This is a genomic window from Rhodococcus sp. P4_F3_2 (assembly GCF_056401335.1).
In genome coordinates, this window is sequence record NZ_JBFUJN010000026.1 from 1 (window position 1) to 56074 (window position 56074).

General features: G+C 62.9%; 58 protein-coding genes and 2 pseudogenes (1 of these 60 cut by a window edge). 19 read left to right on the plus strand and 41 right to left on the minus strand.

The window, feature by feature from the left end; all coding sequences use genetic code 11:
* The 8 genes and pseudogenes from AC1DWA_RS23940 to mftA form a co-directional block, all read right to left on the minus strand.
* A pseudogene (locus AC1DWA_RS23940) lies at nt 1-256 on the minus strand (HNH endonuclease signature motif containing protein); the annotation flags it as partial.
* A gap of 52 nt (nt 257-308) precedes the next feature.
* Nucleotides 309-2258, minus strand: coding sequence for a mycofactocin system FadH/OYE family oxidoreductase 2 (locus AC1DWA_RS23945; RefSeq protein WP_477847416.1), 1950 nt, complete (start codon nt 2256-2258; stop codon nt 309-311).
* Nucleotides 2258-3085 carry a mycofactocin-coupled SDR family oxidoreductase gene (locus AC1DWA_RS23950; RefSeq protein ID WP_477917129.1) on the minus strand — a complete coding sequence of 276 codons (828 nt, stop codon included), beginning with the start codon at nt 3083-3085 and terminating at the stop codon, nt 2258-2260. Before AC1DWA_RS23950 ends, AC1DWA_RS23945 begins: the two co-directional genes overlap by 1 nt.
* A complete protein-coding gene (locus AC1DWA_RS23955) occupies nt 3082-5013 on the minus strand; it encodes a mycofactocin system FadH/OYE family oxidoreductase 1 (protein WP_477847413.1) in 1932 nt (643 codons plus the stop codon). The genes AC1DWA_RS23950 and AC1DWA_RS23955 overlap by 4 nt, the downstream gene beginning before the upstream one ends.
* Nucleotides 5014-5039: 26 nt before the next feature.
* Nucleotides 5040-6218 carry a pre-mycofactocin synthase MftD gene (mftD, locus tag AC1DWA_RS23960; protein WP_020906858.1) on the minus strand — a complete coding sequence of 393 codons (1179 nt, stop codon included), beginning with the start codon at nt 6216-6218 and terminating at the stop codon, nt 5040-5042.
* Nucleotides 6219-6273: 55 nt separating this feature from the next.
* Nucleotides 6274-7491 carry a mycofactocin radical SAM maturase gene (gene mftC, locus AC1DWA_RS23965; protein WP_003942089.1) on the minus strand — a complete coding sequence of 406 codons (1218 nt, stop codon included), beginning with the start codon at nt 7489-7491 and terminating at the stop codon, nt 6274-6276.
* Between the two features lie 76 nt (nt 7492-7567).
* Entirely contained in the window at nt 7568-7855 is a 288-nt protein-coding gene (gene mftB / locus AC1DWA_RS23970; protein ID WP_007728309.1) for a mycofactocin biosynthesis chaperone MftB, read from the minus strand.
* Nucleotides 7840-7935 (minus strand): mycofactocin precursor MftA, encoded by a 96-nt coding sequence (gene mftA / locus AC1DWA_RS23975; protein ID WP_063836238.1) that lies wholly within the window; start codon nt 7933-7935, stop codon nt 7840-7842. The genes mftB and mftA overlap by 16 nt, the downstream gene beginning before the upstream one ends.
* Nucleotides 7936-8085: 150 nt before the next feature.
* On the opposite strand from mftA, the gene mftR reads away from it, so the two are divergent.
* Together mftR and mftM are read left to right on the plus strand one after the other, a co-directional pair.
* Nucleotides 8086-8685, plus strand: coding sequence for a mycofactocin system transcriptional regulator (mftR, locus tag AC1DWA_RS23980; RefSeq protein ID WP_019744253.1), 600 nt, complete (start codon nt 8086-8088; stop codon nt 8683-8685).
* A gap of 28 nt (nt 8686-8713) precedes the next feature.
* On the plus strand, nt 8714-9547 hold the full coding sequence (gene mftM, locus AC1DWA_RS23985) for a mycofactocin oligosaccharide methyltransferase MftM (protein WP_141487538.1): 834 nt from the start codon (nt 8714-8716) through the stop codon (nt 9545-9547).
* Between the two features lie 6 nt (nt 9548-9553).
* Here mftM and AC1DWA_RS23990 read toward each other — a convergent pair whose 3' ends face one another.
* Nucleotides 9554-9757 carry a DUF4287 domain-containing protein gene (locus AC1DWA_RS23990; RefSeq protein WP_477847408.1) on the minus strand — a complete coding sequence of 68 codons (204 nt, stop codon included), beginning with the start codon at nt 9755-9757 and terminating at the stop codon, nt 9554-9556.
* A 142-nt stretch (nt 9758-9899) separates the two neighbouring features.
* On the opposite strand from AC1DWA_RS23990, the gene AC1DWA_RS23995 reads away from it, so the two are divergent.
* Nucleotides 9900-10112 carry a TOBE domain-containing protein gene (locus AC1DWA_RS23995; protein ID WP_003942061.1) on the plus strand — a complete coding sequence of 71 codons (213 nt, stop codon included), beginning with the start codon at nt 9900-9902 and terminating at the stop codon, nt 10110-10112.
* Nucleotides 10113-10128: 16 nt separating this feature from the next.
* Here AC1DWA_RS23995 and AC1DWA_RS24000 read toward each other — a convergent pair whose 3' ends face one another.
* Entirely contained in the window at nt 10129-10554 is a 426-nt protein-coding gene (locus AC1DWA_RS24000; RefSeq protein WP_019744256.1) for a DUF6314 family protein, read from the minus strand.
* A 104-nt stretch (nt 10555-10658) separates the two neighbouring features.
* On the opposite strand from AC1DWA_RS24000, the gene AC1DWA_RS24005 reads away from it, so the two are divergent.
* Nucleotides 10659-11135, plus strand: coding sequence for a MaoC/PaaZ C-terminal domain-containing protein (locus AC1DWA_RS24005; RefSeq protein ID WP_060939043.1), 477 nt, complete (start codon nt 10659-10661; stop codon nt 11133-11135).
* A gap of 233 nt (nt 11136-11368) precedes the next feature.
* A complete protein-coding gene (locus AC1DWA_RS24010) occupies nt 11369-12157 on the plus strand; it encodes a thioesterase family protein (protein WP_416315071.1) in 789 nt (262 codons plus the stop codon).
* Between the two features lie 23 nt (nt 12158-12180).
* Here the strand turns inward: AC1DWA_RS24010 and AC1DWA_RS24015 are convergent, their stop codons facing one another.
* Both AC1DWA_RS24015 and AC1DWA_RS24020 read right to left on the minus strand, forming a co-directional pair.
* Nucleotides 12181-13851 (minus strand): ABC transporter permease, encoded by a 1671-nt coding sequence (locus tag AC1DWA_RS24015; RefSeq protein WP_477847405.1) that lies wholly within the window; start codon nt 13849-13851, stop codon nt 12181-12183.
* Entirely contained in the window at nt 13848-14792 is a 945-nt protein-coding gene (locus AC1DWA_RS24020; RefSeq protein ID WP_477847403.1) for an ABC transporter ATP-binding protein, read from the minus strand. Before AC1DWA_RS24020 ends, AC1DWA_RS24015 begins: the two co-directional genes overlap by 4 nt.
* Before the next feature lie 68 nt (nt 14793-14860).
* Between AC1DWA_RS24020 and AC1DWA_RS24025 the strand changes: the two genes are divergently transcribed.
* Together AC1DWA_RS24025 and AC1DWA_RS24030 are read left to right on the plus strand one after the other, a co-directional pair.
* Nucleotides 14861-15355, plus strand: a complete 495-nt coding sequence (locus AC1DWA_RS24025) for a GbsR/MarR family transcriptional regulator (protein ID WP_019744262.1) — start codon at nt 14861-14863, stop codon at nt 15353-15355.
* 83 nt (nt 15356-15438) lie between these two features.
* Complete coding sequence (locus AC1DWA_RS24030) at nt 15439-15978, plus strand: RNA polymerase subunit sigma (RefSeq protein ID WP_029536730.1); 540 nt, start codon at nt 15439-15441, stop codon at nt 15976-15978.
* Here the strand turns inward: AC1DWA_RS24030 and AC1DWA_RS24035 are convergent.
* The 3 genes from AC1DWA_RS24035 to AC1DWA_RS24045 are packed head-to-tail and all read right to left on the minus strand — an operon-like array spanning nt 15975 to nt 19310.
* Nucleotides 15975-16658, minus strand: coding sequence for a MadR family response regulator transcription factor (locus AC1DWA_RS24035; protein WP_019744264.1), 684 nt, complete (start codon nt 16656-16658; stop codon nt 15975-15977). The two genes, AC1DWA_RS24030 and AC1DWA_RS24035, sit on opposite strands and share 4 nt — an antisense overlap.
* Nucleotides 16655-18046, minus strand: coding sequence for a MadS family sensor histidine kinase (locus tag AC1DWA_RS24040; protein ID WP_041815730.1), 1392 nt, complete (start codon nt 18044-18046; stop codon nt 16655-16657). Before AC1DWA_RS24040 ends, AC1DWA_RS24035 begins: the two co-directional genes overlap by 4 nt.
* Before the next feature lie 58 nt (nt 18047-18104).
* Nucleotides 18105-19310, minus strand: coding sequence for an iron-containing alcohol dehydrogenase (locus AC1DWA_RS24045; protein ID WP_080910022.1), 1206 nt, complete (start codon nt 19308-19310; stop codon nt 18105-18107).
* 420 nt (nt 19311-19730) lie between these two features.
* Between AC1DWA_RS24045 and AC1DWA_RS24050 the strand changes: the two genes are divergently transcribed.
* Together AC1DWA_RS24050 and AC1DWA_RS24055 are read left to right on the plus strand one after the other, a co-directional pair.
* Entirely contained in the window at nt 19731-20093 is a 363-nt protein-coding gene (locus AC1DWA_RS24050; RefSeq protein WP_020906849.1) for an RNHCP domain-containing protein, read from the plus strand.
* 15 nt (nt 20094-20108) lie between these two features.
* Nucleotides 20109-20528, plus strand: a complete 420-nt coding sequence (locus AC1DWA_RS24055) for an RNHCP domain-containing protein (RefSeq protein ID WP_080909955.1) — start codon at nt 20109-20111, stop codon at nt 20526-20528.
* Here the strand turns inward: AC1DWA_RS24055 and AC1DWA_RS24060 are convergent.
* From AC1DWA_RS24060 to mdo, 4 genes are all read right to left on the minus strand, one after another.
* Complete coding sequence (locus AC1DWA_RS24060; protein WP_477917131.1) at nt 20517-20798, minus strand: hypothetical protein; 282 nt, start codon at nt 20796-20798, stop codon at nt 20517-20519. The genes AC1DWA_RS24055 and AC1DWA_RS24060 overlap by 12 nt on opposite strands.
* Before the next feature lie 56 nt (nt 20799-20854).
* Entirely contained in the window at nt 20855-22378 is a 1524-nt protein-coding gene (gene madC / locus AC1DWA_RS24065; protein WP_019744269.1) for a MadC family VWA domain-containing protein, read from the minus strand.
* Entirely contained in the window at nt 22375-23457 is a 1083-nt protein-coding gene (locus AC1DWA_RS24070; RefSeq protein WP_080909956.1) for a MadB family AAA-type ATPase, read from the minus strand. The genes madC and AC1DWA_RS24070 overlap by 4 nt, the downstream gene beginning before the upstream one ends.
* A gap of 86 nt (nt 23458-23543) precedes the next feature.
* A complete protein-coding gene (mdo, locus tag AC1DWA_RS24075) occupies nt 23544-24818 on the minus strand; it encodes an NDMA-dependent methanol dehydrogenase (RefSeq protein ID WP_003942095.1) in 1275 nt (424 codons plus the stop codon).
* A gap of 361 nt (nt 24819-25179) precedes the next feature.
* Between mdo and AC1DWA_RS24080 the strand changes: the two genes are divergently transcribed.
* Nucleotides 25180-26235 (plus strand): ferredoxin--NADP reductase, encoded by a 1056-nt coding sequence (locus AC1DWA_RS24080; protein ID WP_020906844.1) that lies wholly within the window; start codon nt 25180-25182, stop codon nt 26233-26235.
* On the opposite strand, the gene AC1DWA_RS24085 is transcribed toward AC1DWA_RS24080, so the two are convergent.
* Together AC1DWA_RS24085 and AC1DWA_RS24090 are read right to left on the minus strand one after the other, a co-directional pair.
* The gene (locus tag AC1DWA_RS24085) at nt 26207-27526 is read right to left on the minus strand and encodes a glycosyltransferase 87 family protein (protein WP_477847395.1); all 1320 of its coding nucleotides are present in this window, start codon (nt 27524-27526) and stop codon (nt 26207-26209) included. The two genes, AC1DWA_RS24080 and AC1DWA_RS24085, sit on opposite strands and share 29 nt — an antisense overlap.
* 38 nt (nt 27527-27564) lie before the next feature.
* Entirely contained in the window at nt 27565-28302 is a 738-nt protein-coding gene (locus AC1DWA_RS24090; protein WP_477847393.1) for a DNA alkylation repair protein, read from the minus strand.
* Between the two features lie 361 nt (nt 28303-28663).
* Here AC1DWA_RS24090 and AC1DWA_RS24095 point away from each other — a divergent pair, with 361 nt between their 5' ends.
* Nucleotides 28664-29032, plus strand: coding sequence for an SPW repeat domain-containing protein (locus AC1DWA_RS24095; protein WP_029254873.1), 369 nt, complete (start codon nt 28664-28666; stop codon nt 29030-29032).
* A 13-nt stretch (nt 29033-29045) separates the two neighbouring features.
* Here the strand turns inward: AC1DWA_RS24095 and AC1DWA_RS24100 are convergent, their stop codons facing one another.
* A complete protein-coding gene (locus AC1DWA_RS24100) occupies nt 29046-29810 on the minus strand; it encodes a glutamate racemase (RefSeq protein WP_029254872.1) in 765 nt (254 codons plus the stop codon).
* A gap of 42 nt (nt 29811-29852) precedes the next feature.
* On the minus strand, nt 29853-31019 hold the full coding sequence (locus AC1DWA_RS24105) for an NAD(P)/FAD-dependent oxidoreductase (RefSeq protein ID WP_477917143.1): 1167 nt from the start codon (nt 31017-31019) through the stop codon (nt 29853-29855).
* 196 nt (nt 31020-31215) lie between these two features.
* Here AC1DWA_RS24105 and AC1DWA_RS24110 point away from each other — a divergent pair, with 196 nt between their 5' ends.
* From AC1DWA_RS24110 to AC1DWA_RS24130, 5 genes are read left to right on the plus strand one after another with little or no spacing between them, the layout of a single operon-like run.
* Nucleotides 31216-31683 carry an Asp23/Gls24 family envelope stress response protein gene (locus AC1DWA_RS24110; RefSeq protein ID WP_003941912.1) on the plus strand — a complete coding sequence of 156 codons (468 nt, stop codon included), beginning with the start codon at nt 31216-31218 and terminating at the stop codon, nt 31681-31683.
* The gene (locus AC1DWA_RS24115; RefSeq protein ID WP_020968986.1) at nt 31680-32057 is read left to right on the plus strand and encodes a hypothetical protein; all 378 of its coding nucleotides are present in this window, start codon (nt 31680-31682) and stop codon (nt 32055-32057) included. The genes AC1DWA_RS24110 and AC1DWA_RS24115 overlap by 4 nt, the downstream gene beginning before the upstream one ends.
* 1 nt (nt 32058) lies before the next feature.
* Nucleotides 32059-32238: a hypothetical protein gene (locus AC1DWA_RS24120; RefSeq protein WP_003942043.1), complete on the plus strand. Its 180-nt coding sequence runs from the start codon at nt 32059-32061 to the stop codon at nt 32236-32238.
* Nucleotides 32225-33199: a DUF6286 domain-containing Asp23/Gls24 family envelope stress response protein gene (locus AC1DWA_RS24125; protein ID WP_019744281.1), complete on the plus strand. Its 975-nt coding sequence runs from the start codon at nt 32225-32227 to the stop codon at nt 33197-33199. Before AC1DWA_RS24120 ends, AC1DWA_RS24125 begins: the two co-directional genes overlap by 14 nt.
* Entirely contained in the window at nt 33196-33759 is a 564-nt protein-coding gene (locus AC1DWA_RS24130; protein ID WP_069146250.1) for a hypothetical protein, read from the plus strand. The genes AC1DWA_RS24125 and AC1DWA_RS24130 overlap by 4 nt, the downstream gene beginning before the upstream one ends.
* A gap of 118 nt (nt 33760-33877) precedes the next feature.
* Here the strand turns inward: AC1DWA_RS24130 and AC1DWA_RS24135 are convergent.
* From AC1DWA_RS24135 to AC1DWA_RS24200, 14 genes and pseudogenes are all read right to left on the minus strand, one after another.
* Nucleotides 33878-34946 (minus strand): annotated as a pseudogene (locus AC1DWA_RS24135) (elongation factor Tu).
* A 125-nt stretch (nt 34947-35071) separates the two neighbouring features.
* Complete coding sequence (gene fusA / locus AC1DWA_RS24140) at nt 35072-37174, minus strand: elongation factor G (protein ID WP_003942073.1); 2103 nt, start codon at nt 37172-37174, stop codon at nt 35072-35074.
* A 201-nt stretch (nt 37175-37375) separates the two neighbouring features.
* Entirely contained in the window at nt 37376-37846 is a 471-nt protein-coding gene (rpsG, locus tag AC1DWA_RS24145) for a 30S ribosomal protein S7 (protein WP_003941856.1), read from the minus strand.
* On the minus strand, nt 37846-38220 hold the full coding sequence (rpsL, locus tag AC1DWA_RS24150) for a 30S ribosomal protein S12 (protein WP_003941908.1): 375 nt from the start codon (nt 38218-38220) through the stop codon (nt 37846-37848). The genes rpsG and rpsL overlap by 1 nt, the downstream gene beginning before the upstream one ends.
* A gap of 409 nt (nt 38221-38629) precedes the next feature.
* Nucleotides 38630-39175: a DUF3558 domain-containing protein gene (locus AC1DWA_RS24155; protein ID WP_060939051.1), complete on the minus strand. Its 546-nt coding sequence runs from the start codon at nt 39173-39175 to the stop codon at nt 38630-38632.
* Entirely contained in the window at nt 39172-39720 is a 549-nt protein-coding gene (locus AC1DWA_RS24160; protein WP_029254868.1) for a DUF3558 domain-containing protein, read from the minus strand. The genes AC1DWA_RS24155 and AC1DWA_RS24160 overlap by 4 nt, the downstream gene beginning before the upstream one ends.
* Before the next feature lie 83 nt (nt 39721-39803).
* Nucleotides 39804-40415: a TetR/AcrR family transcriptional regulator gene (locus tag AC1DWA_RS24165; RefSeq protein WP_477847386.1), complete on the minus strand. Its 612-nt coding sequence runs from the start codon at nt 40413-40415 to the stop codon at nt 39804-39806.
* A gap of 42 nt (nt 40416-40457) precedes the next feature.
* Complete coding sequence (locus AC1DWA_RS24170; protein ID WP_477847384.1) at nt 40458-41243, minus strand: enoyl-CoA hydratase family protein; 786 nt, start codon at nt 41241-41243, stop codon at nt 40458-40460.
* 24 nt (nt 41244-41267) lie between these two features.
* Nucleotides 41268-42428, minus strand: coding sequence for an acyl-CoA dehydrogenase family protein (locus AC1DWA_RS24175; protein ID WP_029536739.1), 1161 nt, complete (start codon nt 42426-42428; stop codon nt 41268-41270).
* Nucleotides 42428-44413 carry an acetyl/propionyl/methylcrotonyl-CoA carboxylase subunit alpha gene (locus AC1DWA_RS24180; RefSeq protein ID WP_045070934.1) on the minus strand — a complete coding sequence of 662 codons (1986 nt, stop codon included), beginning with the start codon at nt 44411-44413 and terminating at the stop codon, nt 42428-42430. Before AC1DWA_RS24180 ends, AC1DWA_RS24175 begins: the two co-directional genes overlap by 1 nt.
* Before the next feature lie 8 nt (nt 44414-44421).
* Complete coding sequence (locus AC1DWA_RS24185; protein WP_019744291.1) at nt 44422-46020, minus strand: acyl-CoA carboxylase subunit beta; 1599 nt, start codon at nt 46018-46020, stop codon at nt 44422-44424.
* A complete protein-coding gene (locus AC1DWA_RS24190) occupies nt 46017-47165 on the minus strand; it encodes an acyl-CoA dehydrogenase family protein (protein WP_141484718.1) in 1149 nt (382 codons plus the stop codon). Before AC1DWA_RS24190 ends, AC1DWA_RS24185 begins: the two co-directional genes overlap by 4 nt.
* Nucleotides 47162-48883 (minus strand): acyclic terpene utilization AtuA family protein, encoded by a 1722-nt coding sequence (locus AC1DWA_RS24195; RefSeq protein ID WP_477917133.1) that lies wholly within the window; start codon nt 48881-48883, stop codon nt 47162-47164. The genes AC1DWA_RS24190 and AC1DWA_RS24195 overlap by 4 nt, the downstream gene beginning before the upstream one ends.
* Nucleotides 48880-49680, minus strand: coding sequence for a TIGR03084 family metal-binding protein (locus AC1DWA_RS24200; protein WP_020968976.1), 801 nt, complete (start codon nt 49678-49680; stop codon nt 48880-48882). Before AC1DWA_RS24200 ends, AC1DWA_RS24195 begins: the two co-directional genes overlap by 4 nt.
* Before the next feature lie 109 nt (nt 49681-49789).
* Here AC1DWA_RS24200 and AC1DWA_RS24205 point away from each other — a divergent pair, with 109 nt between their 5' ends.
* The 3 genes from AC1DWA_RS24205 to AC1DWA_RS24215 are packed head-to-tail and all read left to right on the plus strand — an operon-like array spanning nt 49790 to nt 52019.
* Nucleotides 49790-50590 carry a crotonase/enoyl-CoA hydratase family protein gene (locus AC1DWA_RS24205; RefSeq protein ID WP_020906831.1) on the plus strand — a complete coding sequence of 267 codons (801 nt, stop codon included), beginning with the start codon at nt 49790-49792 and terminating at the stop codon, nt 50588-50590.
* A complete protein-coding gene (locus AC1DWA_RS24210) occupies nt 50587-51447 on the plus strand; it encodes an EamA family transporter (RefSeq protein ID WP_020906830.1) in 861 nt (286 codons plus the stop codon). The genes AC1DWA_RS24205 and AC1DWA_RS24210 overlap by 4 nt, the downstream gene beginning before the upstream one ends.
* A gap of 44 nt (nt 51448-51491) precedes the next feature.
* Nucleotides 51492-52019 carry a gamma carbonic anhydrase family protein gene (locus AC1DWA_RS24215; RefSeq protein ID WP_003941993.1) on the plus strand — a complete coding sequence of 176 codons (528 nt, stop codon included), beginning with the start codon at nt 51492-51494 and terminating at the stop codon, nt 52017-52019.
* 40 nt (nt 52020-52059) lie between these two features.
* Here AC1DWA_RS24215 and AC1DWA_RS24220 read toward each other — a convergent pair whose 3' ends face one another.
* The 4 genes from AC1DWA_RS24220 to AC1DWA_RS24235 all read right to left on the minus strand — a co-directional run.
* Nucleotides 52060-53046 (minus strand): pirin family protein, encoded by a 987-nt coding sequence (locus AC1DWA_RS24220; protein ID WP_020968973.1) that lies wholly within the window; start codon nt 53044-53046, stop codon nt 52060-52062.
* Nucleotides 53047-53066: 20 nt separating this feature from the next.
* Nucleotides 53067-53540, minus strand: coding sequence for a MarR family winged helix-turn-helix transcriptional regulator (locus AC1DWA_RS24225; protein ID WP_020906828.1), 474 nt, complete (start codon nt 53538-53540; stop codon nt 53067-53069).
* Nucleotides 53527-54621 carry an LLM class flavin-dependent oxidoreductase gene (locus AC1DWA_RS24230; RefSeq protein ID WP_020906827.1) on the minus strand — a complete coding sequence of 365 codons (1095 nt, stop codon included), beginning with the start codon at nt 54619-54621 and terminating at the stop codon, nt 53527-53529. Before AC1DWA_RS24230 ends, AC1DWA_RS24225 begins: the two co-directional genes overlap by 14 nt.
* Nucleotides 54622-54768: 147 nt before the next feature.
* Nucleotides 54769-56074, minus strand: the 3' portion of a protein-coding gene (locus tag AC1DWA_RS24235; RefSeq protein ID WP_003942006.1) for a DHA2 family efflux MFS transporter permease subunit. Its footprint extends 227 nt past the window's final position; only the last 1306 of its 1533 coding nucleotides appear in the window; its start codon lies beyond the right edge, outside the window — the gene reads right to left on this strand; the stop codon is at nt 54769-54771.

The window sequence follows — 56074 nt, forward strand, 5'->3', positions numbered from 1 at the left end:
CGCCCACAACGGGTTCGAGCATCAACAACCGCGCCAACCCGACCAGCAGACCGCACTCACCGATCTCCAGATTCGTCGAACCGTGCAACCACTGCGCGATCGCCCGAAAACCCTTCCCCCCGAGAACCTCACGGGAAAACATTTCCACGATCAGCAACACCATCCGCGATTGCAACTCGTGCCGGGCGTGCACCAGATCGAGAACCTCACTCTTGAGGCCCTCGCCATCCAGTTGCCACGCTTCCCGACTGTTCATACCGAAAGTTTAATCGAACATACTTTCGAGAACCAGAGACAAAACGGACGACTTATATCGCCAACGCAGCCCGATGCCCCTCGATGACCGCTGCGTGCGAACGTCTCGGAGACAAGGCGTCACCGATGCGAAATATCTCGAAAGAACTTCCCCGCAAGGAGTTCCACAACTCGTCGACAGGTTCCTGCTGTGTCGCGAAGACCACCCAGTCGACCGCGACTTTCTCGACCACACCCGTCGGAAGGTGAACCAAGCTCACCAGCGGCGAGGCTGCAGTGCTCACCGAAGTCACCATCAGATCCGTCCGTTGCACGATCGACTTCTCGAACGCCCGGCGGTTCCACCCCTCGAAATCCAGGGTGATGCTCAGATCTTGGGCAACCACCATGCCGTTGGTCGCGATCGTGACAGCGCAACCTCGATCAGCCAGGAATTCAGCCACCGACGTACCTTGATGGAATCCCAACTCGTCGTATACGAGCACCGTTCCGCTCGGCAGAACCCTGCCGTCGAGAACGTCTCGAACACTTACGACACGCTCTGATCCACCCGCCCACGTTGGGCGCACGGGCCGCGCGCCGGTTGCGATCACTACCACGTCGGGCGCCCTTTCCTCCACAATCGCAAGGTCAGCTCCAACACCCAGCTCGATCGTCACACCGCTTCGGCGACACTCCGATTCGAGATTTCGCGCGAGGTCGGCGAGCTCACGGCGAACCGATACCACCGAGGCGGTAAGAATCTGTCCGCCAAGTCTTCGTTCACGCTCGAACAGCGTCACCGCATGACCTCGCTGGGCCGCGGTGGCCGCAGCTTGCAGGCCGGCCGGGCCGCCGCCAACTACCATCACCGTGCGGCCCCGTCGCCGCGGCATCGGCAGTGGGACCGATTCCCGACCGGCGCGCGGATTTTCGGTGCACCCCAACCAACGCCCCAGACCCATCCGCCCGACGCATTCCTGGTTGCAGGACAGGCAGGTTCGCACCTGTGACGATTGACCGGCACGCGCCTTGTTCACGAAATCCGGATCGGCGATCTGCCCGCGAACTACGCCCACCAGATCGCATACACCGTCCTCGAGTGCAGCTTCGGCTTGCTCCGGCGTCTTGAAACGGCCGACTCCGACGACTGGAAGATCGATGACCTCCCTGATCGCAGACGGGACGAAGTTGGCGTAGCCGGTGGGTACAGCCATCGATGCTTCGACCAGATGCAGTGTTTCCGTGGCCATTCCGACGGTGGTGTTGATGTAGTCGACGTGACCGTCAGCTTCGATCAGTTGGGCGGTGGTTACCGCGTCGGACAGTTCGATGCCACCCCGCGTTCCTTCGTATCCACTCAGGCGCACACCGAGCACACGATCCGGGCCGATGGCCTTACGCAGTACCCCGAGCACTTCGAGAAGGAAACGAGCACGATTTGCCACGCCCCCGCCGTAGCGATCGGTGCGCAGGTTGGTCGAGGGTGCCAGAAACGCGCGCACGACGGACGACTGCGACGCCTGCAATTCCACCCCGTCGAAGCCACCGGCGACGCAGTTGCGCGTAACAAGGGCGAACCCTGCGAGAATCTCGGCGATGTCCGCGTCGTCGACAGCTTTGGGCACCTCGCGGAACAACGGATCCGCAACGGCGCTCGGCGCCAACAGCGGCGATCGCGAATAGGTTCCAGCGCCCTGACCCCCATTGTGGTTGATCTGCGCGAGAATCGACGAACCATGTGCATGAACGGCGTCGGTGATCCGCCGGTATCCCTCGATCGCTTCCGGCCGATAGCCCGCAATCATCTTCTCGTACGGTCGATCCGAAGGATGCGTCGAGTGTTCCTCGGTGATGATCAGACCCGCACCGCCCCGTGCCCGCGCCTCGTAGTAGCTCGCGTGCTGCTCCGTCGGCAACCCGTTCTCCGCGTAATTGGTCAGGTGTGCGGAGAACACGACCCGATTGCGGAGTGTCAGGTTGCCCAGGCGCAGTGGCGCGAAGAGGCGCGGGTACGGCGTCATCAGACCTTGGAGTTTCCCTGATCGAGAGCGATATGACTTGCCGTGACGGTGCGTGAACCGTCACCCGCGAGCCACAGAACGGTATCGGCGATCTCGTCGGGTTCGGCGAACGCGATGTCCGAGAGGATCGGAGTGAAGTTGGGAAGGTACTGCGGAAACTTTGCAAATACCTCGAGCGCGCCCTGGTCGACCCCCATCGGCGTATTTACTCCGTAAGGGTGGATCGAGTTGACCCTGATCTTGTACTCCCCCAGTTCCTTTGCCGCGGCCTGCGTCAGACCGACGAGACCGAACTTGGCGCTCGCGTAGTGCGCCTGTCCGGGCAGCGCCTTGAGTCCGGCCACCGAACTGACCACGATGATCGATCCACCGCGCCCACCTTCGATGATCGCCGGCACCGATGCCTTGAGGGTTTTCCAGACTCCGGTCAGGTTGATGTCGATCAGGGTTTCCCACTGCTCGTCCGACATTTCCCAGAATCGATTCCAGTTGCAGACCCCGGCATTGGCGACCACGATGTCGAGGCGTCCGAACTGCTCGACACCATCCTTGACCACCGCGGTGAGCGCTGCGCCGTCACGGACATCTACCTCGCGAGCGAGGATCTTCCCACCCTCCGCTTCGACCAGACGTATCGTCTCGGCAAAATCCTCGGAAGTTGCTGCGTCGTAAGAATTGTCCGACGCCACCGACGCGCACACGTCGACTGCGRTGATCGCTGCTCCCTCGCGCGCCATCTTGACCGCGTGCGCACGTCCTTGACCGCGCGCTGCGCCGGTGATGAAAGCAACGCGACCTTCGAGCGAACGAACTGAACCCTGTGTCATGAGATAGCCCTCTCTGCAGAATTGAAACTCGTTCTAGTAGTAAACCCTGCAAAGCGCCCTTCGCGGATGGATTCGAGAACAGTTCTCGGGGCAACCGAGTCACCCACCTGGATGTCGGCCGCTTCCTTCAGCGTTTCGTTCGGCAGACGGGGCGAGCAGTCGATCACCACTTCACACTCGAGCTGTGACCGCTCGCCGGTATGAACGTGCTCGACGCAGACGGCCCCTGAGGCGATTTCGATGACACGGGACGCGAGCACCCTGGTGACCCCGGCCTGCTGGATGCGCGTGTTGGCGCCGACCAGATCCCCACTCGCACCGAGCCTCGAACCGACGATGCTGTCCGGGGTCACAATCGAGACGGAGACGCCCTGGACCGCGAGTGCTTCTGCGAGCGCCACCGCGATCGGTCCACCGAGCGGATCGATCAGCGCGACCGGACCCGGCCCCACGGTGGTCAACTTCCCGAAGGCTTCCGACGCATCCAACCACCGAACCGAGTCGTCGACCGGATACGTCGGCGGCCGCGCAGCACTACCGGTGGCAACCACAACCAGCTCGCCCCGACTACGTGCATCACTCAGGTCCTGCGCGTCGACCGCCGCCCCGGTCCGCATCGTCACGCCGCCACGACGGCATTCGTCCTCGAGCCACTGCGCGAGGAGTGTGAACCGGCTGCGGCCGTCACCTCGCGCAAAAGTTCGGATCATGCCGCCGAACTGCGATGAACTCTCGACGAGTGTGACCGAGTGGCCCGCCACCGCCGAGATCCGCGCGGCCTCCATCCCGGCGGGGCCACCCCCCACGACCAGCACGGCTCCCGGTGTCGAAATCTGCTCTCGCTCATCGGGGTCCACCGTCTCGAAACCCGCGCTCGGATTCCCCACGCACGTCACGACCGGGTTGCGAGGATCACGCACGAGGCACGTCTGATTGCAGAGCACACACGGCCGTGGACGATCACCGCGCGCGGCCTTCACGACCAGGTCCGGGTCCGCGATCTGGGCCCTGGTCATCTCGACGAACTCGGCCACTTCCAGCGCTGCACGAGCGTCGGCGATGTCCACGACGCTCCCCTGCACGACAACCGGAATCGAGACCGCGGCCTTGATCTCACGGCACAGATCGAGGTTGAAGTTCGGCGGGCAGTGAAAGTCGGGTCGGTACCCCTCTGACGAATAGAGTCCGCCACGAACGACGACAAGGAGATCGAGTAGTGGCGACAGATCGCGTGCAAAACCGGCGGCGAGATCGGGTGTCAGTCCCGCCCATGGCGCTTCCTCGTCGCAGGACAACCGCAGGGAGACAACGTGGTCCGACCCGACTTCCTCGCGCACTGCCGAGATGATCTCGCGAACAAGGGCAACGCGATCAGTGCCGTATCGGTCTTGCCGAGTGTTGGTCAGACCCGAAAGGAACTGCCGCAGAATGCTTCGAGGACCGGCATCGAGTTCCACTCCGTCCATTCCCGAAGCGATGGCCATTGCCGACGCTTCACGAAAGCCGGCCATCAACTGGTCGATTTCCGGCTGCCCCATTGCCATCGGCAACTCACGCGTCACCGGGTCGGCCACTCTTGACGGTCCCCACAGCACCGACTGGGAGTAGGCGCTCGATCCCTGCATGCCGGTATGACCGAGCCCGGCAAGAACCAGCGTTCCGTACGGAGCACATGCAGCCGCGATCGACTGCCACCCCGGGCCGCATTCCGACGCCAGCGGTGCACGCTCGTACGGCCAGTCGTTCTCCAATACCGAGGCCACTTCGGTGACGACGATCCCGGCTCCGCCCTCGGCGCGGCGCTGGTAGTACGCACGGTGCCGATCGGAAAGCGATCTCCCCACAGCAAGATTGGTCTCATGCGGACCGAAAACAACCCTGGACCGGACGAAGCGTCCGGCCAGGGTTGTGTGTTCGTCGAGTGTCAACTCACAGCTCTATCGGAACCGCAATCTCAGCTGGCGCCCAGTGAGCGCGTGAAGCCTTCCGGGATCACCAGGTCTGCCGGGCTCAGTTCGGTGATGGACGAGTGGCCAAGGCCCATCAGCCCCGAGTCGATGCCCATCCGCATCAGGTCGAGCACGTTCTCGACACCGGCCTGGCCGTTTGCCGAGAGACCCCACAGGTAGGCGCGCCCGAGCATGACGGCCTTGGCTCCGAGTGCTAGCGCCTTGACGACGTCGCCGCCGCGTCGAATGCCGCCGTCGAGAACAACTTCCACCTGATCGCCCACGGCCTCGGCAATGCCCGGGAGCACGCGGATCGGCGCCGGGGTGCCGTCGAGGTTGTTACCACCGTGGTTGGAGACCGAGATAGCGGAGACACCGGCGTCGACAGCTCGCTTGGCGTCGTCGATGCGCATGATGCCCTTGAGCATGAACGGTCCACCCCACTGCTCACGAAGCCAGGCGATGTCTTCCCAAGTCGGAAGCGGGGTCTGCATCCACTCGCCGTACGCGCCGAAGAACGTCGGTGCCGGCTGGCCGGGAGCCGCGAGGTTGGGTGTTGTCAGGTCGGGGATCTTGCCGGTCTTGGCGAACTCCAGCAACCACTTCGGGCGCATGATGCCCTCGGGAGCGAACTGGAACATCGCCTTGAGGTCCATCTTTTCGGGGATGGACGGGCTGCCCCAGTCGCGACCGTACGAGAAGGACCAGTCGGTGGTGATGATCAGGCCCTTGGCACCGGCAGCGCGAGCGCGCTCCATACGCTGCAGGAGCACGTCGCGGCTGCCGACCCAATACATCTGGAAGAAGACCTGCGGGTTGGCCGCGGCAACTTCTTCGATGGACTTGCTGGCGAAAGAACTCAGTCCGATGGCTGTTCCCCGTGCTGCAGCCGCACGAGCTACCGCTACCTCACCGTCGGGGTGCACTGCCTGCACACCTGTCGGTGAAATCATGACGGGCAACGAAATGTCCTGGCCCATAATGGTGGTGGACATCTCGCGCTTGTCCGACAGTCCCGCAGCGTGAGGAGCGAAACCCAGTTCGCTGAATGCCGCGACGTTGTCGTCGACCGTCAGCCCTTTCTCGGATCCTGCCACCAACGCCGCGTACACGGACTTGGGCAACCTCTTCTTCGCACGGCGCTGTGCTTCTGCCACCGTCTCGAAGAAAGCATTCTTAGCCATTGAACTGACCTCTCTGGGGTGCAGCTTTCGCCGCACTGTCGGTATCGCGCAGTAGTTACTGCATTCCCGCAAGCGGGTTTTCGTCACAAATCTTGGCGGGCGGACGCATCATCAGTGTCAGTGGCACCGATGCACGTGGGGTCTTACGTTGACCGGAACGGGAGTGGTCGACGCTGGACTTAGGGACCTCTCCCGCCGACGCCAATGCCATTTCACCGTTACCGATGACGCATTCGGGGTCAGGTCCGTCCATCGGCAGTCCGGTGAAGAACTTGGCTGCCATGCAGCCACCCCGGCAGGAGTCGTAGTGATTGCACTTGCTGCAGGCGCCACCGGTCTGCGGCGAGCGCAGCTCCTCGAACAGGTCCGAGTGCTGCCAGACTTCCTGGAATCCACCGTCTTTCACGATGTTTCCGGCGAGGAACTGCTCGTGAATCGCGAACGGGCATGCGTAGACGTCACCGACCGGGTCGATCAGGCACACGACGCGGCCCGCGCCACAGAGATTGAGACCGGGCAGTGCATCGCCGAACGCGGAGAGGTGGAAGAACGAGTCGCCCGTCAGGACGCCTTCGCCGTTGGCCACCAACCAGTTGTAGAGCTCACGCTGCTGCTCGGGGCGTGGGTGCAGGTCGTCCCACACGTCGGCGCCGCGGCCCGAAGGGCGCAGTCGAGTGATGCGCAGGGTCGCGTCGTACTTGTCCGCGAGAGCCTTGAACTCGTCGAGCTGACTGACGTTGTGCCGCGTGACGACCACCGAAATCTTGGCGTCCTTGAAGCCGGCTTCCTTCAGGTTCGCGAGAGCCCGCTCGGCCATTGCGAACGAACCAGGCCCGCGCACAGCGTCATTGACCTCAGCGGTGGCACCGTCGATGGAAATCTGCACGTCGACGTAGTCACTGGCCGCAAGCCGTGCCGCGACCTTCTTGTCGATCTTCACGCCGTTGGTGGAGAACTTCACGCCAACCTGGTGGTCCGTTGCGTAATCGACGAGCTCCCAGAAGTCGGAGCGTACCGTCGGCTCGCCGCCACCGATGTTGACGTAGAAGACCTGCATACGTTGCAGCTCGTCGATGATGGACTTGCACTGTTCGGTGCTCAGCTCGTTGGGGTCACGGCGACCCGACGACGAAAGGCAGTGCACGCAGGACAGGTTGCAGGCGTAGGTGAGTTCCCACGTCAGGCAGATGGGGGCGTCGAGTCCGAGTTCGAACTGATCGACGAGGCGACCCACCTTGGCGGGCGGAGAGGGCTGTTCAAGAACTGAGGTCATGGCTGCGTCCTCGCGAAGAAATGAAGCGGGCGAACGTGCAGAAGGGCTGTTCCGCACGTGGGGGCGAGCGTCTGGCTCAGACAGGCACGATCATGTGCGAATCGGCGAGAGTGCTCAGCGCGCGGGCATATTGGGGAGCCGCGTCATCTTCGATGCCTTGCGCACGTAGTGCGGACCTGACATCAGGATGGTCTGGCAACGCCTTGACCACCGCAACGATGGTCGTGTTCTTCAGGAACGACAGCTTGCGCGTTCCGAAGTGGTAGAGCAACGCCCCGAAAGGTTCGGGGCGAAGCGCTACCTGCGGGTGGAGTTTCCACCCCGCATCGAGATCCAAAGCAGACACGGTCAGTACACGCCGCACATGCCGTCGATGGAAACTTCCTCAACGAGGGACTCCTCGACGAGGTCGTTCTCGAGCGCCTTGTTGTCACGATCTGACATGGATTCCTCCTGCGGTCGCACTCCGTCTGGAAGTCTGTAGATCAGACTTCCAACCTGGGAGTTGGTGGTCACTAGTGGGACTTCACTGTGACTCGGTTCACCACTGTAATGGCATCGAGTGCAGAATGACACACATGGAGCGAAAAAAGTATGCGTAGCCGCAAGAAACCGTCCGCTCGGATAGGTCGTCGCCCCTCCACAACGAGGGAGGGAATCAGCACGATCGGCATCGAACTGTTCTCCACCGTCGGCTTCAACGAGGTGAGCGTCGACCAGATAGCCGACGCCGCCGGCATCGCGCGTCGGACTTTCTTTCGCTACTTTCCGTCCAAGAACGCCGTCCCCTGGGGCGACTTCGACGGACATCTCGACGAGATGCGCGAGCACCTGGATTCACTGCCCGCTGACATACCGTTGGTCGACGCACTCGAATCCGCATTGTTGACGTTCAACACCTTCCCACCGGAAGAGACTGCGGTACATCGCAAACGAATGGAATTGATCCTCGAAGTTCCGACGCTTCAGGCATACTCTGTGGTGATGTACGAAGGTTGGCGGCAGGTGGTCGCCGACTACGTCGCACGCCGAATGAATCTCGAGCCGACCGATCACGGCCCACGCACGGTCGGCTATCTTCTGCTCGGGGTCGCCATGTCGGCGTACGAACAGTGGCTCACCGACGATTCACTCGAGCTACCGGAACTCTTGAAAACAGGCACGCAGTCCTTGCGGACCGGCATCACCACCTGAGAAGCATCACCACCTGAGAAAGGCGATCATGTCCACCATCACGAACGAACCGGTCCTGGATTCACTGGCACCGTCGACGCCGGGCTTGTGGTCGTTGGGGCATGTCACCGTCGAACGTGTCGATTCCGGTCCGATCTCGCTCGATCGTCGAGGCGGCCGACTCCACGTCAGGCACTCCCTCACTCCCGCCGATCTGAGCGAGCGACTCGTAGCCGGAGTCACCTCGTCGATCCAGGACGCGGAGTTCGGTCAGGACGAATTCGAGTTGACGATGGTCGGACTGGTTCGGTCCACCGTGGACGGCGCTCTCGAATCCTGGACCACCTACTACCGGAACTCCCTTGCCGAACTACTCGACGGCACTGCAGATTTCGCGCCGATTCACGACAAAGCCGAAGAACTGGTTCGCGGTTCCGTACTCGATCTGGGTTCCTGCTTCGGTTTCCTGCCCCTGCGGCTCGCGCGCGCCGGAATGGACGTGACCGCCACGGACATCCTGCCCGGAACGATGATCCTGCTCGACGCGGTAGCCCCCGAACTCGGCATCACGATCGACACGGTGATCTGCGACGCGGGTGAAGTACCGGCACCGGACAACAGCGCCGACACCGTCACCGCAATTCATCTCCTCGAGCACGTCGACGACTCGGTCGGCGAAGCCGTGATCGCGCAGGCACTCCGAATCGCACGTCAACGGGTCGTCATAGCCGTCCCCTTCGAAGACGAAGCCACCGCGTGCCACGGCCACATCCGTACGTTCGATCTCGAGTCACTGCGTGCGGTCGGCCGGCAGACCGGTGTGCCGTTCGAAGTATTCGAGCATCACGGCGGCTGGTTGGTGCTGGATGCATCGGCCGCCTGAAAAGAACTAGCCTTCTTTCAGCGTATGGGCGACAAGTGCATTCGCGTGCCCATGCCCCATCCCGTGCTCCGACTTCAACCAATTCACCAATTCCATATGCTTGGTGAGGTCTGAGCTTCTGATCAGCTCTTGCCACTCACCGATCGGCCGACCGTATTTCTTCTCGATCGACCGAAAATACGACGCCGGGCCTTTCACGGGTTCAGTCATGACCGGAATCTACCTCCACCGCCCGACAATATTCGCGCACCTGCGGTGCCCGCATGTCCGCACCTGCGGAATCGCTGGGTAGATACGCGACCATCGGATTATGGTCGAAGTACACCCACCCCAGAGCACAGGAGTTTCAGAGATGCGACTGTCCACACGAAATCAACTCACCGGCACCATCACCGAGGTCAACCTCGGCACCGTCATGGCAACGGTCAAGGTGAAGTTGGACGGCGGCAACCAGATCGTGACTTCGTCGATCACCCGCGACGCCGCACTGGATCTCGACCTCGAACCAGGCCAAGCTGCAACGGTATTCGTGAAGTCCACCGAGGTGACGATCGGCGTCGAATAACTGGTGATCGCTGCGATCAGGGCCGGGTGAGATGCGTGGTCATCGTGTAGTTCTTGCTCGGCCCCGTCACGGTCCAGACGACCGCCCAAGCCGATCCATCTACTGCAGTGACGTCGATTCGCCCGCGGTAGGTGTCCGCACCGCACAGGTGCTCGACTTCCTCCCCCGGCGCCCAGTCGTGGAACTCTCTGCCGTCTTCGAATGTCACGGCCCATTCGAGGCCGCGCTTTGCAATGAACAGAGTCCGGAACACTGGCAATTCCAGATCGCCGTCACGCAGAGTGCCACTCTCGTACCAGCGCATCCGACCGTCACCGGCGTCGGAGATAGTGGTCTCGCCGAAGACATGCTTGGTGGAACCGGAAAGGCGGTCGACGATGTCGCGCTCGAAGTGCCACGTTCCTGCCAGCGCCCTCGGCTCGATCTTCGCGTCGTCAACCATGTGACGATTCTAGTGACCCTGGACAAGGACTTGCGAAGGAGCCGAACGCACTGCGTGGAGTATGTTCCGAGTACACCCGGAACACGCAGGAGATTCACACAGACATGAACGATTCGGCCGCCCTTCACCAACGCACAGTGTTCGCCGAAGATCTCGAGATCGGCCAAGTGATCCCATTGGGCTCGTATTCGGTGACCGAAGAGGAGATCGTCGAGTTCGCAACCCAGTGGGATCCCCAGTGGTTTCACATCGACAAGGAAGCCGCCGGGTCCGGGGTCTTCGGCGGGTTGATCGCCAGCGGGCTGCACACCCTGTCGATCTGCCAGAAGTTGGTGGTCGACAGTCTCTACGACCAGTGGAACGTGATCGCCGGAAAGTCCATGCGCGACGTGAGCTTCCTACGTCCACTTCGCCCCGGTGACACCCTGAGCGGAAAGGTCACCGTCGACAACGTCGTGTTCGACAATCGCGCGCGGGGATTGGTCACCATCACAGCGAAATTGGTCGACGCACACGGCAATCGCGTTCTCGACGTAGTCACTGACGCCTACCTGCACTGTCGCCCGACTCGCGGACAGTGAATTATCGGTAAATTCCGCACCGCATTGTCTGAATTGCCGTACTTTCAGTGACGTTGCGACGCAACAGTACCCATCCCCGCAAACAGGAGTTCCTCACACATGAGCAGCCTCGGCGAGATCAATCCTCTCGGCATTCTTCAGATCCTCATCTACATGCTCTTCGGTGGGTCGTCCAGCACTCCCGAGTAGACCCTAGCTTGCCATAGCCATAGTCAGCACCTAAGGTGCTGGCTATGGCAATTAATAGTCAGGCGTCCGCGACGATAGCGCCGTCGACCGACGCAGCGTGTCATCACACCGAATTCGACTCCAGCTGGCGGAGTTTCGACGGCATTCAGGGCGGACTCGCCGTTGCACGGATGCTGCGAGTGGCTGCCGACGCGTCCGGAGCCGAACCTCTGGCAGTCACGGCGCACCTGGACCGCCCCGTCCCTCCGGGGCCGGCCGAGCTGACTGTCGACGATATGCGGGGCGGGCGGACCGTCAGTTGCCACGTCACGCTGACCGGTTCGGGATCCGCTCTCGTTCGGCTAGCCCGCGACACAGGAGGCACAACGATGTCCGCCCCTGTCGCCGAACCGACTCCGGCCGACCCGTCAACCCTGCCGCCGCTGGAGATCCCGGTGGATTTTGTGCCGTTCTCCCAGCACCTCGACATCCGGCCGATCAATTCCGCGAGGCCGTTCGCCGGTGGCGACTCCCCGGAATTCGACGTCTGGATCCGATTGCTCACAGACCTCGATTTCACGGCCCAAGAGCGCGCCGCGGTCCTTCTCGACGCGCTTCCGCCCGGATTGTTCGCGACACTGACGATGCCCGTGGCTATACCCACTATCGAGTTCACCGCGCATTTCACACCGGAGCACCTCACGGCAGATCCCCAATCACTGTCACCGTGGTATCGCCTACGCCACGGGACCGCCTGGGCGACAGACACTCTCTGTGTTGACGAATCCGAACTATTCGACTCGACCGGACGGCTCGCTGCTCGGGCTCGCCAGCTTCGTCGAATTCTGGGTTGAACTCCCAATTGAGTTCAGCCCTACTACCCCTGGAGGTCGCGACGACGGAACGCAACAAGCGATGCTGTCGAAAGCACTACTGCCACAACGATCATTGCCAGCAGCGGTAGAACTGTCACTGGCTCGGCGGGGGCACCCGGCACGTGGGTGAAGGGTGACAGATCCAGCACTAACTGTGGAAGCTTCAGCAACGTTCCGAGTTGCCCGAGCACGATGCATGCCGCCAAGATTCCCCAGGAGAGCGCCGACGCGTACGTCGGAAACAGTCCGAAAGCCAACGACACCAACCCCACGACTACAAGCACCGCGGGTAGATAGGCCAAGGCGGCGCCAGTCATCCGGAGTGTGTTGCCGCCGACGTCATCCGTGACGAGCCCGAAGGCAAATCCGGTGAAGGCACCCATCAAGACGTGCGCGAGGATCACCCCACCCACAACCACACCCAGGTGGGAAAGCATCCACCTCCACCGCGACAAAGAGGTTGCCAGCAACGGTTCGAGCCGTCCCGATGTTTCCTCACCCCGCATCCGGAGAAGACTCTGGACCGAATATGCCGCGATGACAATCGAGGTGAGACCGAGCGCAGTGGCCAAGTACGAATCCACCAGATCCGTACCGCCGCCACCGAGTTTCTCGAACATCTCCGCGGTTTGCTGCGACGATCCCACCATCGCGTCGATCTCGTTGCCCACAGCGCCGTAGGCGAACCCGAGAATGACAACGGCAAAGATCCACCAGAACATCGTCATTCGCTGCATGCGCCACGCCAGGCCCCAAGCCGACGGCAACCACGATGCTGCGGTCGGCGGGCCGGGCCGGGGCTGTACGAGCCCCGCTCCCTGATCACGATGGCTGATGAGAACAAACGCCACCATCACGTGCACAACCGCAAATCCGATCAGCAACAACAGGATCCACCAGGCGTCGTCGTCGAAAGGTCTGATCTGTTGCGCCCATCCGATCGGCGAAAGCCACGACAACCAACCGCTCACCACGCGAGTTCCGTCGTCGACGACCGTACTGTTCACGTCGCCGATCGCGCGCAGCATGAAGGCAACACCGATCGCGGCACCCGCCAGACCGTTGGCCGTACGAGCACCGTCGGTGATCTGCGCAGTCACCGCCGCCACGCCGGCAAACGCGATTCCGGCCCCACCTATCGAGGCACCCAACGCGAGCGAACCAAACACCGGCAAACCGACGGCGATCGATCCCAGCGCAATTCCCAATGTCAGAACCAGGTTTGCACCGACCGTGACAATCAGTGCGGACGTCAGAAGCGCTCGCCGACCCACCACCGCAGCACCGATCATCTCGGCACGGCCGGTCTCCTCGTTCTGTCGTGTATGACGAACCACCGCAAGGGTGCTCATCAATGCCGCCACCAACGCGAACACGAGCACCGACTGACTGGCGACTATCGCGCCCTGCGAATCGCCGGACACGATTCCGTTGGTCGCCAGCGCCACCGGCGATACCGCAGAACTGACTGCGATGTTTCGTAACTCCTCGGGGGTCGAGTACAGCCCGGTCACACTGGCGACAACCAGCAGCATGAACAGGACGATCGAGATGACCCACACGGAAAGCTGAATTCGGTCCCGTCGCAAAGCCAACCGGACCAGTCGGCGCGTGCCGGTGAATTGACTTGCCGAGGCCGGTACCGGTGGAGCGGCCTCGACAACAACGGTCATGGCCGTACACCGGTCTCGGCTCGCAGGTGGACCGAAGTCTCCCTGGCGCGCTCGTCACCGTAATGACGCAAGAAGAGTTCTTCGAGTGTCGGCGGAGTGGAAGTGAGCGCCACGATTCCGAATCCGACCAAGTACGTCATGAGTGGTCCGAGTTGCGCGCTGTCGACTTCGCAGGTGACGTGGTTACCGTCGATCACCGCGTCGTGGACCCCGCCGAGCCCGTCGAGTCCGTCGAGTCCGCCGATCTGGCGCTGTGTCTCCGCCGAGATGGACGTGCGCGTGAGATGCCTGAGTTCGGACAGCGTTCCCTCTTCCACCGTCCGCCCGTCGCGGATGATGCTCACGCGATCGCACAGCGCTTCGGCCTCGGCGAGGATGTGGCTCGACAGCAGGACCGTCTTTCCGGCGTGAGCCACCTCTTCGACGCAGTCCTGAAACACCGCTTCCATCAACGGGTCGAGCCCCGATGTCGGTTCGTCGAGTACGTAAAGGTCGACGTCGGACGAAAACGCCGCCACGAGTGCAACCTTCTGCCGATTACCTTTCGAGTACGTCCGCGCCTTCTTGGTCGGGTCAAGTTCGAAGCGATCGAGCAACTCGCTGCGGCGTTTTCGGTCCAAGCCACCGCGCAGACCCGCCAACAGATCGATAGCCTCCCCGCCGGTGAGGTTGGGCCACAGATTCACGTCGCCAGGCACGTAAGCGAGACGTCGATGCAAGGTAACAGCGTCTCGCCACGGATCGCCGCCGAGAACAGTTGCGTCTCCGGAGTCCGAGCGGAGCAGGCCGAGGAGCACCCGAATAGTGGTCGACTTTCCAGAGCCGTTCGGTCCCAGGAATCCGTGCACTTCACCCGCTGAGACTTCGAGGTCGAGGCCGTCCAGCGCGCGGGTGGTACCGAAGGTCTTGACGAGGCTTTTCACTGAAATTGCCGCACCCATGAATTTGACCGTACGCCGATTTCACAAATGTGTGAAGATAGAAAAGAAGAAAAGATCGAAGGGTTCCGATGACCGACACCAGCCACACCGTTGCACCGGACGAGAGCCGACATTTTGTCGAACGACTCTCACTCGTTCTGAGCGACATGGGTTTTCCGCCGATGCCTGCCCGCGTGTGGGCCGCGTTGATGACCAGCGAGACACCCTCGTCCACGCCAGGAGATCTCGGATCCCGATTGGGAGTGAGCCCCGCCGCCATTTCCGGAGCAGTCAGATACCTCCAGCAAGTCGGATTGATCGAGCGAGTGGCCGTCCCCGGATCGAGGCGTCAGCACTACTGCGTCAGCGTCGACATGTGGGCCGACGCGTTTGTCACGAAACAATCGTCCCTCTACCAGGTCTCGGCAGTTGCGGACGAGGGCATTCGGGTCCTCGGTGAAGGCACTACGGCCGGCGATCGTATGGAAGATCTGCGCGACTTCTTCGACTTCATGGCCGCGGAAATGCCGCGCATGCTCGCGGACTGGCGCTCCCAGCGAAAAGACAGGACACCTGGAAGGTAACTTCAGGTTTACCCGCATTTTCGGTGGGGTACCTCAATTCTCGTTCCAGCATGATGAGGTGCGCTGTACCCGAGGAGTTGTTGATGAAGCTGTCGATCAGGGGCGCGAAGACTTCACCGACGCCACCCTCCGCACGAACCGCTTCACCCGAAACCTGTGAACAATCGATTTCCTTGAACCGCAACGCCGCCGGGGCATTCGCCGGCGATCATCACGCACTGTCGAAACTCCTGGCCCGATTGCACCCTCGCGTCGTTCTCTACTATCGCGCCAGGCTTCTCGGGACGCCTGTCGCAACATTCGCCGACGATCTCGCCCATCAATGCACCCTGGACGTCGTCACACGCATGTCCGAAACGATCTCGGCCGACACACGCATCGAGAACTTCGCCTACGAGTTGGCCTCGCAACGGATTGCGTCAATTCCGCAGTCACGCAACATCGACGGACAATTCAAACGCCCACGTCGCCTCACCGACGACCAACGTGAGGTCCTGGTATTGCGAATCGCAGTGGGTCTGACTGCCGAGATGACCGCGTCGACTCTGCTCACAACTCGATCGAGCGTGCTCCTCGTACAGCATCAGGCGCTGCGCGCCTGGGCGGTCTCCGAGCGGAGCTAGATCAGACCTTGCTTACTCGCGGCGTAGACGGCCTCTGCTCGCCGACTCACCTCGAGTTTGCGCATGATGTTGCTGACGTGGAACTTGACCGTGGTCGGCGAGATGAACAGTCGCTCACCGATCTTGATGTTGGACAAGCCGTTTGCGAGCAGTCTCAGTACTTCGAGTTCACGATCGGTCAATCGTTCTTTGGATGACGACTGCCCGTTGAGCGATCGGACGACAGCCGATGCGCTGCGAGAATCGAACGCACTCTCACCCCGCGAGACCGCCCTGATCGCACGTACCAATTCGGTGGTGTCGACGTCTTTGACGACATAGCCGCGAGCACCCGCGTGTACCGCTCGCACCACCAGTTGATCGTCGAGAAAGGTGGTGAGAACCAACAGTCCGAGCCCGGGATGCGCCGTAGACAACTGGCCACAAAGGGTCAGTCCCTCGTAGTCGGAACTGGCGGAGAGTTTCAGATCCATCAAGACGATGTCCGGGCCCACCTTGTCGACCACGGCAAGCGCCTCGGCGAGAGACGAAGCCTCCCCCACGATCTCGAGGTCGCTTTCGCGCTCGAGAACCGAGCGGAGCCCTTGCCGCAAAATTGCATGGTCGTCGACCAGGACGATTCGAACCAATCCCTGAACCGGCGATGCTCCGCGGGTGATGACGGGACGCGCAGTGGTCATGATTCCTCGCTCTCGATTTCAGTGGTGGAGCAAAGATTGTCGACATCCGCCTGGAGCGGAAGTGCCTGTGGCAGTGGTAGTGGCAGTCGCACGAGAATCTGAATTCCACCGATCCGCGCGCGCCGAACTTCGAGCGCACCACCCAACTCGAGAGTTCGTGTCTGCATGTTCGCCAGTCCGCGATGACGGCCGTCGACGTCGTTGGTGGCTGCGAGTTTGAGGATCAGACGCATCCGCGCAGGGTCGCCGTCACCGTCGTCGGAAACCGACAGCAGCACCGTATCCGCTCGATAGGTCAACCGCAGGACCGCTCGACACGCATGGGCATGCACCGCAACATTGAACAGTGCCTCCCCCGCGATCCGCAGAAGAGCGTGTTCGGCATCGCCTGGAAGCTCGGTCGGGGTGCCGCCGACGCGAACGCTGACCGCCAACTCGTCCGGCATGTGAACCACGCCGAGCTGCTCGAGCATCTCGGGCAGCGACGTCCGGTCCGCGTCCGAGGAATGATTGAGCGCGTAGATCGCCGAGCGAAGCTGCTCGACCGCCCGCCTGGTCAAATCCTTTGCCAAGTCCAGTCTTTCACTGCGTTCCGCCTCCGGGATGTCGCTCCGGCAGACCTCGATCTGCATGCCGGCCGACAACACAGCCTGTGTCACGCTGTCGTGAAGTTCGCGGGCGATCCGGTGCCGTTCGTCGTCGACCACCTGGTGCCGGTGAGCCACTCCGAGTTGACGCTGCGTGGACTCCAATTCGCTGTTGCGCACCGCGAGGTCGGCTGCAGTGCGATTGGCCTCCGCATATGCGTCTTCGGCTCGTTCGAGCAGTAGTTGTCCGCGCTGGTAGAGCGCCGAGTTCTGCAGGGCCACAGCAGTCTGGCTGGCCAGAATGCTGAGCACGGCTCCGTCCGTCGTATCGAGTGTCCGGTTAGCCGGCGTCCAGGCAGCAAAGGCGCCGACCACACCGCCGCCGAGCACGATCGGCACAAACGCGTAATGAGCGTCGATCACCGAGTTTGATTCGATTCTTCCGCACCGGATGTCGTCGAGGCATTCGACGACATCCTCCGGAAGGGGTGGCCCCTCCACGTTGTCCACCAGAAAAGGGGTGGCGTCCGGGCCGAGAACCAATCGCCGTGGTCCGGCGTCGGGCAATGTTCCGTCGGCCAAGGCGAAGACTATCCAGTTGGCACTCAGATGAGCACGGGCGGCTTCCGCGACCGCGCAAACGAGGGTTTCCGGCCCCTCGACGGTCCGCACCAAAGCCCGCGAGATCAATTCCAACGCATGCACGACGCGTTCGAGACGCTCGGCAGCGCCGCGGTACTGCGGATAAAACGAACTCTTACCCGAACGTAATCCGGTGAGCCGCGACAGGTCCGCGGTCATCGTCTGCACCGCTTCACCCTGCACCGCATCACCCTGCACCGCATCACACTGTCCCTCTTCACAACGCACCTCGGAACAACGCCACCATCTGCTCCTGCGTCGCTTCCCTGGGATTGGTGGACATGCAGGCGTCGAGCAACGCGAAGCTGGCAAGTCGACTGAGGTCTTCCTCGCGAACACCCAACTCCCCCAGCCCCTTCGGGACCCCAACCTCCCGGGCAAGACGTTCGACCCGGTCGGCCACCGCCAGCGCTGCTTCCTCCGGGGTGCCGTGCTGTTCAGGAAGGCTCAGCGCCGCAGCGATGGCAACAAAGGGGGCAGCATCCGTCGTGGAATTGAATCGGATGACGTGGGGCAACAGAATTCCGTTGATGACGCCGTGCGGCAGGTCGAGCATGCCGCCCACCTGATGGCTCATGGCGTGCGCGGCTCCGAGTATCGCGTTGGTGAACGCCAAACCGGCCTCGAGACTCGCCTGCGCCATCACCGATCGAGCTTCCATCTCCATCGGGTCCTGGATCGTGTTCACCAGATTCTCCGTCACGAGGCCGACTGCGCGGAGCGCGTGATGATCGGTCAACGGATTGTGCGCCAGTGAGACGAAGGCTTCGATTCCGTGCGTCAGTGCGTCCAATCCCGTTGCTGCATTGAGCCACTCGGGCATCGTCGTGAGCAACCGCGGATCGATGACCGTCACATCTGGCACGAGGGCACGGCCGATGATGGTGATCTTGGTGCCGCGGGTCGTGTCCGTGACGATGCAGAACTGCGACACGTCAGCGCCGGTGCCGGACGTGGTGGGAACCATCACCAACGGCGGGATCGGTTTTGTCGCCTGATCGACACCCTCGTAGTCGAGTATGTTGCCGCCGTTGGCAGCGAGGACGGCTACACCTTTTGCCGCGTCGATGACGGAACCGCCACCGAGCGCGATGATGACGTCGCACTCGCCTTCCTGGTACACCTCGAATCCGGCCGCGATCTCGAAGTCCTTGGGGTTGGGCGTCAGCCCTGACCACACTGTCGCGGTCAAGCCCTGCTCCGTGAGATGGTCCTCGAGTTCGCTGACCCATCCCGCGTCGATCAAGCCGGGATCGGTGACCAGAAACGGGCGGAACCCGCCGAACCGCAGAGTCGCGTGTGCTGCCTCGACCAGGGAACCGATACCGAAGACGATCTCGGGGGCGTGAAATTTGACCAGTCGAGCAGCAGTGCCGCGGCGATGAACACCGTGGTTCACAGCATCCGGATATGCCACGGACACGACCCCACTCTCCTCTCGCGCGGCACCGAGATCACCGCTTCGCGAATTCCCAGCTCGCTCGCCCGAGCACCAACTGGTGTGATCCACCTTACAAGTGCTGGCCCCGAGCCTACGCGGACAGCAGTCGGGGCACACCCACCGAAGGAGAGGCACTTACCTACCCGTTCGGGCAGGTAGTCGTCGCCGGAAAATAGATGGCGCGGCAATCAGGTCCCGTTGTACTTTCGGTTCTGGCCAGAGCGGCCCGTAGTACCGATCCAGAAGGTGTTTATGACCCAGCCCGCGCCGAGCGCGCCTCTCGTCCCTGCACTGCCGGCAACCTCGAGGGTCACTTGCTGATCCCCGAAACGACGGACTGACAGCCGCGAGGCCACTCGGCCTGCTCCTACCTGCTTTGTTCACTCAGCTAGGAGTTCTCCAGTGCCTCAATCACACAATTCCATCTCGAAAACCGACACCTTCTCGTGCATTCAGTGCGGACTCACCGTCATGACCTACGACCCCGATGGTGATCGCCGAAACCACTGCCCCAGTTGCCTGCATTCCCGACACCTGTTCGACCAGGTGGAAGGTGGACCGTCGGACTGCGGAATGCGGATGGCCCCCATTTCGATCGCGGTGCTGCGAAGCGGCGATTGGATGATCATCCACCGCTGCGCACAGTGCCTCGAACTCACCTCCAACCCCGTAAGCCGTGACGACAACCAGTTGTTGTTGATGAGGATGGCGGTGCGGCCGCTCGCACAACCACCCTTCCCGCTCGAAGCCTTCGGCGACTTGTGAGGGGTGAGAAAGCAGATGCCACGTAGGAATCCCAGCACCCGCGCGCGGCGGGCACCGCAACGGACCAAGCACGTATTGCACGGAATCGGCGGAGAACAAGGATCGAGCTTCCGTTGTCTCGCATGCCGTTTGGACATCTCCATTGCGGCACCGGGTACCGCTCATCGGAACCACTGCCCGAACTGTCTGGCAAGCCGCCACGTCGATGGTCGCGTTCCGGGCGACCGAGCACAACAGTGCAGAGGTGCCATGGCGGCGCTGTCCCTGTCGGTACGGCAGGACGGTGAGTGGATGCTCGTTCACCAGTGCATCGAGTGCAATACGTTGAAAGTCAACAGGATCGCCGGCGACGACAACGCCCTGGTCTTGCTGCGGTTGGCGCTACGCCCCTTGGCGGATCCTCGACTGGGCTCGCGCGCGTTGCTAGCGCTCTGATCGATCGCCCGGCGTAATCGCCGTCGGTCCGAGGACCAGTCCCGAATACAGCCACGGAGCAGGTTCTGCCGGAAAGAGGTCCATGAATATGGGCCCGGTGTATGTCGGCTCGGCAAACGGCTCCCGATAGGACCCGCCGGTGAGAATATGAGGTGATGCCAACGAGTTCCACCACCACTGAAACACGCCGAGCGCCACCAACCCACACACGGCGCCGAGCACTGTCAGCGCCGCGATCGGCCGCCAGATCGATCCCCTGATTTCGGACATGAGATCAAACTAGTTCACGACGGATCGCGCAGTGACATCGGTGAAGTGCAGTGACATCAGCGAAGTGCGTGCCCCAGTTCAGCGGCCTTTGCCATCAGTTGCGCGGCATCTCGGGCAACAACAACCTCGTCGCAGATCTCCGAATACTCCGGCATCGCGCACGATGCCTGGTTCCAGTAACGCTGAGGTTCAGGCGTGATCCAGGCCAGACGGTGAACCTTTCGGCGGAGTTCCTCGAGCTTGTCCACCTGTGGGGGCAACCCGTTGCACCGACCGTCGCCCACGATGATGACGGACGTCCGTGAGTTCAAGCTGTTTCCGTGCTCGTCCAACAATTCTGTGAGCACTCGACCGTAATCGCTGCTGGCTTCCAGATCCAGACCCGGGTGCGCAAGTACCGCAGCCAGTGCGCCGTCACCGCTACTGGCGAGAAGGGTGTCGGTCACGTCGACCGGACGATCGACGAATGCGAGGACTTCACAACGATCTGCCCGGCGATGCATTGCCTGAGCCAACCGCAGAGTGAACGCGGTGATCGGGCGCACGGACAGCGACACGTCTGCGATGAGAAGTAGTCGAACACGATCGGGGCGAGGAGCTTTCACGACCAGATGGAAGGGAATTCCGTCGGTGCGCAGACTCGAACGCACCGTGCGTCGCATGTCGAGATGCCCTCGAGAGCGCTCCCGAGGACGAGGCCTGGACGGTCCTCTCATCCGCCGAAGCACCTCGTGGCACGCGAGTTCGATGTCGTTGTGCGTTGCGCCCGCAGCAGATTCGCTGTCGGGCGCATCGGGAGCGCTTTCGGCGAGTGCAGCGGCCGAGAGTGCTTGCACGAACGCTTCGACCGCCTCGACGAGCCGGTTCAGTTGCGCCTGCGTCAGCGGCCCGTCGTCGGAGACGTCCGCATACGCTTTGCTCGGGTCGTATGCATCCAGCCAGGCGAGGATCGACGTCGGATCGTCCCAGGACAACGAACCGATCACTGCTGCAGCAACACTGGTGCTCAGGTCGCCGACCACTGCCGACGCGGCACGGTCCACGTCGACCGTGTAGCTGACTCCCCGTCGACCGGTCTCCGAACCGGTATCCACCGACAGTTCCGCATCGCTGGACGTCATCGACACATCGTCGTCGTCCTTGTGCGGGTTGAACCCCTTCTCCGCTTCCGGAGTGTCGAAGTAGTCGCCGACCTCGGCTGCACGCTCGTTGTACTCGGCATACCGGCCTACTTCTTGATCCTCGTCGATCCCCAGCGCGGTGGGCAGACCGTCCGCCACCTCGGCGCGCGAAGCCATCCGCTCGGCGTGCGCTTTGCCTGCGGCAGGCCGGAACAGCGCGTCGAACGCCCGATCGAAACCGGCCTGTTCGTGAGAATACTTGGCGCACACAGCCCGAAGACATGCGCGCAACGTCTCACGATCCGAAGCTCCGACCATCGCGAGTACACGCCGAACCTCGATGACCTCGGCCGGTGACGCGGAAACTCCGGCTGCCCTCAGCAATCGGCCGAAACTCGCGGACACCACGTCGAGAACAAACGACGGTTGCCACACGGCGAGGCCACCGAGCGTCGTCATCGCGTCGAACGGATTCCGCTGCCGCCGCGGATTCCCTGTTGATGAGGGTCACGTCCACCCGTGCCCCGGAACACGGCCGTCGTCGTGTTGGCGGGTTTGCTTGCCACCGTGGATCGCTCGATCGGCTCGCCACCGTCACGCGACGGTGATTCGAGACGCTTTCCGTCGAATCGTTCTTTGGCCAGCGTCACATCTGACGAGTACTTGAGCAACGCCGTGAGCAGGATGTCGCGCACCTTGGCGTCGGAAGCGGTGTCGAATCCGCTGGCGGCGAGCACTGTCGCCGCTCTGGCCGCGTCGATGACCTCCGAGATGGACGGGCTCTTGCGCAGCGGGAGATCACGCAAGATGCGAGCCAATTCGACAACCTCGGTGGCCGTAGCCGCATCCACCTCCGGCGCTCGGGCCGTGACGATCTCGCGTTCACGCTCCGACGTCGGATAGCCGAGATGGTAATGCAGACAACGACGCTTGAGCGCGGGTGAGAGCTCGCGGGTGTCGTTGGACGTCAGGATGACCCAGGGCTGCGAGCGGGCAACGAACGTACCGACCTCGGGAATGGTGATCTGCTGTTCGGCGAGAATCTCCAGGAGCAGTGCTTCCATCGATTCCTCGGTGCGGTCCACCTCGTCGACCAGAAGCACTACCGGATCGGGTGAGAGGATCGCTTCGAGCAGCGGACGGACGGACAGGAAGTTCTCGGAGTACAACCCGAAATCCTGATCGGCCAGAAACTTCGACGCTTCGGCGACGCTGTCGAATTCGGAAACCTGATCACTGATCCGGTCGCGAAGCATCTGCACGTGCAGGAGTTGCTTCGCGTAGTCCCATTCGTACAGGGCCCGATTGTCGTCGAGCCCTTCGTAGCACTGCAATCGCACCAGTTTGCGGTCGCCGATCGCAGCCAGAGACTTCGCCAGTTCCGTCTTGCCGACACCGGCCGGCCCTTCGAGCAGGAGCGGACGCCCCAGCGCCGTCGCCAGATGAACGACTACCGCGAACTCGTCATCGGCAATGTAGTCCTGCTCTCGCAGAGCATCTTTCACTTCGATTCCGCTGGAGAAACTGCGACCGGACATGGAATACCTTTCGATAGGGGCACAGCCCCTGTGCGCGCTCGAGGAGTCTCTGGACTCCTTAAGCGCGCACGGGGCCGGAGGCCCTGCTAGAAGTACGACTTGTTGATCGCGTGATCGACAACCGGGATCATCGACTCCACGGTGACCTCACGGGGGTTACCCGGGGTGCACCAGTCGTCCTGAATGTGCTCGGAGATGGCGCGCACAGTCTTCTCGTCACCCTTGATGACATCACCACGACCCTCGTACTTCTTGGTGTTCATCTGGTTCTTCGCGTACGAGTCTGTGCGAACCTGCCCGAAGTTGTCGGGGATACCGACGTCCTTGGCCAGACGGATGGCAGCCTCGACGGCAGCGTCCGCGGCCTGAACCGTGGTGAGGTTGCGAGTGTCGACACCGAGTGCGCCGGCCAACTGGGCGTAGCGCTCGTAACGCGAAGGCAGGTTGTACTCCCACACACGCGGCAAGGCGATGGCGTTGTTCAAACCGTGGTGGCTGTCGAAGAATGCACTGACCGCGTGCGAGATCGAGTGAACGATGCCGAGGCCACCGGAGTTGAAGGCCTGTCCGGCAATGTACTGCGCGTTCATCATTCCCTCGCGGGCCTTGAGGTTACGCGGCTCGAAGACGGCCTCGCGCAGGTTCTTCGCGACCAACTCGACCGAGTAGATCGCGTTACCGAGCGAAGGCGCGAAATCGAGACGAGAAACGAAAGGCTCACTGCCGTGTGCGAGTACGTCGAAGCCGCAGTACGCGGTGAAATGCTGAGGGCAGGTGTAGTAGAGCAGCGGATCGTCGATCGCCAACGTGACGATGGTCGCCTCGTCGAAGCCCACCCACTTGTGCGGGTTGTTCATGTCCGAGGTGTCAGTGATGACGTATGCCCACGACGTCTCGGAACCCGTTCCAGCCGTAGTGGATACGGCGATGTGCGGCGGGTTCTCCTTGTTGGTGGACTTGGCGAAGCCCTCGAACTCGTTGATGTTGCGACCGTCGTGTGCGATCACGACGCGAGCACCCTTGGCGGCGTCGTGGCTCGAACCACCGCCGATCGAGATGATCGAGTCGCACTTCTCCTTCTGATAGAGAGCCGCGGCCTCCATGACGTTGTAGTCCTTTGGATTCGACTCGACCTTGTCGTAGAGCACGACCTCGACACCCTGGTACTCGATCTTGCCGACCAGTTCCTCGATGATGCCCGAACCGCGCAGACCGGTCGTCATCAGAAGGGTGCGCTTGAAGCCGAGATTCTTGGCCTCCACACCGATGATGTCGTGAGCGCCCACACCCATCAGGGCGCGAGGGAAGGGGTGGAACTCCTTGATCGGAAAGTCCCAGATCTGGTTGAGCTCGATAGCCATCGGTATCTCCTCATGGATGTGCACGAATGTGACTGCGGGAGGGATTCGAGCCGATTCTTTGTGACCGGCGTCTCACCTGGTTCCTACTGTGTACCGACAAACACCCCGTGCACAGACTTCGGCAGCTCAACCGCCCGGACGCCGCCCGCGAACCGCCCGTTCGGGCAGGTCGTCGCCACCCCGGACCGCCAGGAAGGCCGGATCAGACTGCCGTGGTTCCCGCTGATCGGGAACGTGTTGCTCGGCGACTACGATCCCCAGTAGCTTTTCATCACTGCTAACATTGAACTAGAACACGTTCTAGATGTTGCACTTCACTGACCTGCGCTTTACCCAGCTTCACGAGAGGACTAGCTTCGCGATGACGACAGTCGAGGTACCGCACAGCTCGCGATCGGCGGTACTCACCGTGTCCGGAGTCATCGAAGAGACTTCCGACGCCCGGTCGCTGGTGTTCGAAATTCCCGCAGAACTGAAGGACAAGTTCGACTACAAGCCAGGTCAATTCCTGACCCTGCGCATCCCGAGTGATCAGACCGGCTCGGTCGCACGCTGCTACTCCCTGGCCAGTTCACCCTTCACCGACGACGCCCCCAAGGTGACCGTCAAGCGAACTGTCGACGGCTACGGCTCCAACTGGCTGTGCGACAAGCTCCAGGTCGGCGACACCATCGAAGTGCTACCGCCGTCAGGTGTCTTCACGCCCAAGTCGCTCGATCACGACTTCCTGCTCTTCGGTGCAGGCAGCGGAATCACTCCGGTGATCTCGATTCTCAAGTCCGCCCTCACGCAGGGCAGCGGCAACGTCGTGCTGATCTACGCGAATCGCGACGAGAAGTCCGTCATCTTCGGCGCCGAACTGCGCGAGCTGGCAGCGCAACACCCCGGCCGCCTCACCGTGGTCCACTGGATCGAAACCGTGCAGGGACTCCCCGCTGTCTCGCAACTGGCGACGCTCGCCAAGCCATTTGTCGCGTACGAGGCCTTCATGTGCGGTCCAGGCCCTTTCATGGACGCCGTCCACAAGGCACTGGCAGAAGCGGGCATGCCCCGCACGCAGGTTCACGCCGAGGTCTTCAATTCACTCGCCGGCGACCCGTTCCGTGACGTCGAGGTAGCCGAGGTCTCCGACGAGGAAGCTGCCGACGCCGCAACCGTCGAGGTCGAACTGGACGGTGAAACCCACACCCTCGTCTGGCCGCGCAAGCAGACGCTCGTCGACATCATGCTCGCCAAGGGTCTCGACGTTCCGTACTCCTGCCAGGAAGGTGAGTGCGGGTCGTGTGCCTGCACCGTCACCGAAGGCGAAGTTCAGATGGACAACTCCGAGATCCTCGACGCCGAGGACGTGGCGAACGGCTACATCCTCGGTTGCCAGGCGAAGCCGATCACCGATCGCCTGAAGATCGAGTTCTGAACCCTGCTTCGATGCATGACGGCCCCTGATTCCCTGCGGAATCGGGGGCTTTGTCATCTTCGGAGCCATCCTCCGCGCCATCTTCCGAGTCCCGCCCCGTAACCCACTCCGGCGCCGTTGTGGGCAACCGCCACAACGCAAGAATCAGCACCAGGGTCACGATCAGGAAGCCCTCACGAAGGACCAACCCCAGCGGCAGCAGGAGCGGCGACGTCTCGATGAACTGCTGCCCCATGCTCGGCCCGCAATAGACGACGGCCAACCCCACAGCGGCCGCACCGAACTGCAGCGGCGATCGAAGCCGAAAGAGAACCGTGACGGCAGCAGGCACGAGATACACCCAGTGATGAATCCAGCTGATCGGCGAAAGGATCGGCGCACTCAAACCGATCACCAACGCCGCATCGACCCCACGACCGACGCGATGTACATCTCGGGCGACCCAGAGCGCTACCGCCGCGCACAGCACGGTCAACGGCATCGCCAGAGACGCCGTCCATGTGCCCAGTGCCGCAAGTCCGCCCTGCAGTGAACTGTTACCGGCACTCGCGATCGCCTGCCCGCTCAAGTCCACCCGGTCACTGAGGTTCCAGACGACGTCCGACCAGAAGGTCCAGCTGACGGCCGGGTCCAACATTGCTGCGACGGCGGTCGCCGCGGCAAATCCGATCGAACTCCAGATCGCGAGTCGCCACTGCTTCGTGACGACGAAGTAGACGATGAACAGCGCCGGCGTCAGCTTGATCGCGGCTGCGACGCCGATCAAAAGTCCTCGTGGAAACCACCGGCCGAATCTCGAATCGCCTCTGCGGGTCACGTCGAGCAGTACGAGCACCATCAGCACCAGGTTCACCTGGCCGAAGGAGATGTGCGCGCTGACTATGGGTGTCACCGACACGGCCAGGACCAATGCCGCCATGACGAGCGGCCGCTTGGGGACGCGAGCGGGAGTGAACTTGGCGACTGTCCACACCACCGCCGCGATGCACAACGCCGACCACAGCAGATAGGCCGTCCACCAGTCGAAGAGAACAGTCGGCCAGAGGAAGATCACCGCGAACGGGGTGTAGGTGAACGGCATGCCCTCGTCGACGATCAACGGGCCGACAAGGTTGCTCTCGTAGATGTTCGAGCCTGCGGCAAATGCCTGGGCAGCGTAGCGGTAGACGAGAAAATCAACGGGTTCGACGGCCCGAACGGAGTACACGAGATAACACAGAGCTGCGACGCCGGCAGCGATCAGTGAACCGATCGTCACAATTCGAGACGCCTCGACACGGGTGGCGGGCATACCGAGAATCGTCCCACAACCTACCGAGCGGTACTTCGCTAGCGGGCCGCCCGGAAGTGCGCTCGCTCGTCTGCGGTCAGATGTTCGCACGCGTAGCTCAGCGCTGTGCGTCCCATGTCTGCTGCATTCTCTGCGAGGAAGTCGGTCAACAAATCCCGATCCACCCGTTTGCCGACCTCGCGGAGCATCCAGCCCATCGCTTTCTGGGTCAGGTCTCGTCGATCACCCAGCACCTGCGCGGCAAGCTCGAGCGTGGTCGACGCGTCGCCGCGAGTGATGAATCCGTACGTCGTCAGCAGCGCCACCCGTCGTCGCCACAGGTCACCCGAATCGGAAAGCTCGAAGATCAGCCGGCGATCTCGGTCGTGCAGCCAGCCGCCGAGGATCTGTCCGGCGGACGAATCCACCAGATCCCAATTGTTGACCCGCCCGTCCTCGACAGCGGTCAGATAGAAGCCTGCGATGCGAGCGCGGCCCTCGTCGTCGAAAAATTTTGGGCGACTGACTTTTTCGAATTGAGCGACCAGGATCAGCAGCCCGGCCAATCGGTGCTCGTGAACGTCACTGTCGAGAAGGAGACGTATCTGAGGCAACGCGAGTCCGACGTGCTTCTTCACCACCGATCGCGTCTTCGGTACTCGCACGCCGATGAATACGTCACCCTCGCCGTACTCCCCCGGCGCTGTCTTGAAGAACCGCTGCAAGTGGACGGCATCCGCGGGATCCGCGAGGTCGGCCAACTGCTCGATCACGTCCGGGGCACTCGATTGCGTCACCCCAGAACCTTCTCACGGGTCGTCTGTGCGGACTCTTCGATTCTCTCAGCGTCCTCACACCGTGTGCCCTGCTCGGCCACAGGTCGGCAGACGACACTCGAGGACAGTCAGTGAAAGGACCACCCATGATCACCGCCGCTATCGCATTCACCACTCTCACCCTCATGGCACTCTCGGGACAAATCGCGGCAAGCGCGCCGCGCGGGCTCGTGGCCATCCGGACGAATGGTCACAAATCTTGATATTCGAGCCTCCGCATCGCCTCTAACTGCAACGCGAATGCAATTGGCGGAGAGTTGATCTCGATCTTCCGCGGGCGTGTACTACAGGTGGACACACTCTCGTCTTTGGAGGTCTCGTCATGAAGTCGTGGAATCGAATGCAAGATGCCGTCGCGGTGGTTCTCGGCGTCTTTGCGGCTCTCTCGCCGATGTGGCTCGACACCACCGATCGGGCAATGTGGTCACTCGTCGTCCTGGGTGTCCTGGTTGCACTGTCGGGTCTGGCGCACATGGCACGTCCGGACATGACCATGGCGGATTACGCGATGGGTGTCTTCGGCGTCTTGATGTTCATTTCACCCTGGGTGATGAACTTCGACGCTCTGCGCGGTGCGTCGTGGACGGCCTGGGTTGTCGGGGTTCTGACCGTTGTGGTCGCGGTGAGTGCGATGCCGGTGATGAGCGCGCGGATGCATCACGGGGGTCACGGCGGCGTAGCCGCCCATTGACAGAGCGGCTTGATCAGGCTTTGATCGCGCCCAACAACCGCCCGGCGTCGAAGGCTTCGGCGCTGGGCGGTAGTGCGCCCGGACGACCGCTCACGAACACCTCGACGGTTCCCGATCCTTCGCCCACGGCACCGAGCCCGTCGATCCGCCGCAGAGTCTGTCGTGCAACGGCTTCGGCGCTGTCGAAGAGTGTGACGCCGGCGGGTAACCGTGCTGCGATCTCGTCGGCGAGCAGTGGGTAGTGGGTGCACCCGAGGACAACGCCGCTGACGTCGTCCGGCGTCCGGGCAACCGCGGAATCGATGGCAGCAAGTGCGGCTGCGCGATCACCGAGATCTATCGAATCGGCCAGGCCGTGGCACGGCACTCCGACGACCTTGGCGCCGTTGCCGAACTGCTCGATCAGATCGGCTTGGTACCGGCTGGCCGTCGTCGCGGCTGTAGCCCAGATCGCCACTGAATCGCACGCGGCAGCGGCGGGTTTGATCGCGGGCACCGTTCCGATGACCGGTACTTCCGGCCCGACCAGTTCTCGCACGTGTGGCAGCGCGGTGACGCTGGCGGTATTGCATGGAAGAACGATGACCTGAGCCCCACGATCGAGGCTCCGCCGCACCGCACCGAGTACCCGGTCGACGACCCACGGCTCAGGCTTGGGGCCCCAGGGGGCGCCGTCCGGATCCAGGGAGAGCACCAGATCGAGATCCGGGCGCAGGCGTCTGAGCCACGCAGAGGTAGGGAGCAGGCCCAGTCCCGAGTCGATGAGTGCAACGATCACCGCACAAATCTATCGCCTCGGAACCGGTCCTGCCTCATCCGTTCAGGCCGGTGTGGACTCCAACACGTCAGAGATGGGCGTGCCGGCTGCGATCTTGGCGCGCATCTTCATCACCGCTCCCGCGCTACCTCCGCCGACGACAGCTGCCAGCACACCGTCGCGCTCGTAGTAGGCGACGAACTTTCGGCCGTCGTCCTTGACGATGTGAACGGTGTCCGTGGGTGCGACGGTCCCCAACGCCTGGATCTTGACGTCGTACTGATCGCTCCAGAAGTAGGGAACCTGCGCCGGCGCATCGGGATCACCCGTTCCGGTGAGCGCTCCCGCCAGGATCTTGGCCTGGTCGCCCGCATTGGTCCAGTGTTCGACGCGCTTGCGTCGATCACCGATCTGCCAGGACGCGACGTCGCCGACGGCCCAGACGTGGTCGGTACTGGTGCGGCCGACGCCGTCGCAGAGCACTCCGTTGTCGAGTTCGATTCCCGAACCATCGAGCCATCCCGTGACCGGCACCGAACCGACTCCGATCGCCACCACGTCGACCGGGATCTCCGAACCGTCGCTCAAGGTCGCAGTGGCAACCGCTCCGTCGCCGGACAACGAGGTCAAGCCGGTGCCGACGCGGACATCGACGCCCTCGTTCCGATGCAGACGTTCGACGAGGGCGCCAACGGTGGGGCCGAGCACCGACGCCAGCGGTGTCGGCTGAGGTTCGAGCAACACGACGTCGACGCCGTGAGACTTCATGCTGGCGGCCAGTTCGCAGCCGATGAAGCCGGCCCCGACAATCAGCGCACGCTTGCCGGGAGCCAGCTCGGCGCGAAGGGCCAGCGCCTCCTCGATGGAGCGCAGAACGTGCACTCCGGACAGCTCCGGAAGGCCGGCAATGCGACGCGGAGTCAGTCCGGTCGCGATGACCAACTCGTCGTAGTCGAGGGTGGATCCGTCCGCGAACGCCACCGACTTTGCGGCAGTGTCCACCGAGGTCGCGGGCGAACCGAGCTTGAGATCCACCTTGTTCTCGACGTAGAACTCTGCCGGACGCAGCGTCGTCTCTTCCTTGTCGCCGCGGATCACTTCCTTCGACAGCGGCGGCCGGTCGTAGGGCAGATGTGTTTCCCCACCGGCGAGCGTCAACTCACCCTCGAAGCCTGCTCGTCGCAGTTCCTCCACGGTCCGCAGCCCCGACAACCCCGCACCCACGATCACTATCCGTGCCACCACGTACCACCCTGTCCGACCCACGTCACTAGCAGCGCTCACTATGAACGCCGTCACTATTTGCCCCCGACTCTGCCATACCAAATGCCGGAGTAGGTGTGGTGCATCCCGCATGGCCGCCTACCAGTCACTACAGTTGGAGGTACTTCAGACGCACGCACTGACACATGAGCAGGGAGCCCCCATGACCAGCGATTCCAGTGAAAAGAACAGCGTCCGATTCGGCGCCGACGGTGGCGCGGAACTAGTCAGCACCCAGGGCAAGACGATCATCGCCGACGCCGTGGTCGCCAAGATCGCCGGTATCGCGACCCGCGAGATCAACGGCGTGTACGACGTCGGTGGGGGCACCGCGCGCGCGGTGGGGGCACTTCGCGACCGTATTCCGGGCGCCCGCGTCAACCATGCCCAGGGCGTCGCGGTGGAAGTGGGCGAGAAACAAGCCGCCATCGACATCGGCATTGTCGCCGAATACGGCGTCGCACTCCACGAATTGGCGGTAGGTATCCGCCGAAACGTTATTGCCGCAGTCGAAAGCATGACGGGTCTCGAGGTCACCGAGGTCAACATCACCGTCTTCGACGTCATGCTCTTCGAGGATGCAGAGAGCGGCGGCAGTACCGATCCGGAAGCCAAGCCGAGGGTTCAGTGAGTACCGCCGACGCCGGCCGCGAGATCGACGCGGCCGAGATCGTCGCCGACGCAGTTCTTGCGATCCCGGAAGTGGCAGATCTGCACGGCGGGCAATTCGGTGAGGTGGGAACCTACCTCCCCGGACGTCGAGTCACCGGCGTCGTCGTCGACGAAAACTCTTGTGCGGTACACATTTCCGTTCACTATCCGGCCGATGTTCGCGGCGTCGCCGAACGCGTCCGAGCGGTGGTGGCACGGTTGGTCGACGTACCGGTGAACGTGACCGTCGGAGACTTGTCGACAGCGGGATATCCACCCGAAAATTCCGAAGATGCAGTCACCGAGCTTTCCACCGTCACCGAGATCGCACCGAACATTCGAGAAGGGAACTGACATGAACAGCACTACCGTCGGACTGCTGGTCGGCCTGCTCCTCGCGCTCGCCGGAATCATGGGCGGATTCAGCGGATTCGTCTTCGCCGTCCTGCTCGGCGCCGCCGGTATGGCGATCGGAGCACACCGCGACGGACATCTCGATCTCGGCGCGATCCTCCGAAGCCGTGGCCGTGGCTGAGCCGACCACTCCGAACGCGGCAGACGATCCCGGCCTACGAGGTTCACTGGTCATCAAGGACCGGGCGATGGCCAAGATAGCCACGGCCGCAGCGGTGAACGTCCCGGGGGTGGTCCGCCAGTCCGGTGGCTTGACCCGCCTGACCGGGCGCGACCTTCCGCGAGCCGACATCTCGATGGGCAGCGACGCCGTGGCCATCAATCTGTTCCTCGCTGTGTCCTGGCCATGTTCGGTCACCGAACTGACCGGTCGCGTGCGGGCAGAAGTCGGACGCAGCGTCGAGTCGCTGACCGGCCTGCCCCTCCACGACATGAACGTCATGATCGCGGCAACCGAGGGTTCTGACGAATCCTGTGTTTCCGGCGTCGAAATCGCGGAAGGCCCCGCACAGGAGGCACTCTCGGATCCGATTCCACCCCGAGTTCCCTCCGCGAACCCCGCCGCCGCGGTGTCAGCCGTCGTCATCGCGTGCGGTCTACTCGCACTCGCGTTCGTGGTCTCGCGCGAATGGTTCATCAACCGCGGAACCTTCGATTCGGCGCCCTGGATCCGAAACTCCGTGGAGTGGACGTCGCGTCTGCACTGGCAACCGTGGCTGCTGCCGGTCGCGATCGCTGCCGTCGTCGCGGGCGTTGTCCTGATCATGTCCGCCCTCAAACGCCGGGCGAAAACCCATGTGCCGTTGGGTAACCCGAGCGCATCGACGGTATGGATGCGGCCGACGGACATTGCACGTCTGTGCAGTAGCCACGCAGCGGTCGTTCCCGGCGTCGACTCGGCCCACACCAGCGTCGACCGCAAACACATCAAGGTCCACATCGAATCCACCGGCGGCGATCGAACCGAACTTGCCGCGGCCGTCGACGCGGCAGTTCGGCCTCATCTCGCGATACTCCAGCAGCCACTGCAGCTTTCGGTAGTCGTGAGAGAAACGCCAGTACGACGAAAGGACGCCTCGTGAACCGTTGGATCTCCGCGGTCGATCGGACCATCGTCCTCATCGTCGGAATCGCACTCCTCGCGGCGGGCGCATACGCCATCGCGTGGGACGCGGGTGCCTCACTGATCAGAACCTGGGTGTCACGACTCGATCGTGAGGTCCTCTTCGGTCTTCCGGAGGAGCCTTGGTGGCACTGGGTGCTGTCGGGCACCTTTGTCCTCTGCGTCTTCGCCGGTTTCGGGCTGTTGTACCTGAACCTTCGTCGACGCCGAACGAGCGCAGTCACATTGCGGCACAACGAGTCCGGCACAGACGTCAGTGTGGATCTGGGACCGGTCGCCGACGGCGTAGCGGCAGAACTCGCCCAGCTGAGCGGCGTGCGAAGCACCAGAAGCAAAGCGACGATCGATCGCGGACTGCCAACGCTGTCGATTGTCGTCACCGCAGACCCGGCGATCGATGTCGTCGGCTTCACCACTTCGGCCGAACACATCGCCCGTGCAACCAGGCGAAGCCTCGACGGCTCACCTGTCGCGGTACAGGTTTTGTTGCATCTCGACCGGGTAGAAGCCTCCAAGTAGAAGCACCCCGAACAACCGATCGCAGACCACCTGACCACAGACACAGAAAAGGCGCTCACTCCCCGAAGGGAATGAGCGCCTTTTCTAGTGCTGTGAATCAGCTAGCGAGACAAGAGTCTCACTTGATGATCTTGGCAACCTTGCCGGCGCCGACCGTACGGCCGCCTTCGCGAATTGCGAAGCGCAGGCCCTCGTCCATGGCGACAGGCTGGATGAGCTTGACGGACATCTCGGTGTTGTCACCGGGCATGACCATCTCGGTGCCCTCAGGCAGCGTCACGACGCCCGTAACGTCCGTGGTACGGAAGTAGAACTGCGGGCGGTAGTTGTTGAAGAACGGGGTGTGGCGGCCGCCCTCGTCCTTCGACAGGATGTATGCCTGGCCCTCGAACTCCGTGTGGGGAGTCGTGGTGCCCGGCTTGACGACAACCTGTCCACGCTCGACATCTTCGCGCTTGATGCCACGAACGAGCAGTCCGACGTTGTCGCCGGCCTGGCCCGAGTCGAGCAGCTTGCGGAACATCTCGATACCCGTGACGGTGGTCTTGGTGGAGGTCTCCTTGATGCCGACGATCTCCACCTCCTCGTTCACGTTGACCGAGCCACGCTCGATACGACCGGTGACAACCGTGCCACGGCCGGTGATCGTGAAGACATCCTCGAYGGGCATGAGGAAGGGGGGCTTCCTCGTCGAATTCCTGAGCGGCCAGCAGTTCGCGGACCTCCATCTCGACGAGCTCGAGGATCTCGTCATCGTCAACCATGTCGGCCTTGTTCAGGGCGACGAGGATGTAAGGAACGCCAACCTGGCGAGCGAGCAGGACATGCTCGCGCGTCTGGGGCATCGGGCCGTCGGTAGCTGCGACGACGAGGATAGCGCCGTCCATCTGAGCTGCGCCGGTGATCATGTTCTTGATGTAGTCGGCGTGACCCGGTGCATCGACGTGCGCGTAGTGGCGCTTTTCCGTCTGGTACTCAACATGCGAGATGTTGATCGTGATGCCACGAGCCTTTTCCTCGGGAGCCTTGTCGATCTGATCGAAGGCCGAAGCCTCGTTCAGGTCAGGGAATGCATCCGCGAGAACCTTGGTGATGGCCGCCGTCGTCGTGGTCTTGCCGTGGTCGACGTGACCAATGGTGCCGATGTTCACGTGCGGCTTCGTCCGCTCGAACTTCGCCTTCGCCACTTTGTGTCCTCCTGGACTGTTGTTGCTTGCCGTATGCAGCAGTGCGGTTGGTTGTTACTTGGTCGTGCTTCGTGCCGGAAGCAACCGAGGTCACTTGCCGGCGCGGGCTGGGGAGCTCGCTGTGCTTACTCGCCCGTCGCCTTGGCGATGATTTCCTTCGAGACGTTCGCGGGAACCTCTGCGTAGGAATCGAACACCATGGAGAAGTTCGCACGGCCCTGGGTCTTCGACCGCAGGTCACCGATGTAACCGAACATCTCCGAGAGCGGAACCAGCGCCTTCACGACACGGGCACCACTGCGTTCCTCCATGGCCTGGATCTGGCCACGGCGGGAGTTGAGGTCGCCGATCACGTCGCCCATGTACTCCTCGGGCGTTGTGACCTCGACAGCCATGAGCGGCTCGAGAATGACGGGGCCGGCCTTGCGGGCGGCTTCCTTCAGTGCCTGCGAACCGGCAACCTTGAACGCCATTTCCGAGGAGTCGACGTCGTGGTAAGCACCATCGAGCAGCGACAGCTTCAGGTTCACGAGCGGGTAGCCGGCGAGAACACCGTACTGCATCGCGTCCTGCGCACCAGCATCCACGGAGGGGATGTACTCGCGCGGGATACGTCCGCCGGAGACCTTGTTCTCGAACTCGTAGGTAGCACCGTCTTCGCCCACGAAAGGCTCCAGAGCGATGATGACCTTTGCGAACTGGCCCGAGCCACCCGTCTGCTTCTTGTGGGTGTAGTCGTGCTTCTCGACCTTCTTGGTGATGGTCTCGCGGTACGCAACCTGCGGCTTACCGACGTTCGCCTCGACCTTGAACTCGCGACGCATGCGGTCGACGAGGATGTCGAGGTGGAGCTCGCCCATACCGCCGATGACGGTCTGACCGGTCTCTTCGTCGAGTTCGACCGAGAAGGTCGGATCCTCTTCGGCGAGCTTCTGGATCGCGACGCCCAGCTTTTCCTGGTCGGACTTGGTCTTGGGCTCGATGGAGACCTGGATGACCGGCGCGGGGAACGACATCGACTCGAGGACGATGGGGCTCGCCTGATCGCACAAGGTGTCACCGGTGGTGGTGTCCTTGAGGCCGATCATTGCGTAGATGTGGCCGGCTACGGCCTCGTCTACCGGGTTCTCCTTGTTGGCGTGCATCTGGAAGAGCTTTCCGATGCGCTCCTTCTTGCCCTTGGTTGCGTTGAGCACCTGAGCGCCCGGATCGATACGACCCGAGTACACGCGGACGAAGGTCAGCTTGCCGAAGAACGGGTGAGCAGCGATCTTGAAGGCGAGAGCCGAGAACGGCTCTTCCTTGCTCGGCTTGCGAGTGATCTCTACTTCTTCGTCACCGAGCTTGTGGCCGACGACCTCGCCGATGTCCAGCGGGTTCGGCAGGTAATCGATGACTGCGTCGAGCATGGGCTGCACGCCCTTGTTCTTGAACGCGGAGCCACAGATGACCGGGTACAGCTCGGAAGCGACCGTCATCTTGCGGATAGCGCCCTTGATTTCCTCGACCGTGAGCTCTTCGCCGCCGAAGTACTTCTCCATGAGAGCTTCGTCGGACTCGGCAACGGTTTCGAGCAGCTTCTCGCGGTACTCTGCAGCCTTCTCGACGAGGTCCGCGGGGATCTCTTCGATGGTCGGCAGTGCACCGGTCGGAACTACGCCGCGCCAGGTGATGGCACGCATCTCGACCAGGTCGACGACGCCGTCGAAGTCGTCCTCAGCGCCGATGGGCAGCTGGAGAACGAGCGGCTTCGCGCCGAGACGGTCGATGATGGTCTGGACTGTGAAGTAGAAGTCCGCGCCCATCTTGTCCATCTTGTTGACGAAGCAGATGCGCGGAACGTCGTACTTGGCAGCCTGACGCCAAACCTGCTCGGACTGCGGCTCGACACCTTCCTTACCGTCGAAGACAGCAACTGCGCCGTCGAGCACGCGCAGCGACCGCTCCACCTCGACCGTGAAGTCGACGTGGCCGGGGGTGTCGATGATGTTGATCTGGTTGTTGTTCCAGAAGCAAGTCACGGCGGCAGACGTGATCGTGATGCCGCGTTCCTTCTCCTGCTCCATCCAGTCCGTCGTCGACGCACCGTCGTGCGTCTCACCGATCTTGTAATTGACACCGGTGTAGAACAGGATGCGCTCGGTGGTGGTGGTCTTGCCGGCATCGATGTGCGCCATGATGCCGATGTTGCGGACCTTGTTCAGGTCAGTCAGCACTTCCTGTGCCACAGGTTTCTTCCCCGCTCGTTGCTTGGTTTTCGGGTGTCGGCCGTATCCGGTGTGTTCCACCGTCAAGGCCATGGTCTTTCAATTATGTCTCTGCCGAGGCGAACCTGGCCACCTGCGTCCGGAAACCGGCGAGATGATCAGGTCGCCAACGGCGACAAGCGTCGGAGCCCCACCCGATGGCAGTTGCTCCGACGCTTTACATCACCAGCGGTAGTGGGCGAATGCCTTGTTGGCTTCGGCCATCTTGTGAGTGTCTTCGCGACGCTTCACAGCTGCACCGAGGCCATTGCTGGCATCGAGGAGCTCGTTGGCGAGACGCTCGACCATGGTCTTCTCACGACGTGCACGCGAGAAGGTGACCAGCCAGCGCAGTGCCAGCGTGGTGGAACGACCGGGACGAACCTCGACCGGCACCTGGTAGGTAGCGCCACCGACGCGGCGGCTACGAACCTCGAGTGCAGGCTTGACGTTGTCCAGGGCGCGCTTGAGAGTGACGACCGGATCGGTGCCGGTCTTCTCGCGTGCCTGCTCGAGAGCCTGGTACACGATTCGCTCTGCGGTGGACTTCTTGCCGTCCAGCAGGATCTTGTTGACGAGCTGCGTCACCAACGGGGAACCGTAAACCGGGTCGTTGATGAGCGGGCGCTTCGGAGCGGGGCCCTTACGTGGCATTAGCTCTTCTCCTTCTTGGCGCCGTAGCGGCTGCGTGCCTGCTTGCGACCCTTGACACCCTGGGTGTCCAGGGAGCCGCGGATGATCTTGTAACGGACACCCGGGAGGTCCTTCACACGACCGCCACGGACGAGCACCATGGAGTGCTCCTGAAGGTTGTGACCTTCACCGGGGATGTACGCGGTGACCTCGACCGAAGTCGTGAGGCGAACACGTGCGACCTTACGGAGCGCGGAGTTCGGCTTCTTGGGGGTGGTGGTGTACACGCGAGTGCACACGCCACGACGCTGCGGGCTGCCCTTGAGGGCTGCCGTCTTGACCTTGGCGGTCTTGTCGCGGCGACCCTTGCGGACCAGCTGGTTGATGGTTGGCATTTACCGGCTTTCTTGTGACGAACAGACTGCTCGAGCGAACTCGGGCCGTTCGAAAACGTGGCTGTTCTGAAATTAGGGATCTAGCAGTTGGAGCAAGAGAGCTGCTGCTCCTCACCCACCTCAGAGTCTGTACTCAGCACTTTCATGCCGCGCACTGCCCCCGAGGTCGGGCGTGTCGCATACCCCCACACAGGCAGCCGGATGCTCGTTCATCAGCAGTTTCTGCTCGAACGCGCGCACGGCAATACCTAGCTAGGCACACAGATCGGCCCGGGCATGCCGGACACGACCCATAACGATACCTGTCGGCGCGCCACGAGGTCAAAGCGAGGCCACGGTGATAGTGACCTCACGCTCTGACCAGACACTCTGGCTGCAAACTCAGACCACGCAGCCGGACCGGTCACGATCAGATGCTGCGGTTCAACGTCAACGCGCCGAGCTTTGCCGCAGCCTCGCACGGATCCGCGCCGCCCTGCGGCTCGGTGACCCACCAACCGAACACTCCCCCGGCCGGTGCGCTCGCGCTCACGCCGCAACTCTGCGGATCGGCCGGCTGGCGAACCTCGTAACCGCCACTGCCGTTGATGTCGATTTTCGCCACCACGTATCCCAGATGTTCGAATGCAGCGCGCTCGTGATCGAGGGTGCCCGTCTCGAACCAGTTGAAGGTGATCTTGATCGGACCCGCGGCCCCGATGCCGTCCCAACGGCAGATAGCGCCGAAGAACCCACGCCCGACGGCGTCGGCACCCACGGCACCGGCGATCTGCTCGTCGGTGACGGCCTCGCATTCTTGGAGGACGTTGGCGAATTCCTGGCTGTCACTACCGCCGTAGCTGCCCTCCGCACGGGGAGTCCCGATGACCACCGAGCCGCAGCCTGTCAGCAGAACCAGCGATCCAGCCAGGGCGAGCCCGATCCGTACGCGCTTCACGGCGCCCTCGAACTTCACTGTGCCCTCGAAACTGTTTTTTCCATCAGATCCCGCGCCACCGTGCATGGATCCGCGGTCGGTGGCAGCAAGCCGTAGGTGATCGACCAGTGCACGAAGTCTCCGCCGAACGCGATACCCAACTCGCACAGCGAACCTGCCGTGGACGCGATGAAGCCTTGATGACCGCCGATCGTGATGTCGGCGGCGGGACGTCCGAGCAGGTCGGACCCGGCCCGTTCGCGGCCGATCGGGCTACCGCGGTACCAGGAGAAACTGACGCTCGGACCGCTCGAACCAGCGACCTCCCACTGGCAACCGACGCCGTTGCGCGTCGTCGTCGCAAAAGCGCCGAGGTTGAAGGCATTGACAACTTCTTCGTCGGTCACCGAGCCGCATTCGGCGAACATCGGACCGGGATCGGTGGGTGCGAGCGCCGGCGAACTGGCGTCGTCCCCCGGCCGATCGGCGGACCCGTCGTCGGAGCTGCAGCCGACCACCGCCGAAAGCACGGCAGCCGAGACCAATACCGAAGTCCCGATCGAAGTGAGGGTGCGTGCGGCCATGGAGCCGACTGTACTTCTCGGTGGCCCCCGACACACGCCACGTGCGCACCTCGCTCATCGGTCGCCGCCACGCCGCTACCGATTCAGGGAGTCGGGACCGGTACCCGAACCAGCGTGGAATCCAATTGCGCCGCCCATTGTTTGACCACCTCGGTGCGTCGACGCGAGTCGTCGGTCAAGACGTCTGCCAGCCCCAGCCCGCGGGCCAAGTCCAGGGTCGCCTGTACCAAACGGTGCGTCACCGGATCGGAGTCGTCGACACCCAGACTCTCGACGGCCATGCAGTGCGCGATGCGCCCGAACCGTTCCTCGAGGGGCAACACGCGGGCCCGCAGGTCGGGGTCGGAGGCAGCGGCCGTCCACACCTGCAGTGCTGCTTTGAACAGAGTCCCGGTGTAGTACTCGACCAACCGCGAAATGACCGCCTCGGTTCGTCCGGCACCCACCGGAAGGTCGGTCGATTCCTTTCGTGCCTGATCCATCCTGGCGTCGAACATCACCTCGAGCGCCGCGGTGATGAGGTCCTCGCGGGTCGGGAAGTGATGCTGCATCGCACCGCGGGACACCCCGGCACGCTGGGCGACGACGCTCATCGTCGTTGCGCTCCATCCGAGTTCGGCGAGACACTCCACAGTCACTTCGAGCAGGTGGGAGCGCGTGACTCGACTGCGGTCCTGCTTGGGTTCTCGAGTCATCGCGCCGCCATCCTTTCTACCGCTGTGTTCCAGTGCGCAGTTCTACTGCGCCCAGGCTGCTGGACGCTTCTGCAAGAAAGACATCATGCCCTCACGAGCCTCGTCAGAGGAAAACAGCCGGGCCGACTGCGCGATCATCTCCTCGCCGTCACGGTCGAATCCGGCCAGGACCGAACGCGTCGTGATCCACTTCGATTCGGCAAGTCCCTGCGGTGAACATTGGCGCAAGGTGCCGAGCAGTTCGGTGATCGACTCCCCCGTGTCCTGCGACGCGGCGGTGACGAGTCCGATGGATTCGGCCTCGTGCTGGCCGAACTTCTCTCCGGTGAGCAGGTATCGGCTCGCAGATCGCTGGTCGAGCCTCGGTAGGACCGTGAGCGAAATGATGGACGCTGCCAAACCCAACCGTGATTCCGTCACCGCGAAGGTGCTCGCCGGTCCGGCGACGACGATGTCGCACGCCCCGACAAGACCCATACCCCCGGCTCGGACGTGACCGTCGATGCGCCCGATCACCGGCTTGGGAAGCTCGAGAATGCTGCGCAAGAGCGTCAGCATTCCCCGCCCTCGTTCTTTGACGGCCTCTTCCGGAGATAAGGACGATCCGGAAGCCTCGCTGAGATCGGCTCCCGCACAGAATGTTCCACCGGTGTGGGTGAGCACCACCGCTCGAACTGCCGGATCGGCGGCCGCTGACGTCAACCCCGCTTGTAACTCCGTGACCAACCGCGTCGAAATCGCGTTGCGGTTGTGGGGTGAGTCGAGAGTGATCGTGGCAGCACCGCCCGATACTTCGTACCGTACGTATGGCGTGTCCTGATCCGTCATGAGTCTCCTCTTCAGTAGGACCGTTTAGTACGACCGCGGCAGACCGAGAGAGTGCTGCGAGACGAAGTTGAGGATCATCTCGCGACTCACCGGCGCGACGCGGGCGATACGGGCCGCGCCGAGCATGGCGGCCAACCCGTATTCCTTCGTCAGGCCTGCGCCGCCGTGCGTCTGGATCGCCTGATCGAGCGCCTTGATGCTGGCTTCGGCGGCGGCGTACTTTGCCATGTTCGCGGCTTCGGCAGCACCGAAATCGTCGCCGCTGTCGTAGAGCACCGCGGCCTTCTGCATCATCAGCTTGGCGAGCTCGAGTTCGATCTTCACCTGCGCGAGTGGATGCGAAATACCTTGGTGCGCACCGATCGGCGTCTTCCACACCGTGCGCTCGTTGGCGAACTTCACCGCAGCGTTCAGGGCGTAACGGCCCATGCCGATGGCCATCGACGCACCCAGGATGCGCTCGGGGTTGAGGCCGGCGAACAACTGCATCAAGGCGGCATCGGCTTCGCCTACCAGAGCGTCGGCCGGCAGCCGTACATCGTCGAGGAACAAAATGAACTGGTGGTCCGGCTCGATGATGTCCATCTCCATCTGCGTCTTCACGAATCCGGGAGAATCCGTGGGGACGATGAACAGAGCGGGCTTGAGCTTGCCGGTCTTGGAGTCCTCGGTGCGCGCGACGATGAGGACCGCGTCAGCCTGATCGACACCCGAGATGTAGATCTTGTTGCCGCTCAGGATCCAGTCGTCGCCATCCCTGCGTGCCGTCGTGGTGATCTGATGAGAGTTGGAACCAGCGTCGGCCTCGGTGATTCCGAACGCCATGATCTTGGAGCCGTCGGCGAGGCTGGGTAGCCACTGCTGCTTCTGCTCCGCAGTGCCGTACTTGCCGATGATGGTGCCGCAGATGGCCGGCGAGACGACAACCAGGAGCAGACCGGCACCCTGTGCCGCCAATTCCTCCTGCACCAGCGCGAGTTCGTAGATGCCGGCACCGCCGCCGCCGTATTCCTCGGGCAGGTTGACGCCCAGGAATCCGAGTTTGCCCGCCTCGTTCCACAATTCGGTGAGCGGCTCACCCTTGCGTGCCTTGGGCAGCACGTAGTCGACGTAGTTGAAGCGCTCACCCAGTTTGGAAACGGATGCCCGCAGTTCCTTCTGCTCTTCGGTTTCGATGAAACTCATCATGCGTCCTCTTCTGTAGCGGGTTCTTCCACACGTGCGAGTACCGATCCGACTTCGACCTGCTGGCCGACGGCGACCGGAAGTTCTACCAGGACACCGGCAGTCGGCGCGGTGACTGTGTGTTCCATCTTCATGGCCTCTAGCCACAGAATCGGCTGGCCGGCAGTGACGGTGTCACCGAGTGCGGCGCCGAGGCGAATAACTGATCCCGGCATCGGAGCGAGCAACGAACCGGCGGCGACTTCCGCCGACGGATCGACGAAGCGCGGTGCCGCCGTCAACGCGACCGGCCCCAGCGAGGAGTCGACAAAAATCTCACTCCCGTATGCCGCCACGTCGAACGAACGCCGAACTCCGCTCTGCTCGAGCACTACCCGGGTCTCAGTTGCCGATACCAGGCTCACGTCGTCGAAGCCTTCTGCACTCAGCACGCCGCTTCGACTGAGGGAGTAGCGGACGTCGTAGTCGCCCGACGCAGTGGAGTAACTCTTGCTCTGCGGCTGCGACGGCAGGTTGCGCCACCCGCTGGGCAAGCGGCCGATGACGCGGGCCGACGACCGGTTGTGCGCGGCATCGGCAAGTGCCGCCGCCAACGCCGAAAGCCTTTCGGCGTCGGTATCGGCCAGAGGCGTTGACAACTTCTCGAGATCATGGGTCTCGAAGAACGCCGTATCGGTGTCCCCGGCAATGAAGGCCGGGTGAGCCAGGACATTGACGAGCAGATCGCGGTTGGTCCGCAGACCGTGAATCCTGGTGCGCGCCAGCGTCGACGCGAGCAGCCGGGCAGCTGCGGTCCGCGTCGGCGCGTACGAGATGACCTTGGCCAACATCGGGTCGTAGTGGACGCCGACAACACTGCCGTCGACGACGCCGGAGTCGAGGCGAACGCCCTGCTCACGCAGAACACTGAATTCTTGCGGGTCACCGGGCAACTCGATGTGGTGAACGGTTCCACTCTGCGGCTGCCAGTTCTTGGCGGGGTCCTCGGCGTACAGGCGCACCTCGATCGAATGCCCACGGATCTCCGGCTGCTCGTCCGGAAGTACTTCACCTGAAGCGACCTGCAATTGCAGTTCCACCAGATCGAGTCCGGTGGTGCACTCGGTGACGGGATGCTCCACCTGCAAACGCGTGTTCATTTCCAGGAAGAAGAAGTCGCCCTTTTCGTCAGCCAGGAATTCAACGGTTCCTGCGCCTTCGTAACCGATGGCGTTGGCTGCGAGCCGTGAAGCGTCGAACAGCTTGTCGCGCATGGCGGGGATGCGTTGCACGAGCGGCGACGGTGCCTCTTCGACCACCTTCTGATGCCGACGCTGGATCGAGCACTCGCGCTCCCCCACCGCCCACACCCCACCGTGGCGGTCGGCCATGACCTGAACCTCGATGTGCCGACCGGTCTCGAGGTAGCGCTCGCAGAAGACCGTCGGGTCGCCGAAGGCGGACTGCGCTTCCCGCCGCGCCGCTTCCAGTTCGCCGTCCAGCGCCGACAATTCACGAACGACACGCATTCCGCGTCCGCCGCCGCCCGCCGACGCCTTGATGAGCACCGGCAGATGAGCGTCGGTCACCGCGGCAGGATCGAGTTCGGACAGCACCGGCACTCCGGCGGCGTCCATGATCTTCTTGGACTCGACCTTCGACCCCATGAGCTCGATGGATTCGACGGGCGGACCGATCCACGTCAGCCCCGCGTCGATGACGCTGCGCGCGAACTCCGCGTTCTCGGAGAGGAATCCGTAGCCGGGGTGAATCGCGTCGGCGCCCGAAGCCTTGGCGGCGGCGATGATGAGCTCGCCCCGCAGGTATGTCTCGGCAGGCGTGTTACCCGGCAGGCGAACCGAGGCGTCGGCTTCGGCGACGTGCGGGCTGTCGGCATCCGCGTCGGAAAAGACCGCGACCGTCCCGATTCCGTTCTTGCGGCAGGTTGCAAAGACACGGCGGGCGATTTCGCCACGATTGGCGACCAGTACTGAAGTGATTGTCACGGCGTGCCTCACATACGGAAGACGCCGAAGTTCTCGGTGCCTTCGATCGGGGCGGTGGCAATGGCCGACAGGCACATTCCCACCACGGTGCGGGTGTCTCGGGGATCGATGACGCCGTCGTCGTACAGACGCCCGGACAGGAACATCGGAAGTGACTCGGCCTCGATCTGGTTCTCGATCATCGCTCGCATGCCGGCATCAGCCTGCTCGTCGAAAACCTGGCCGCGGGCCTCGGCAGCAGCGCGTCCCACGATGGAGATGACGCCGGCGAGCTGCGCACCGCCCATGACGGCGGACTTGGAACTGGGCCAGGCAAAGAGGAATCTCGGATCGAATGCCCGTCCGCACATGCCGTAGTGACCGGCGCCGTACGACGCTCCGAGCAGGATCGAGATGTGCGGAACCTTGGAGTTGGCTACCGCATTGATCATCATCGATCCGTGCTTGATCATGCCGCCCTCCTCGTATTCCTTACCCACCATGTAGCCGGTGGTGTTGTGCAGGAACAGCAACGGCGTGTTGGAGCGGTTGGCGAGCTGGATGAACTGCGTGGCCTTCTGGGACTCTTCGCTGAAGAGCACTCCACGTGCGTTGGCCAGGATGCCGATCGGGTAGCCGTTGAGCTCGGCCCAGCCGGTCACGAGGGAGGAACCGTAGAGCGGCTTGAACTCGTCGAAGTCGGAACCGTCGACGATACGGGCGATGACCTCACGCGGATCGAACGGAATCTTCAGGTCGGCCGGAACGATGCCGAGCAACTCTTCCGGATCCTCGAGTGGTTCGATGATTTCGGCGCGAGGCGCCGGCCCCTTCTTGGTCCAGTTGAGTCGCTTGACGATCGAGCGACCGATGCGGATCGCGTCCTGCTCGTCGGCTGCGAAGTAGTCGGCCAGTCCCGACTTGCGGGCGTGCATTTCGGCGCCGCCGAGTGCCTCGTCGTCGGATTCCTCACCGGTGGCCATCTTGACCAGCGGCGGGCCTGCGAGGAACACCTTGGAGCGTTCCTTGATCATCACGACGTGGTCGGACATGCCTGGGATGTACGCGCCGCCGGCAGTCGAGTTGCCGAAGACCAGTGCGATGGTGGGGATACCGGCGGCGGAGAGCTGTGTGAGGTCACGGAACATACGCCCGCCCGGGATGAACACCTCCTTCTGCGTCGGCAGGTCTGCACCGCCGGACTCGACCAGCGAGATCACCGGGAGGCGATTTTGCATGGCGATGTCGTTGGCGCGGAATCCCTTACGCAGCGTCCACGGATTGCTGGTGCCGCCGCGCACGGTGGGATCGTTGGCGACGATCAGGCATTCGACACCTTCGACAACGCCGATACCGACCACGGTGCTGGCGCCGACCGGGAAGTCACTCCCCCACGCAGCGAGGGGACACAGCTCGAGGAACGGCGAATCCTGATCGAGCAGGAGTTCGATCCGCTCGCGCGCCAGAAGCTTTCCCCGCTTGTGGTGCCGCTCGGTGTACTTCTCGCCGCCACCGGCAAGCGCCTTGGCGTGCTCGACCTCGATCTCGGCGAGCTTGGTGTTCATGGTCGATGTTGCGGTCTGATACACCTCGGAATTGGTGTCCAGCGTTGACCGGATGACACTCATGACTGATACCCCAATCGCTTGGCCGCGAGGCCGGTGAGGATTTCGGTGGTTCCGCCACCGATTCCCAGAATTCGCATGTCCCGGTACTGCCTCTCCACTTCACTTTCCTGCATGTATCCGAGGCCGCCGAACAGCTGAACGGCTTGGTTCGCAACCCATTCGCCCGTCTCGACTGCCGTGTTCTTGGCGAAGCACACCTCGGCGATCAGATCGCCGTCACCGGCCATGTGCCGTTCGATCACCGAATGCGTGTACACCTTGGCGACGTCGATCTTGCGGGCCATCTCGGTGACGGTGTTCTGCACGGCCTGCCGACTGATGAGGGGTCGACCGAAAGTCTCGCGGGCGCGGCACCATTCGAGGGTCAGCTCCAGGCAACGTTCTGCACTGGCATACGCCTGGGCGGCGAGCGCGACCCGCTCGGAGACAAATGCCTGGGCGATCTGCGCGAAGCCGCTGTTCTCTGCGCCGACCAGATTCTCCACCGGAACCCGGGCGTCGACAAAGGACAGTTCCGCTGTATCCGACGCGCGCCAGCCCATCTTCTCGAGTTTGCGCGAGACGGTGAATCCCGTTGTGCCCTTCTCGATCACGAGCAGTGAGACACCACCCGCGCCGGGGCCACCGGTGCGCACTGCGGTGACGACGAAGTCCGCTCGAACGCCGGAGGTGATGAACGTCTTGGCGCCGTTCACGACGTAATGATCGCCGTCGCGCTTGGCTGTGGTTGTCAGATGCCCGACGTCGCTGCCTCCGCCGGGCTCGGTGATGGCGAGCGAGCCGATCTTGTCGCCGCGCAGGGTCGGCTTGACCCACTTCTCGATCTGCGCCTCGTCGCCGGCCGCAATCAGGTGCGGCACCGCGATGCCGCAGGTGAAGAGCGATGCGAACAGACCGCCCGACGCACCTGCCTGATGCATCTCCTCACAGATCACGATGGAGTCGACGGCATCGCCACCCTCACCGCCAGCCGATTCGGGAGCACTGGCCCCGAGGAGCCCGAGAGCGCCTGCCTTGCGGTGTAATTCGCGCGGAATCTCGCCGTCACGCTCCCACTGCGTCAGGTGCGGCAGAATCTCCTGGTTCACGAATCCGCGTACGGTCTCGCGAAGCGCAAGCCTTTCCGGTGTGGTCCACACGGTCACCGTGAATCCTCTTTCTCGTCAGTTGTGGGGAGTAGCGAAATCGGGATGTCGATATGGCGCGAGCGCAGCCACTCACCAATTCCCTTGGCCTGCGGATCGAACCGCGCCTGCGAGGCAACACCCTGACCGAGGATTCCCTCGATCACGAAGTTGACGGCACGAAGGTGCGGAAGCTGGTAGCGAGTGACGTTCAGGTCTGCTGCTTCCGGTAGTAGTTCCTTGAGCATTTCGACGGTCAGAGTGTGCGCCAACCACTTCCACTGATCGTCCGTGCGAACCCAGACGCCGACGTTGGCATTTCCACCCTTGTCGCCACTACGGGCACCGGCGATCGTGCCGAGTGGCACCGAAAGCGAAGACTGTGGCGGCAACGGCTCCGGACGCTCAGGTTCGTCGACAGGTTCGAGGTCCTGCGTCAGCGTCGACGGAGCGATGTCCACGCGAGTGCCGTCTGGCWGTACGGCCAAATGAGGCACCGATCCCGCGCCGACGTAGCCGGGGGTGAACACTCCGTACGGTTGTCCGTTGCTCGGCGGCGCGGTCAGCGAGAAGCCTGGGTAACTGGCGAGTGCCATTTCCACCGCAACCGCGGAGAAGGGGCGACCGATCACCTTGGGGTCGGAATCGCGAACCACGCAGCGCAGCAACGCACTCGCTGTTTCCTCGGTGTCGGAATCCGGGTGATCTGTGYGAGCGAGAGTCCAGACCAGTTCGGCGGGCTTCTTCGTCAGCCAGGATTCGAGTTGAGTCTTCGCCAGATCGGCCTTGGCCTCGATGTCGAGACCCGTGAGGATGAACGTGGCCTCGTTGCGGAACCCGGCCAGCGTGTTGAGTGAGACCTTGTACTGCGGCGGCGGAGCCTCGCCCGTGACTCCGCTGATCAGCACCCGATCCGGGCCTTCCTGGGTGAGCACCGCGTTGTCGATACGGGTGGTCACGTCCGGGCCTGCGTAGCGTCCACCCGTGATCTCGTACAGCAGCTGCGCCGTCACGGTGCCGACGCTCACCTCGCCGTCCGTACCGGCATGCTTGGTGATGACCGAAGATCCGTCCGCGTTGATCTCGGCGATCGGGAAGCCAGGACGGCCCAGATTCGGAATCTCGGTGAAGAACGCGTAGTTGCCGCCGGTGGCCTGGGTTCCGCACTCGATGACGTGGCCCGCCGCGACAGCACCGGCCAGCTGATCGAAATCATCTCGCTTCCAACCGAAATGGTGAGCGGCGGGACCGACGATCACCGAAGCGTCGGTGACACGTCCGGTGACCACGACATCGGCGTCGGCCGACAATGCTTCGACGATGCCCCAGGCGCCGAGGTACGCGTTGGCCGTCAGCGGGGAGCCGAGTCCGAGTTCGTCTGCCCGAGAGACCAGATCGTCGCCCTCGACGTGGGCGATCTTCGCGTTCAACCCCAGCCTGGTGTTGACCTCGCGCAGCGCGTCGGCCAGTCCAGCCGGGTTGAGACCGCCGGCATTCGCGACGATCTTCACGCCCTTGTCGAGCGCAAGTCCGAGGGTGTCTTCCACCTGTCGCAGGAACGTCTTCGCGTAGCCGAGTGACGGGTCCTTCATCCGGTCCCGTCCGAGGATCAACATCGTCAGTTCGGCAAGGTAGTCGCCGGTCAGGTAGTCGAGTTCGCCGCCCTCGAGCATCTCGCGCATCGCCGAGACGCGGTCGCCGTAGAAACCGGAGCAGTTACCGATCCGTACCGAACTCATTTATCCACCTTCGCTTCTCGTGCGGCTCGTCCCTCGCCGCTGGGTCCGGCAAATGCCTGCGCGAACCCGAGCCACTCGTCCGCGTCGGCACCAACGGCAACCAGATCGAGATCGGCGCGATTGGCACGCTGAGTGACCAGCAAACAGAAGTCCAATGCGGGCCCGGTCACCTTCTGCGGTGCATCTTCCGGCCCCCAGGTCCAGAGCGAACCGTCCGGCGCCGTCAACTCAACCCGGAAATCGTCGGCGGGCGGCGTCTTCTCGTTGACCGAGTACGCAAAGTTCCGCGTACGGACACCCAGATGAGCGATGTTCTTGATGCGCGCCGTCGGGGCTCGCTCGACGCCGAGCGCGTCGGCAACGTCCTGCCCGTGCGCCCACGTCTCCATCAATCGCGCAGTTGCCATGGACACTCCGCCCATAGGCGGGCCGTACCAAGGAAACTTGGTACCGGACGGGGCGGCGGTGAGAGCCTCGACGAGAGCGGTGCGCCCCGCTCGCCAATCGGCGAGCAACTCCGCCGGCGGGCGGGCCGCCTGCTCGGCAGCACCGTCGTCGACAAATCCCGCCGGATTCACGAACGCCGCCTTCAACTGCTCCGCAAACCCGTCCGGGTCGGTGATCGCCAGGATCGCAGCACTGTCCGTCCAGTGCAGGTGCCCGATCTGATGCGCGACGCTCCACCCTTCCGCCGGCGTCATTGTCGCCCACTTCTCCTCGGGCAGATCCGCAACCAGGGCGTCGAGGCTCTCGCCTTCGGCCCGCAAGTCATCGATGAACGTCTGAAGTTCGGCCATGCGACCAGCATCACACCCGGGTCCATAAAAATCAAGCACGAATGATTGTTATTGAGAAATCTTGTGGTGAGAGACTGAGCTCAACTGCCATCGACTACCAGGAGCACCCATGAGCGACGCCGTACTGATCTCGCGAACCGGCGATGTGGTCACGTGGACCCTCAATCGCCCGGACACCCGCAACGCGATCTCCGAGATCGACATGATCGAGGCCCTCGAAGACGCGGTCACCGCAGTCAACCGAGATCAGAGTGTGCGAGCGGTCATCCTCACGGGGGCCGGGTCGGCTTTCTCCTCCGGCGGCAACGTCAAACACATGCGAGACAAGGAAGGCATGTTCGGTGGTGCTCCCGGCGAGATCCGCCAGGGCTACCGGCACGGCATCCAGCGCATTCCGCTCGCGCTGTACACATGTGAGGTGCCGACCATCGCAGCCGTCAACGGCCCGGCCATCGGAGCGGGCTGCGACCTCTCCCTCATGTGTGACCTCCGCATCGCCTCGACCGCCGCAGTCTTCGCCGAGAGCTTCGTCAAGGTGGGACTCATCCCCGGCGACGGCGGAGCCTGGCTGCTCCCCCGCGCGATCGGCAACGCCCGCGCCGCCGAGATGGCGTTCACCGGCGAACCCATCGATGCTGCGAAGGCACTCGACTGGGGTCTGGTCTCGCAGATCACCGAACCCGAGGAATTGCTTTCCGCAGCGCACGCTTTGGCAGCTCGAGTAGCCGCCAATCCCCCGCAGGTACTCCGCATGACCAAGAAACTCCTCCGCGAAGGCCAGCACCAGAGCCTCGAGAGCCTGCTCGAACTCTCGGCCGCCATGCAGTCGATCGCCCACCACACCCGAGATCACCACGAAGCCGTCGCCGCGATGCTCGAGCGTCGAAGTCCCGAGTTCACCGGAGAATGAAGGCGGGCAGTCAGCTACTGCCGGTCGGCGCGGTCCTCACCTCGATACTGTCGCTCCAGTTCGGAGCGGCATTCGCGACGACATTGTTCTCGCAGATCGGGCCCGCCGGAGCCACGACGCTTCGGCTGACGATCGCTGCGATCATCCTCGGCGTCATCGTCCGTCCGCGATGGAGCAGGTGGTCGAACCGGCAACGCAAAGGCATCTTCGCGCTGGGCATCGCCCTCGCCGTGATGAACGGCGCCTTCTACCTCGCCCTCGACACGGTGCCCATCGGCACCGCCGTCACCATCGAGTTCCTCGGACCGCTCACCCTGGCCGCAGTTCTGTCTCGTCGGTGGGCCGACGGAGCGTGGGTACTGCTCGCCTTCGGCGGAGTGTTGCTGCTCGGGTTAGGCGATCACGGCGAATCCGGATTGGACCCGATCGGGGTGATGTTCGCGTTGATCGCCGCGACTGCGTGGGCCGGCTACATCGTGGCCGGTTCCCACCTGGCCGCGACGCTCCCGAGCGCCGACGGGTTGGCAGGCGCAAGCATCGTCGCAGCCGTATTGACGCTCCCCTTCGGCGTTGTCTCGGGCGGAAGCGAACTGCTGGATCCGAAGATGCTCGCCGCAGGCGCCGCCGTCGCCATCCTCTCGTCCGTCATCCCGTACAGCTTGGAAATGTGGGCGCTGCGCTCCTTGGCCAAGAAGGTCTTCGCGGTCCTCATCGCCCTCGAACCGGCAGCGGCCGCACTGGCCGGAGTCCTCGTGATCGGGCAAACGCTCGACGCTTTCACACTCGTCGCCATCGGACTGGTGGTGACCGCGGGTGTCGGGACGGTAGTCATGAATCGAAAGTCCACACCGAAATAGTCCAGGTACCGTCAGAGCACGTCATTCCAACGCACAGGAGAACCATGACCAACCCGATCATCGCCACCGTTCTCGGTAACACCCCGCAGATCGACGAAAGTGCATTCATCGCACCCAACGCCACCGTTGTCGGCGCTGTGACCATCGCTGCGGGAGCCAGCATCTGGTACGGCGCGGTTATCCGCGGCGACGCCGAATCGATCTCCATCGGCGCTGACACCAACATTCAGGACAACTGCACCGTGCACGCCGACCCGACGTTCCCCGCAGTGCTGGGCGAGCGAATCTCGGTCGGCCACAACGCAGTGCTGCACGGGTGCACCGTCGAAGACGACGTTCTCGTCGGTATGGGTGCCGTGGTGCTCAACGGCGCACACATCGGTTCGGGATCACTGATTGCAGCCGGTGCGGTCGTGTCTCAGGGGATGCAAATCCCGCCTGGATCACTGGTCGCCGGCGTGCCCGCCAAGGTCAAACGTGAACTCTCCGAAGGCGAAAAGGCCGGTATCACCGCCAACGGCGCCGGCTACATCATGCTCGCGAAGGCTCACCAGGACATCGAACAGGCCTGATCGAGACGATGCTCGCGGCTGGCAGCAGCAACAGCAGCGACTAGCCTCGGGGCCGCAACGTACTGTTCGGCAACTCGGGTGCCGGGAGCGCCGGGCCGTCGTATCCCGGCACGACGCCGAAACGCTGGTCCGGGACGCTGCCGTCGAATCCGGAGGCCAGCTCGGCCTGCCACTTGCGTCGATACTCGACGATCTCTTCGTGGGTACGACCCATGAAGTTCCACCACATGATGACCTGCTCGCCCAACGGTTTCCCGCCGAGCAGTAGCAGTCGAGCCGGTTCGGATCCCGGATTGCGCAAAGTCAGTTTTCCGAAACCTGGTGCTTGATAACCCAACTCGGCCCAGCCGACGGTGGTACCACGCAGAACAACCGATCCTTGATCGACGATCACGCCGTGCTCATGTGAACGATCGACATCGAGGGCGATCTCGGCCCCAGGATCGAGAATCACCTCGGCACCGAGTAATTCGGTGAAGGTAGACACCGGAGACGTTTCACCGGCGAGCGAGCCGAGGAACACACTGAGCGTGACACCATCGGTGGTCACCGGCTCCGGTCGATAGTGAACGAACGCGGGTGCGGTATCGCGCGCCGCATCCGGCAGCGCCACCCACAACTGCATCCCGTGCAGAACCTTCGTATTCGGCGTCGACACCTCGGAGTGCGCGATCCCACTCCCGGCCGTCATCAAATTCAGTTCACCCGGCCGCACCATCGCATGGGAACCGATGCTGTCACGGTGCTCGATCTCTCCGGTGAACAGCCAACTCACCGTTTGCAATCCGGTATGCGGATGCGGCGGCACATGCATGCCCGGTCCTGAGCCGACGTCATCCGGACCGTAATGATCGGCAAAACACCATGCCCCGATCAGCGAACGCTCGCGTTGCGGAAGGGTGCGACGCACTCGCATCGCCCGCGGGCCACCGAGCGGTACGTCGCGCGGGGTGAGAATCTGAATCTCGCTCTCCACCGGATGGCCTTCGCATTCCTGCTCGACGGGCTGCGCTTCGAGGTTGCTCATATCGTCCATCCTGCCTCTAGTCATGACTGCGCGAGACGCAGACGCGTGCACAATTCGGCCAACATTCGAAGTTCATCCGCGTCCAGGGCCGGTCCGACGTGGCGACGAATGCTCGCCGCATGACGGCGACCCACTGATTTCTGCAGCGCTGCACCCGCTTCGGTGAGCTGCACGATCGTTCCGCGGCGATCCTGTGGATCAACACTTCTCGATACCAGACCTTCGCCCTCCAACCGTTCTACCAGGCGGCTGAGCGACGGCTGGCTCAACAGGATCTCGCGATTCAGATCATGCAGGCGAAGTGAACTACTCGGTGTGAGGCTCAATGTGAACAGCACGTCGTACTCGCGCATCGACACCTGATCCCAGACGTCGTCGGCAGAGAGCCGCCGCAGTACCGACACCTGGGCGCGAAACAAGGCTTCCCAGGCGTCGGTGGCGAGTTCGGTGGTGCTGACCGGAACCTCAGGCGGTTGCTCGTCAGGCAGTGACACTGCTTGCCTCACGAGCCGCCTTCATCGACGCGTGAGTGGGCGGGTTGTCCGGCACATGTGCGGGCCGCCTGGCCGCGAACTCACGGCGCAGAACCGGAACAACTTCCTCACCGAGCAGATCGAGCTGCTCGAGCACCGTCTTGAGCGGCAGCCCGGCGTGATCCATCAGGAACAGCTGGCGCTGGTAGTCACCGAAGAAATCGGCAAACGCCAACGTCTTTTCGATGACCTGCTCAGGGGAACCGACGGTCAGCGGCGTCTGTTCGGTGAACTCTTCGAGTGAGGGCCCGTGGCCGTACACCGGAGCATTGTCGAAATACGGACGGAATTCCTTGACCGCGTCCTGACTGTTCTTGCGCATGAAGACCTGACCACCGAGACCGACAATCGCCTGATCCGCGGAGCCGTGGCCGTAATGCTCGTAACGCTGGCGGTAGAGATTGATCAGCTCGATGTAGTGCTCTTTCGGCCAGAAGATGTTGTTCGCGAAGAATCCGTCGCCGTGATACGCCGCGATCTCCGCGATCTCGGGGCTGCGGATCGAACCGTGCCACACGAACGGCGCGACGCCGTCCAGCGGGCGCGGGGTGGACGTGAATCCCTGCAGCGGTGTGCGGTACTCCCCTTGCCAGTTCACGACCTCCTCGTCCCAGAGCCGGCGAAGAAGTTGATAGTTCTCGAGCGCCAACGGGATACCGGCGCGAATGTCCTTGCCGAACCACGGGTACACCGGCGCGGTGTTTCCGCGTCCCATCATCAGATCGACACGCCCCTCAGCGAGGTGTTGAAGCATCGCGTAGTCCTCGGCGATCTTCACCGGGTCGTTGGTGGTGATCAGCGTCGTGGACGTGGAGAGCGTGATCTTCTCGGTCTGGGCCGCGATGTATCCGAGCATCGTGGTCGGAGATGACGGCACGAACGGCTTGTTGTGGTGCTCGCCGGTCGCGAAGACGTCGAGACCGACTTCCTCGGCGTGCTTGGCGATGGTCGTCATGGCCTTGATGCGCTCGTGCTCTGTCGGGGTCTTACCCGTCGTGGGATCAGTGGTGACGTCACCGACCGTGAAGATTCCGAACTGCATGGTTGCTCCTCCGCGAACTAGATCCATGCGTTTGCATGTAACTGATCAAACATTCAACCATCCAGCTGTATTCCACGGCAAAAAGATGAGGGCGGCACACAAGATGTGTGCCGCCCTCATCTGGACGAACGATCTACCGAAAAGCGGTCAGTGCATAACGATCGGCGTTGCCGTCTCGCCCTCGGCCACCGGCCTGGTGGTCTTGCTCCGCGGCAGGAAGAACGCCGGGATGAGGGTCAGGACGATCAGCACAGTGGCAACGAGGAAGGTGTTGCCGAAAGCGTCCGACGCCGCACTGAGAATCGAATTCGCAGCAGACTCCTGCGGACTTCCCGGCTCGGTCGGAATGTGCGACGCCGCACCGACCATCGTCGTATCGAGGCCACGATCGAGAAGCTGGTTGGTCAAGACCACCGACATCACGGCGGTACCGATCGAACCTGCGGTCTGCTGAACGATGTTCATCAGAGTGGAGCCGCGAGCGATCTGCTCGTTGGAGAGCGTCACGATAGCTGCGGTCATCAGCGGCATCATGGTGCAACCCATACCGAGGCCCATGACGAACAAGGCGCCCATCAGCAGCCACGTCGGGGAATCCGAGGCAACCTGTGTGAACACACCCAAACCGATGAGAATCAGCGGCAAACCGGTCAGGACGATCTTGCCCGGGCCGATCTTGTCGACCAGTCGACCAGCGATCGGCATGGTGACCATAGCGCCCAGACCCTGTGGAGCCATCAACAATCCGGCCGCGAGCGTGGTGTGCCCGCCGACCTGAATGAAGTAGCTCGGGAACAGCAACCCGGCGCCCATGAACGCGACGATGAACAGCGACGTCGTGATGACGGCGGTGGTCAACTGACGGTTCTTGAACAGGTGCAGGTCGATCAGCGGGTGATCCTTGTTGAGCGCGTGGAACACGAAGGCGATGATCAGTGCCAGACCGATACCGGCCGACACCAGAACCCGAGCGGACGCAACGGTTCCCACCTCAGGGATGGACGACACACCGAACAGGAACAGCGCCAGGCCGGGCGACAGCAGGATCATGCCGAGGAAGTCGAAGGACTCCGAAGGCTTTGCCTTGTCGGACGGCAGAATGATGAACGCAGCAGCCAGAGCGATGATGCCGATCGGCAAGTTGATCAGGAAGATCCAGTGCCAGCTCGCGGCCTCGATCAGCCAACCACCGAGAATCGGGCCGCCGATAGGACCGAGCAGCATCGGGATACCGAGAACTGCCATGACACGACCGACACGGTCCGGACCGGCGGCCCGGGTCATGATCGTCATACCGAGCGGCATCAACATGCCGCCGCCGAGACCCTGGAGCACGCGGAAGCCGATGAGCGAGGTGATGTCCCACGCCATCGCACAAGCGACCGAACCGAGCACGAACAGCACCAGGGCCGTCATGTACAGGCGCTTGGTGCCGAAACGGTCGGCAGCCCAA

Bases quoted from the DNA above. Each gene is read 5' to 3' on its own strand.
- AC1DWA_RS23995 (WP_003942061.1), top strand. From the start codon at position 9,900: ATGCGACTGTCCACACGAAATCAACTCACCGGCACCATCACCGAGGTC.
- mftD (WP_020906858.1), bottom strand. From the start codon at position 6,218: ATGGCTAAGAATGCTTTCTTCGAGACGGTGGCAGAAGCACAGCGCCGT.
- AC1DWA_RS24080 (WP_020906844.1), top strand. From the start codon at position 25,180: ATGACGACAGTCGAGGTACCGCACAGCTCGCGATCGGCGGTACTCACC.
- mdo (WP_003942095.1), bottom strand. From the start codon at position 24,818: ATGGCTATCGAGCTCAACCAGATCTGGGACTTTCCGATCAAGGAGTTC.
- mftC (WP_003942089.1), bottom strand. From the start codon at position 7,491: ATGACCTCAGTTCTTGAACAGCCCTCTCCGCCCGCCAAGGTGGGTCGC.
- AC1DWA_RS24110 (WP_003941912.1), top strand. From the start codon at position 31,216: ATGACCAGCGATTCCAGTGAAAAGAACAGCGTCCGATTCGGCGCCGAC.
- AC1DWA_RS24185 (WP_019744291.1), bottom strand. From the start codon at position 46,020: ATGAGTGTCATCCGGTCAACGCTGGACACCAATTCCGAGGTGTATCAG.
- mftR (WP_019744253.1), top strand. From the start codon at position 8,086: ATGCGTAGCCGCAAGAAACCGTCCGCTCGGATAGGTCGTCGCCCCTCC.
- AC1DWA_RS24085 (WP_477847395.1), bottom strand. From the start codon at position 27,526: ATGCCCGCCACCCGTGTCGAGGCGTCTCGAATTGTGACGATCGGTTCA.
- AC1DWA_RS24060 (WP_477917131.1), bottom strand. From the start codon at position 20,798: ATGTCCGAAATCAGGGGATCGATCTGGCGGCCGATCGCGGCGCTGACA.
- AC1DWA_RS23945 (WP_477847416.1), bottom strand. From the start codon at position 2,258: ATGACGCCGTACCCGCGCCTCTTCGCGCCACTGCGCCTGGGCAACCTG.
- AC1DWA_RS24205 (WP_020906831.1), top strand. From the start codon at position 49,790: ATGAGCGACGCCGTACTGATCTCGCGAACCGGCGATGTGGTCACGTGG.
- AC1DWA_RS24170 (WP_477847384.1), bottom strand. From the start codon at position 41,243: ATGACGGATCAGGACACGCCATACGTACGGTACGAAGTATCGGGCGGT.
- AC1DWA_RS24020 (WP_477847403.1), bottom strand. From the start codon at position 14,792: ATGGGTGCGGCAATTTCAGTGAAAAGCCTCGTCAAGACCTTCGGTACC.
- AC1DWA_RS24095 (WP_029254873.1), top strand. From the start codon at position 28,664: ATGAAGTCGTGGAATCGAATGCAAGATGCCGTCGCGGTGGTTCTCGGC.
- AC1DWA_RS24160 (WP_029254868.1), bottom strand. From the start codon at position 39,720: ATGGCCGCACGCACCCTCACTTCGATCGGGACTTCGGTATTGGTCTCG.
- AC1DWA_RS24215 (WP_003941993.1), top strand. From the start codon at position 51,492: ATGACCAACCCGATCATCGCCACCGTTCTCGGTAACACCCCGCAGATC.
- AC1DWA_RS24175 (WP_029536739.1), bottom strand. From the start codon at position 42,428: ATGAGTTTCATCGAAACCGAAGAGCAGAAGGAACTGCGGGCATCCGTT.
- AC1DWA_RS24055 (WP_080909955.1), top strand. From the start codon at position 20,109: ATGCCACGTAGGAATCCCAGCACCCGCGCGCGGCGGGCACCGCAACGG.
- AC1DWA_RS24010 (WP_416315071.1), top strand. From the start codon at position 11,369: ATGGCAATTAATAGTCAGGCGTCCGCGACGATAGCGCCGTCGACCGAC.
- AC1DWA_RS24220 (WP_020968973.1), bottom strand. From the start codon at position 53,046: ATGAGCAACCTCGAAGCGCAGCCCGTCGAGCAGGAATGCGAAGGCCAT.
- rpsG (WP_003941856.1), bottom strand. From the start codon at position 37,846: ATGCCACGTAAGGGCCCCGCTCCGAAGCGCCCGCTCATCAACGACCCG.
- AC1DWA_RS24165 (WP_477847386.1), bottom strand. From the start codon at position 40,415: ATGACTCGAGAACCCAAGCAGGACCGCAGTCGAGTCACGCGCTCCCAC.
- mftA (WP_063836238.1), bottom strand. From the start codon at position 7,935: ATGTCAGATCGTGACAACAAGGCGCTCGAGAACGACCTCGTCGAGGAG.
- AC1DWA_RS23990 (WP_477847408.1), bottom strand. From the start codon at position 9,757: ATGACTGAACCCGTGAAAGGCCCGGCGTCGTATTTTCGGTCGATCGAG.
- AC1DWA_RS24070 (WP_080909956.1), bottom strand. From the start codon at position 23,457: ATGTCCGGTCGCAGTTTCTCCAGCGGAATCGAAGTGAAAGATGCTCTG.
- madC (WP_019744269.1), bottom strand. From the start codon at position 22,378: ATGACGACGCTCGGTGGCCTCGCCGTGTGGCAACCGTCGTTTGTTCTC.
- AC1DWA_RS24230 (WP_020906827.1), bottom strand. From the start codon at position 54,621: ATGCAGTTCGGAATCTTCACGGTCGGTGACGTCACCACTGATCCCACG.
- AC1DWA_RS24120 (WP_003942043.1), top strand. From the start codon at position 32,059: ATGAACAGCACTACCGTCGGACTGCTGGTCGGCCTGCTCCTCGCGCTC.
- AC1DWA_RS24000 (WP_019744256.1), bottom strand. From the start codon at position 10,554: ATGGTTGACGACGCGAAGATCGAGCCGAGGGCGCTGGCAGGAACGTGG.
- AC1DWA_RS24210 (WP_020906830.1), top strand. From the start codon at position 50,587: ATGAAGGCGGGCAGTCAGCTACTGCCGGTCGGCGCGGTCCTCACCTCG.
- AC1DWA_RS24005 (WP_060939043.1), top strand. From the start codon at position 10,659: ATGAACGATTCGGCCGCCCTTCACCAACGCACAGTGTTCGCCGAAGAT.
- AC1DWA_RS24015 (WP_477847405.1), bottom strand. From the start codon at position 13,851: ATGACCGTTGTTGTCGAGGCCGCTCCACCGGTACCGGCCTCGGCAAGT.
- rpsL (WP_003941908.1), bottom strand. From the start codon at position 38,220: ATGCCAACCATCAACCAGCTGGTCCGCAAGGGTCGCCGCGACAAGACC.
- AC1DWA_RS24040 (WP_041815730.1), bottom strand. From the start codon at position 18,046: ATGACCGCGGACCTGTCGCGGCTCACCGGATTACGTTCGGGTAAGAGT.
- AC1DWA_RS24035 (WP_019744264.1), bottom strand. From the start codon at position 16,658: ATGACCACTGCGCGTCCCGTCATCACCCGCGGAGCATCGCCGGTTCAG.
- AC1DWA_RS24200 (WP_020968976.1), bottom strand. From the start codon at position 49,680: ATGGCCGAACTTCAGACGTTCATCGATGACTTGCGGGCCGAAGGCGAG.
- AC1DWA_RS24030 (WP_029536730.1), top strand. From the start codon at position 15,439: ATGAAGCTGTCGATCAGGGGCGCGAAGACTTCACCGACGCCACCCTCC.
- AC1DWA_RS24025 (WP_019744262.1), top strand. From the start codon at position 14,861: ATGACCGACACCAGCCACACCGTTGCACCGGACGAGAGCCGACATTTT.
- mftM (WP_141487538.1), top strand. From the start codon at position 8,714: ATGTCCACCATCACGAACGAACCGGTCCTGGATTCACTGGCACCGTCG.